General features: G+C 40.7%; 41 protein-coding genes. 22 read left to right on the top strand and 19 right to left on the bottom strand.

The features are described from left to right. Window positions 1-177 precede the first annotated feature (177 nt). Window positions 178-2,478 (bottom strand): acyl-CoA dehydrogenase family protein, encoded by a 2,301-nt coding sequence (locus M3O96_RS18000; protein WP_249722834.1) that lies wholly within the window; start codon window positions 2,476-2,478, stop codon window positions 178-180. Window positions 2,479-2,810: 332 nt separating this feature from the next. On the opposite strand from M3O96_RS18000, the gene M3O96_RS17995 reads away from it, so the two are divergent. The 11 genes from M3O96_RS17995 (at window position 2,811) to M3O96_RS17945 (ending at window position 18,411) form a co-directional block, all read left to right on the top strand. After that, on the top strand, window positions 2,811-3,803 hold the full coding sequence (locus M3O96_RS17995; protein ID WP_249722832.1) for a Gfo/Idh/MocA family protein: 993 nt from the start codon (window positions 2,811-2,813) through the stop codon (window positions 3,801-3,803). A 722-nt stretch (window positions 3,804-4,525) separates the two neighbouring features. Continuing rightward, window positions 4,526-6,757 carry a sodium-translocating pyrophosphatase gene (locus M3O96_RS17990; RefSeq protein WP_249722830.1) on the top strand — a complete coding sequence of 744 codons (2,232 nt, stop codon included), beginning with the start codon at window positions 4,526-4,528 and terminating at the stop codon, window positions 6,755-6,757. 417 nt (window positions 6,758-7,174) lie between these two features. Beyond that, window positions 7,175-10,333, top strand: coding sequence for a SusC/RagA family TonB-linked outer membrane protein (locus tag M3O96_RS17985; protein ID WP_249722828.1), 3,159 nt, complete (start codon window positions 7,175-7,177; stop codon window positions 10,331-10,333). A 27-nt stretch (window positions 10,334-10,360) separates the two neighbouring features. Continuing rightward, window positions 10,361-11,836, top strand: coding sequence for a SusD/RagB family nutrient-binding outer membrane lipoprotein (locus tag M3O96_RS17980; RefSeq protein ID WP_249722826.1), 1,476 nt, complete (start codon window positions 10,361-10,363; stop codon window positions 11,834-11,836). A gap of 18 nt (window positions 11,837-11,854) precedes the next feature. Continuing rightward, window positions 11,855-12,262 (top strand): hypothetical protein, encoded by a 408-nt coding sequence (locus tag M3O96_RS17975; RefSeq protein ID WP_249722824.1) that lies wholly within the window; start codon window positions 11,855-11,857, stop codon window positions 12,260-12,262. 80 nt (window positions 12,263-12,342) lie between these two features. Further along, on the top strand, window positions 12,343-14,436 hold the full coding sequence (locus tag M3O96_RS17970) for a S9 family peptidase (protein WP_249722822.1): 2,094 nt from the start codon (window positions 12,343-12,345) through the stop codon (window positions 14,434-14,436). Next, the gene (locus M3O96_RS17965) at window positions 14,436-15,719 is read left to right on the top strand and encodes a D-alanyl-D-alanine carboxypeptidase (protein ID WP_249722821.1); all 1,284 of its coding nucleotides are present in this window, start codon (window positions 14,436-14,438) and stop codon (window positions 15,717-15,719) included. Before M3O96_RS17970 ends, M3O96_RS17965 begins: the two co-directional genes overlap by 1 nt. Before the next feature lie 187 nt (window positions 15,720-15,906). Continuing rightward, complete coding sequence (locus M3O96_RS17960; protein WP_249722820.1) at window positions 15,907-16,302, top strand: hypothetical protein; 396 nt, start codon at window positions 15,907-15,909, stop codon at window positions 16,300-16,302. 106 nt (window positions 16,303-16,408) lie between these two features. Beyond that, window positions 16,409-17,152, top strand: a complete 744-nt coding sequence (locus M3O96_RS17955; RefSeq protein ID WP_249722819.1) for an EcsC family protein — start codon at window positions 16,409-16,411, stop codon at window positions 17,150-17,152. A gap of 172 nt (window positions 17,153-17,324) precedes the next feature. Next, window positions 17,325-17,903 (top strand): hypothetical protein, encoded by a 579-nt coding sequence (locus M3O96_RS17950; RefSeq protein WP_249722818.1) that lies wholly within the window; start codon window positions 17,325-17,327, stop codon window positions 17,901-17,903. A 94-nt stretch (window positions 17,904-17,997) separates the two neighbouring features. Beyond that, the gene (locus M3O96_RS17945; protein WP_249722817.1) at window positions 17,998-18,411 is read left to right on the top strand and encodes an NUDIX hydrolase; all 414 of its coding nucleotides are present in this window, start codon (window positions 17,998-18,000) and stop codon (window positions 18,409-18,411) included. Window positions 18,412-18,435: 24 nt separating this feature from the next. On the opposite strand, the gene M3O96_RS17940 is transcribed toward M3O96_RS17945, so the two are convergent. Then, entirely contained in the window at window positions 18,436-19,203 is a 768-nt protein-coding gene (locus tag M3O96_RS17940) for a 3-keto-disaccharide hydrolase (protein WP_502798921.1), read from the bottom strand. A gap of 171 nt (window positions 19,204-19,374) precedes the next feature. Here M3O96_RS17940 and M3O96_RS17935 point away from each other — a divergent pair, with 171 nt between their 5' ends. After that, on the top strand, window positions 19,375-20,277 hold the full coding sequence (locus M3O96_RS17935; RefSeq protein WP_249722816.1) for a DUF1684 domain-containing protein: 903 nt from the start codon (window positions 19,375-19,377) through the stop codon (window positions 20,275-20,277). A gap of 110 nt (window positions 20,278-20,387) precedes the next feature. Then, window positions 20,388-20,528, top strand: coding sequence for a DUF2256 domain-containing protein (locus M3O96_RS17930; RefSeq protein WP_249722815.1), 141 nt, complete (start codon window positions 20,388-20,390; stop codon window positions 20,526-20,528). Window positions 20,529-20,582: 54 nt separating this feature from the next. On the opposite strand, the gene M3O96_RS17925 is transcribed toward M3O96_RS17930, so the two are convergent. The 4 genes from M3O96_RS17925 to M3O96_RS17910 all read right to left on the bottom strand — a co-directional run bounded on the left by M3O96_RS17925 (window position 20,583) and on the right by M3O96_RS17910 (window position 27,577). Beyond that, a complete protein-coding gene (locus M3O96_RS17925; RefSeq protein ID WP_249722814.1) occupies window positions 20,583-23,030 on the bottom strand; it encodes a zinc-dependent metalloprotease in 2,448 nt (815 codons plus the stop codon). Window positions 23,031-23,095: 65 nt separating this feature from the next. Continuing rightward, window positions 23,096-25,198: a ComEA family DNA-binding protein gene (locus tag M3O96_RS17920; protein WP_249722813.1), complete on the bottom strand. Its 2,103-nt coding sequence runs from the start codon at window positions 25,196-25,198 to the stop codon at window positions 23,096-23,098. Then, window positions 25,195-26,025, bottom strand: a complete 831-nt coding sequence (locus tag M3O96_RS17915; RefSeq protein WP_249722811.1) for a PorV/PorQ family protein — start codon at window positions 26,023-26,025, stop codon at window positions 25,195-25,197. Before M3O96_RS17915 ends, M3O96_RS17920 begins: the two co-directional genes overlap by 4 nt. Window positions 26,026-26,122: 97 nt before the next feature. After that, a complete protein-coding gene (locus M3O96_RS17910) occupies window positions 26,123-27,577 on the bottom strand; it encodes a POTRA domain-containing protein (RefSeq protein ID WP_283774034.1) in 1,455 nt (484 codons plus the stop codon). A gap of 72 nt (window positions 27,578-27,649) precedes the next feature. On the opposite strand from M3O96_RS17910, the gene yidD reads away from it, so the two are divergent. Continuing rightward, window positions 27,650-27,871: a membrane protein insertion efficiency factor YidD gene (gene yidD, locus M3O96_RS17905; protein ID WP_249722809.1), complete on the top strand. Its 222-nt coding sequence runs from the start codon at window positions 27,650-27,652 to the stop codon at window positions 27,869-27,871. Here the strand turns inward: yidD and M3O96_RS17900 are convergent. The 5 genes from M3O96_RS17900 to M3O96_RS17880 form a co-directional block, all read right to left on the bottom strand. After that, the gene (locus M3O96_RS17900; protein ID WP_249722807.1) at window positions 27,868-28,974 is read right to left on the bottom strand and encodes a prolipoprotein diacylglyceryl transferase; all 1,107 of its coding nucleotides are present in this window, start codon (window positions 28,972-28,974) and stop codon (window positions 27,868-27,870) included. The genes yidD and M3O96_RS17900 overlap by 4 nt on opposite strands. 40 nt (window positions 28,975-29,014) lie before the next feature. After that, entirely contained in the window at window positions 29,015-30,862 is a 1,848-nt protein-coding gene (nadE, locus tag M3O96_RS17895; RefSeq protein ID WP_249722805.1) for an NAD(+) synthase, read from the bottom strand. A 44-nt stretch (window positions 30,863-30,906) separates the two neighbouring features. After that, window positions 30,907-31,566, bottom strand: a complete 660-nt coding sequence (gene rnc, locus M3O96_RS17890; RefSeq protein ID WP_249722803.1) for a ribonuclease III — start codon at window positions 31,564-31,566, stop codon at window positions 30,907-30,909. Window positions 31,567-31,649: 83 nt separating this feature from the next. After that, window positions 31,650-32,903 (bottom strand): beta-ketoacyl-ACP synthase II, encoded by a 1,254-nt coding sequence (fabF, locus tag M3O96_RS17885; RefSeq protein ID WP_249722801.1) that lies wholly within the window; start codon window positions 32,901-32,903, stop codon window positions 31,650-31,652. 22 nt (window positions 32,904-32,925) lie between these two features. Next, on the bottom strand, window positions 32,926-33,162 hold the full coding sequence (locus M3O96_RS17880) for an acyl carrier protein (RefSeq protein ID WP_113925470.1): 237 nt from the start codon (window positions 33,160-33,162) through the stop codon (window positions 32,926-32,928). Between the two features lie 150 nt (window positions 33,163-33,312). Here M3O96_RS17880 and M3O96_RS17875 point away from each other — a divergent pair, with 150 nt between their 5' ends. Both M3O96_RS17875 and pyk read left to right on the top strand, forming a co-directional pair. After that, window positions 33,313-33,741, top strand: coding sequence for an IPExxxVDY family protein (locus M3O96_RS17875; protein ID WP_249722799.1), 429 nt, complete (start codon window positions 33,313-33,315; stop codon window positions 33,739-33,741). Between the two features lie 13 nt (window positions 33,742-33,754). Then, on the top strand, window positions 33,755-35,185 hold the full coding sequence (gene pyk, locus M3O96_RS17870) for a pyruvate kinase (protein ID WP_249722797.1): 1,431 nt from the start codon (window positions 33,755-33,757) through the stop codon (window positions 35,183-35,185). 86 nt (window positions 35,186-35,271) lie between these two features. Here pyk and M3O96_RS17865 read toward each other — a convergent pair whose 3' ends face one another. Genes M3O96_RS17865 through M3O96_RS17845 form a run of 5 tightly spaced genes read right to left on the bottom strand, consistent with a single transcriptional unit; the run spans window position 35,272 to window position 39,024 of the window. Further along, on the bottom strand, window positions 35,272-36,843 hold the full coding sequence (locus M3O96_RS17865) for an NFACT RNA binding domain-containing protein (RefSeq protein ID WP_249722795.1): 1,572 nt from the start codon (window positions 36,841-36,843) through the stop codon (window positions 35,272-35,274). A gap of 2 nt (window positions 36,844-36,845) precedes the next feature. After that, window positions 36,846-37,607 (bottom strand): MBL fold metallo-hydrolase, encoded by a 762-nt coding sequence (locus M3O96_RS17860; RefSeq protein ID WP_249722793.1) that lies wholly within the window; start codon window positions 37,605-37,607, stop codon window positions 36,846-36,848. Continuing rightward, on the bottom strand, window positions 37,604-37,882 hold the full coding sequence (locus tag M3O96_RS17855) for a hypothetical protein (protein WP_249722791.1): 279 nt from the start codon (window positions 37,880-37,882) through the stop codon (window positions 37,604-37,606). The genes M3O96_RS17860 and M3O96_RS17855 overlap by 4 nt, the downstream gene beginning before the upstream one ends. Window positions 37,883-37,897: 15 nt before the next feature. Then, a complete protein-coding gene (locus M3O96_RS17850; RefSeq protein WP_249722789.1) occupies window positions 37,898-38,275 on the bottom strand; it encodes a response regulator in 378 nt (125 codons plus the stop codon). Beyond that, window positions 38,272-39,024, bottom strand: coding sequence for an Hpt domain-containing response regulator (locus tag M3O96_RS17845; RefSeq protein WP_249722787.1), 753 nt, complete (start codon window positions 39,022-39,024; stop codon window positions 38,272-38,274). Before M3O96_RS17845 ends, M3O96_RS17850 begins: the two co-directional genes overlap by 4 nt. 52 nt (window positions 39,025-39,076) lie before the next feature. Here M3O96_RS17845 and miaA point away from each other — a divergent pair, with 52 nt between their 5' ends. Continuing rightward, window positions 39,077-39,988, top strand: a complete 912-nt coding sequence (miaA, locus tag M3O96_RS17840) for a tRNA (adenosine(37)-N6)-dimethylallyltransferase MiaA (protein ID WP_249722785.1) — start codon at window positions 39,077-39,079, stop codon at window positions 39,986-39,988. A 6-nt stretch (window positions 39,989-39,994) separates the two neighbouring features. On the opposite strand, the gene M3O96_RS17835 is transcribed toward miaA, so the two are convergent. From M3O96_RS17835 to M3O96_RS17825, 3 genes are all read right to left on the bottom strand, one after another. Further along, window positions 39,995-40,366 (bottom strand): hypothetical protein, encoded by a 372-nt coding sequence (locus tag M3O96_RS17835; RefSeq protein ID WP_249722784.1) that lies wholly within the window; start codon window positions 40,364-40,366, stop codon window positions 39,995-39,997. 6 nt (window positions 40,367-40,372) lie between these two features. Next, window positions 40,373-41,347: a 6-phosphofructokinase gene (gene pfkA / locus M3O96_RS17830; protein WP_249722782.1), complete on the bottom strand. Its 975-nt coding sequence runs from the start codon at window positions 41,345-41,347 to the stop codon at window positions 40,373-40,375. 221 nt (window positions 41,348-41,568) lie between these two features. Then, on the bottom strand, window positions 41,569-41,916 hold the full coding sequence (locus M3O96_RS17825) for a single-stranded DNA-binding protein (RefSeq protein WP_249722780.1): 348 nt from the start codon (window positions 41,914-41,916) through the stop codon (window positions 41,569-41,571). A 439-nt stretch (window positions 41,917-42,355) separates the two neighbouring features. Between M3O96_RS17825 and M3O96_RS17820 the strand changes: the two genes are divergently transcribed. The 5 genes from M3O96_RS17820 to M3O96_RS17800 all read left to right on the top strand — a co-directional run bounded on the left by M3O96_RS17820 (window position 42,356) and on the right by M3O96_RS17800 (window position 46,560). Then, window positions 42,356-43,228: a C1 family peptidase gene (locus tag M3O96_RS17820; RefSeq protein WP_249722778.1), complete on the top strand. Its 873-nt coding sequence runs from the start codon at window positions 42,356-42,358 to the stop codon at window positions 43,226-43,228. A 63-nt stretch (window positions 43,229-43,291) separates the two neighbouring features. After that, window positions 43,292-43,618: a protease inhibitor I42 family protein gene (locus M3O96_RS17815; protein WP_249722776.1), complete on the top strand. Its 327-nt coding sequence runs from the start codon at window positions 43,292-43,294 to the stop codon at window positions 43,616-43,618. A gap of 50 nt (window positions 43,619-43,668) precedes the next feature. Continuing rightward, entirely contained in the window at window positions 43,669-44,652 is a 984-nt protein-coding gene (locus M3O96_RS17810; RefSeq protein ID WP_249722775.1) for a trypsin-like serine peptidase, read from the top strand. Window positions 44,653-44,743: 91 nt separating this feature from the next. Then, complete coding sequence (locus M3O96_RS17805; protein WP_249722774.1) at window positions 44,744-44,983, top strand: carboxypeptidase-like regulatory domain-containing protein; 240 nt, start codon at window positions 44,744-44,746, stop codon at window positions 44,981-44,983. Window positions 44,984-45,054: 71 nt separating this feature from the next. Next, on the top strand, window positions 45,055-46,560 hold the full coding sequence (locus tag M3O96_RS17800; RefSeq protein ID WP_249722773.1) for a S10 family peptidase: 1,506 nt from the start codon (window positions 45,055-45,057) through the stop codon (window positions 46,558-46,560). The last annotated feature ends 269 nt before the right edge of the window (window positions 46,561-46,829 follow it).

Below are 46,829 nucleotides of genomic sequence, written 5' to 3'. Positions count from 1 at the left end.
CCGCAAGCTGCGGTTCAGCATGACGGCTCCAGCAATTCAGCATTATGAATTAAGAATTCAGCATTAATTTTTTCTCTAGCTTCTCGTTTCCCGTTCCTCGCTTCTTTTTCTCATTATGAGATCCTTCAGTCGTACCTCCTTCAGGATGACGGCTCCAGCAATTCATCATTCTTAATTCTAAATTGATTTGACAGCAATCGGTGCCCCAATACAGCTTTCCGGTATCCCAAAAGCATCTGTCAAAGCAAGGGCATTTTTCCTCACTTCCCAACAAAGTTGGTTGACTTCCTTGCGGATGGCTTTGGATTTGACCCCTTCCATATAACCCTGCTCGAGGTACCAGGCACTGTTTTTCTCGATGGTGTATAAGGCGTATAGCTGACAGAGTTGTGCCAAGGCCATTTTACAGCTTTCGTCCTCAGTCTGATTCACCTGCTTTTGGAACTGTTCCAAAACAATCCTTTCGATATAGGCTTGCGCGACATTGATCAGATGATGCTGGGCGACATTGAAGGCATCAAAGGAATCCATGCCCTGCTCGATGTGCTTTTTGAGTCTTTGGGCGGCACTACTGAGAATGGAAGTTTCTCGGTAGCGGAAAGCATTGATATGGAATTCAAAATCCAACAGGTGTTCTGTGGCGGTACTCCGGACGATGATGGGATTTTTCTCTGAAATGGAGGTCCGGGCTTGGCTGACCACAAAATTGAAAATGGTGGAAATGTTCATGTCACCAAATTCCCGTCTGAATTCCGTCAACCTGTTTTTGGCGACCAACTGCATCAGGACGGTATTGTCGCCCTCGAAGGTGGTATAGACATCTGTGTCATTTTTCAGGGCATCGATCCGGTTTTCGGAAAGGTAGCCTTTGCCTCCACATGCTTCCCTACATTCCTGCAAAGTGGCCGTGGCAAACCAAGTCGCATAGGATTTTAATCCTGCCGCCAAAGCTTCGATTTCCATGGCTTCCTCTTCGGTTCTGTCAAGGAACCTTTGAGTAAGGTATTTCAAAGCAAAATGGATGGCGTAGGTTTCTGCCAATGGTGGCATCAATCTCCTTTGGTGCATGCGGTAGTTGAGGATCGGAATTTCTTCCCCCCCTTCCGGGCCAAACTGTTTTCGGTTTTCTCCATACCTGATAGCAATGGTCAGCCCGGTTTTGGTGGCTGAGATGGCTGATCTTGGGATACCGATCCTGCCACCGACAAGCGTCCCAAGCATTGTAAAAAACCTGCGGTTGTCCGAACTGATGCTGCTTTCAAACTCACCGTCTTCACTGACAGCAGCGTATTTGTCGAGCATGTTTTCTTTTGGGATGACAACTTGATCAAAATAGATCACCCCGTTGTCCACCCCATTGAGGCCCATTTTTCGGCCACAGTCTTCTATCCTTACGCCGGGAATCATCTTGCCTTCCGTAGTCCGAAGTGGTACGACAAAGGCATTGACGCCATAATCTTCCCCATCGATGATCAGTTTTGCAAATACCGTTGCCATTTGCCCATGCAAAGCGGCGTTTCCGATGTATTCCTTTCTGGCATCGGGATTAGGGGTATGGATGGTAAAGGTTTTGTTTTCATGATCGTAAGTGGCTGTAGTTTCCAAGCCACGGACATTGGAACCGTGACCAGTTTCTGTCATGGCAAAGCAACCGGGAAGCTGGAGGCTGCCGATGTCTTTGAGGTATTTTTGATGGTGTTTTTCTGTTCCCAAAAAGTAAACACTCATTCCCCAAAGTCCAAACTGCACCCCAAATTTGATCACCATGCTGAGGTCATGGTAACTCAGCGTTTCCATGATGGTGAAGTAACCTTCCATGTCGTTTTTTCCTCCTGCATAGTCGGGAAATGTCCAAGCACCGAAGCCATGTTTGGTAAGTTCCCGACACCAAGTCAAGACTTGTTCCCTTTGGTCCGTCAGTGAATCATATTCACGGTAGGCAAATGAAGGTTGGGAAATCACCTCTTTGACTTTTTGGATCAATTCAGTCTGATTGCCATCGAGCAAAGCAGCCATCTTTCCGATATCAAAGTTGCTTTCCTTTTTGTATGCTGTGGAAATTGTCTCATGCCCGGACTTGAAGTTGAATTTGGCTTCTTTGCTCAGAAGTCCAATTGCCAATTCTGTTTGCTGAAAGTCAGTCTTCAGACTTTCTTCAAAAGATATTGATGTATCTCCCGCATGCTGATGTGCCAATGATTTCCCGATTTCATACAGATCTGTCAAGCCTTCGAGTTCCAGCTTTTGGATGAGAGATTTCCAGGATTTCAGTTCTTTTGGCTTTGGGGGTTGGGATGGATTGAGGTGGGATTGCAGCCATTCTTTTTCGGCTGAACTTAGCCAAGGCTGTTTTTCAATGAGTCCCTGCATTTCCTCGGCCTCAGTGGAAGTAAGTTCGCTATCTGCCCAAAGGCTATAATAGAGTGGAAGAAAAATGTAAAGTTTTGGGTTTTTGTTGAGTTGGTCAGATCGGAGCATGGGGTTGTTTTTGGTCTATGATTCAATCTAACGATCATTTCTTAAAGATTGGCTAAAGGTTATTGATTAAAGGTTACTTCGACTTCGCTCGGTACAACTATTTGGTTAAATGGTTAATTGTTTAACTGATACCACCTCTCACCTTCTACTTCTTACCTTCGTATCTCGTACTTGGTACTTGATACTTTGTGCCTTGTACTTCCAAACTTCCAACTTCCTCCCTTCCCACTTCTCACCATTTACTTCTTACCCTCATACATGGTACATGGTACTTGGTACTTTGTACTTTGAAACCACTTCCCAACCTCCCTCTTTTTCCCTACTTTAGAACCATGAAAAAAATCCAAGATCAGGAAGTCCGTTGGGGTGTGTTGGGTGTCGGCAATGTCTGTGAAGTCAAGTCCGCGCCGGCCATGAAGTATATCCCCCACAGCAAACTCGTGGCCGTCATGCGCCGTGATGAAGCCAAAGTCAAGGACTATGCGCTCCGCCATGATGTTCCCAAGTGGTATACATCCGCGGAGGAATTAGTCCACGACCCGGAAGTCAATGCGGTCTATATTGCTACCCCACCACACATGCACCTGCCCCTCACAAGATTGGTGGCCGCTGCCGGCAAACCTGTCTATGTCGAAAAACCCATGGCGCGGACTCATGCGGAATGCAAGGAAATGATCGCCATCTGTGATGAAGCAGGAGTTCCATTGTATGTGGCATATTACAGAAGGGCATTGCCCCATTTTTTGAAGATCAAAGATTTGATGGAATCCGGCGCCATCGGAGATATCCGAACTGTCCACATCAACCTGAAGCAGGTACTCAAACCTGATGTGGTGGTTCATCTGGAAAACAATTGGCGCATCAATCCCGAGATTGCCGGCGGTGGCTATTTCTTTGACTTGGCTTCCCATCAGTTGGATTTACTTGATTTCTTTTTTGGACCAGTGGTCAAGGCAACTGGATTTTCCTCCAATCAAGCCAAAGCTTACCATGCCGAGGATATTGTGACAGGAAGTTTTGTATTTGAAAACGGGGTATTGGGGTCGGGGAATTGGTGTTTTACTACCTCCCAGAAGGCGGAGATCGATGAGATCATCATTTATGGCAGCAAAGGCTTGATCCGTTTTGAGACTTTTGGCAAAGGGGAATTTACCTTGGAATCAGATCAGGAAGACCCTATCCATTACCATGTTGACCTGCCCAAGCACATCCAACAGCCTTTGATCAAATCCATTGTGGAGGACTTATTGGGAACAGGAACTTGTCCAAGCACAGGCATCACAGGAGCCCGGGCAAACTGGGTGATGGGGGAGTTGGTGAGGTGAGAAGCGAGAGGCGAGAAGCGAGAAACGAGATTGAAATTCTGAATGCTGAATTAGTAATGAAGAATGCCGGACTCCGATAAGGAAGACAAAAGAAATAGTGCAGATAGCTTTGCTTTGTCTGTGCCGTCACATTGAACGTAGCGAAGTGTCTCAGTTAAGGGAGATTCTTCACCTTCGGAGCTGCGGCTACCAATGACAGAAATGGAATTTTCCCCCAAGAACAACCGCGGTGGCCGATCCCGATCGCTATCGTGGACGAGGCCAATTTGTTCCCATTTATGTCATTACCCTTTCTGAACATTTTAAAATGTTGGGGACTCAGAATGACGGATCCCATGAGATGCGAAATACGAGAAACGAGAAGTTGACAACAATTCGAACAATTTGAACCAAATACAAAGTACCAAGCTACGATCCGGACACCCGATAAGATAGAAACCTGACAACGCGGAGCAGACAACAATTACAACCACTACAACAATTACAACCAAGAGATTCTTCGCTACACTCAGAATGACGGATCCCGACAACTTAACAACCAGACAACGCGAAGCTGACAACAATTACAACAACTACAACAACTACAACAATTACAACAATTAGAACAACTACAACCTCTACAACAAATTACCAAGCTCCATTTTTTTTCAATTGATTGCATGATAGGTGAATAATAATATCTTTGTCGCATTAAAAATTTTAGGGTTAACCCAAGATAATTTATGGAACAAGCAATTGTATATCTCGTCCCCGCAGCGGGGATTATCGGCCTCATTGTGATGGCCATCAAATCTGCCTGGGTGGTCAAGCAAGACCCGGGAGATGCCAATATGGTTGAACTGGCGGGACATATCGCCAAAGGTGCCATGGCTTTTTTGAAGGCGGAATGGAAAATCCTCTTCTATTTCGTAGTTATTGCAGGTATTATTTTGGCATGGTCAGGAACATTGGTAGAACATTCCAGTCCGATCATCGCCATCTCTTTTGTCATCGGAGCAGTGCTTTCGGCATTTGCTGGTTACCTCGGGATGAACATCGCCACCAAGGCGAATGTCAGGACCACACAAGCCGCCAAGACAAGTTTGAAAAAGGCACTTGATGTGTCATTTACAGGCGGTTCCGTCATGGGAATCGGTGTTGCCGGTCTTGCTGTCCTTGGTATGGGATCCCTCTTTATTGTATTCTACAACATGTTTGTGGTCTCTACAGGAGGCGATGTCAACGGTGCAGCCATGGCAACAGCCTTAGAAGTATTGGCGGGATTTTCATTGGGTGCTGAATCCATTGCGCTTTTTGCCCGTGTCGGTGGTGGTATCTATACCAAAGCTGCGGACGTCGGAGCTGACCTTGTAGGAAAAGTGGAAGCAGGTATTCCTGAAGATGACGTAAGAAACCCAGCCACCATTGCTGATAACGTCGGTGACAATGTCGGTGACGTGGCCGGTATGGGTGCTGACCTTTTCGGTTCTTATGTTGCTACGATTTTAGCTTCCATGGTATTGGGAAGGGAAATTGTTTCAAATGATAATTTTGGAGGAATCGCTCCGGTATTGTTGCCTTTGGTGATTGCTGGTATGGGATTGTTGTTCTCTATCATTTCTACCTTCTTCGTCAAAATCAGCAAAGACACAGACAGTGTACAGGGTGCATTGAATAGAGGAAACTGGATTTCAATCCTATTGACAGTAGGTGCTTCTTATTTCTTGATTGACTATATGTTGCCTGCGGGCGATTTGGTTTTGTCTAGAGGTGGTTCAATATCATTTACCAAAATGGGAGTTTTTGGGGCTGTGGTGATCGGTTTGATCGTTGGCGCTCTGATGAGTGCGATTACCGAATATTACACTTCGATGGGCAAGCGCCCAGTAAATTCGATCATCAAGCAATCTTCCACAGGCCATGCAACCAATATCATTGGTGGTCTTTCCTTGGGAATGGAATCTACTGTTGCTCCGATTTTGGTCTTGGCAGCAGGTATTTATGGTTCTTTCTTAAGTGCAGGTTTGTATGGTGTGGCTATCGCTGCTGCCGGGATGATGGCAACGACTGCAATGCAGTTGGCAATTGATGCTTTTGGGCCGATCGCGGATAATGCAGGTGGTATCGCGGAGATGTCAGGCTTGCCAAAAGAAGTTCGTGAAAGAACAGACGTACTTGATGCGGTAGGAAATACCACCGCAGCTACCGGAAAAGGTTTTGCCATTGCCTCAGCGGCATTGACGGCGTTGGCTTTGTTTGCGGCTTATGTGGGCATGGCAGGAATTGATTCCATCGATATTTACAAAGCAGATGTGTTGTCAGGATTGTTTGTTGGCGCGATGATTCCATTTATCTTTTCTTCCTTGGCAATTGCCGCAGTAGGAAGGGCGGCGATGGACATGGTCAACGAGGTAAGAAGACAATTCAGGGAAATTCCTGGCATCATGGAATACAAAGCCAAGCCGGAATATGAGAAGTGTGTGGAGATTTCTACCAAAGCTTCATTGAGGGAAATGGTTGCTCCAGGTGCAATTGCATTGCTTTCCCCGATTATTGTAGGATTTGCATTCGGCCCAGAGGTATTGGGTGGCTTGTTGGCAGGTATTACCGTGTCAGGTGTGTTGATGGGAATTTTCCAAAACAATGCCGGTGGTGCTTGGGACAATGCAAAAAAGTCTTTCGAAAAAGGTGTGATGATCGATGGCGTGATGCAATACAAAGGTTCGGATGCCCACAAAGCATCTGTTACCGGTGACACTGTCGGTGATCCTTTCAAAGATACTTCCGGTCCCTCCATGAACATCCTCATCAAATTGACTTCCATTGTTGCCTTGATCATTGCGCCACATATCAGAGCAGACGACGGATTGAGTCACATTCATACCAAAGCCGAGGATGTCAAAGTAACCAAAGAGATTACTTACGAAGACGGTAAGAAAATCGAAAAAACCGTTACCGTAACCATCAATAAATAGGTTAAAAATTGATTTTTAAACAAGGCCACCTGTGAAAAGCGGGTGGCTTTTTTCTTTTCAGCCGGGGGAAATCTCACAATCTTTCCTTTAAAATAATTTCAAATTTTAACGAAACATTTGTTGGATAAATAAAAAAATTTAGAACTTAATTTTGTTGATTAATTTTTGAAGATATAATGTCTTGAATTTTATTTTTTTTACACGAACAAGTAGTTTTTTTAACAGATAAACTATAATTTAATTTTATCAAAGGAAATTAATGCATTCTTTTGATGTGTAGCAAGTCATATTTTGGGGGTTTTTAAGCTCATTTGGCCACTGAATTTATAATCCCACACTGCTGAAATTAAACTTGTTCCGGTCCAGGTTACCTGGTATTTCAAATCTATATTCTTTCTTAATCTAAACCACAAAGTTATGAAGAGAAAATTTACCATTTTCATTCTTATCTTTTTTGGTATATTCTCTGGCATACCTGAATTGTATGCACAGAATGTCACCATTAAAGGAAAAGTAACCTCCCGCGAAGATGGACTTCCACTTCCTGGAGTAACAATTTTAGTGCAGAACACCACGGTGGGTTCAGTAACAGATATTGATGGGAATTATTCCGTCAATGTTCCCACAGGAAGCAATGTTTTGACGTTTTCATTTATTGGTTTTGAAAACCAATCTGTTCAAATCAACAACAGGACTACCATTGATGTCATCATGGTGACCGATACGAGACAATTGTCCGAGGTAGTTGTGACTGCATTCGGGATAGAACAGCAGAAAAAGTCCCTCGTTTCGGCAACTCAGGAAGTCAAAAGCCAGGAAATATCACTTTCAAGAGAAGGTAATATTGTGGATGCTTTAAATGCTAAAGTTGCAGGTGTTCAGATCACAAGGCAGGGAGGTTCAGCCGGTGCTGCTTCAAGTATTATCATTAGAGGCATGTCTTCTATCTCTGGTGAAAACCAGCCGCTATTTGTCATCGACGGTATTCCGGTAAACAATGATTTTAGGACCCGATCAAGGTCATCAGGAGTCGATGTATCTAATAGAGCAGTTGACATCAATCCCAATGATATCGAATCCATAAATGTATTGAAAGGGCCGGCCGCCACTTCACTTTACGGGATTCAGGCCGCATCCGGGGTAATCATCATTACCACCAAAAAAGGAGCAAGGTCTGAAGGCCAAAACCTGCAGGTCAACTTTTCTTCTAATATAGCTGGTGACAGGATCATGCAGAATTTTCCTGCTCAGATGACATACGCCCAAGGAGACAATGGTCTTTATGGTACAACCACATTTGGCCATTTTGGTCCACCATTGACCACTTTGCGGTACAATGGAGCTACAAATAACCCGGCCAATCCAAGAGGTTTCTTGGTAGACATGAATGATCCTTCAGCTGTTGCAAATGCCACGCTGACTCCTGTGAATAACCAGGACCTGTTTTTCCAGACAGGATTGACAATTGACAACAATTTAAGTGTGTCTGCAGGAAACAAGTATAGCTCGTTATTTCTTTCCGTGGGTGATTTCAGACAATCCGGTATAATTCCCAATAATGATTTTGGAAGGACTTCATTTAAGATTACTGGGGAGTCTAGCCTTACAGACAAATTAAAAGTTACTGCATCTGCGACTTATGTACACTCAACTAGTACGAGATTTGGTCGGGGAGATAATTTTGCAGATGTCGTCCAAGGTACCATCAGGACTCCACCCAGTTTTAACAATGCTGAAGGTTTTCTTTTGCCAAATGGAGGTCAAAGAGCATTTAGAAACAATTCACCGGATAATTCTTTCTGGACGATCAACAATAATCCGTTTTCGGATGAAGTAAATAGGATGATTGGATTTATTCAGACAAATTACCAAATCACTCCTTGGCTGAGTGCCATGTACAGATTGGGTACTGATGTTTCATCAGACAAGAGGAATCAACGATGGGCTGTAGGTTCATTTGGTGGGGATGCCTTACCGGGTGGAAGGGTCCAAGAACAGACCTTCAATGACAGACTGGTCAACTCTGACCTTATCGTCACTGCAACCAAAAAGGTGAATGATGTAAATTTTACGGCGTTGGTTGGAAACAATTTCTTCTCTAGGTCTTTCAGGGACCAGTTTTTTGATGGAAGAAACCTTGCAATTCCGGGATTGTATAATATCTCCAATGCCCAGACAAATCTGGTCCAGACCCAATTCCAGTCCTTGAAAAAGACTGCGGCGTTATTCTCCAGAGTTTCGGTGGATTACAAAAATTACCTCTTTTTGGAATTAAATGGAAGGAATGAATGGACGTCAACATTAAGGCCACCAAATAACTCCTTCTTTTATGGTTCTGTAGGTACTGGTTTTGTATTCACGGAAGCTTTCAATTTAGATCAGGGAGCATTCAGTTTTGGTAAATTAAGGGCTTCCTATTCTGAGGCAGGTAGGGACGCGCCTGTTTATACAGACCAGACTTATTATGATAGGGCTTCAGTTTCCGGTGTTTGGGGTGGTGGATTGGTGTTTCCGCTTCCTTCGGGAATCGGAGGTTCCCAGCTTTCTGCTTCCTCAGGCAATCCCAATCTAAGACCGGAAAGAAATAGAACTTGGGAGTTTGGTGGTGAATTCAGGTTCCTTGAAAATAAACTCGGTCTTGACATCACCTACTACCGGGAAAGAACAGAAGACCAGATCATTTTCATTTCGGTACCTGGAAGTACAGGCTTTTCCACCCAAATTATCAATGCAGGTACCATCCAAAACAAAGGGTGGGAAATCATTGGAAATGCTACCCTTGTTGATAGGGCAGTAAAGTGGGATATGATAGCCAACTTCTCAAGAAACAGGAATGTCGTTTTGGAACTTCCTGTTGACAGGATCGCTTTGGCTGGATTTGGTAACCTTAGACCACTAGTGAAAGAGGGAGAACCTTACGGCGTATTTTATGGAACAGGATTCCGAAGAGATGCTAATGGTGAAGTAGTAATTGGTGCAAATGGTTACCCTATGCGGGAAATGCCATCACAAAGCAATCCCTCGGGGGATCTAAAAATAGGAGATCCTACACCGGATTTTCTTCTTGGTTTGAGAAATAACCTTTCTTATAAAAACTTTTTACTTTCCTTCTTATGGGACTTCAGGATCGGTGGCGATGTGGCAAATGTAACTACCAACTGGATGAGAGCCCAAGGTGTGGGTGCCTTTACTGAAGACAGAGGAAGCTTGGTTGTATTTCGTGGAGTGAAAGAAGACGGAACACCAAATACCCAGGAAGTTCTCATCAGTGATGCTGCTTACTATAACAATGCAACGGGCAACAGAGACATAGCCGAGAGATTTATTGAAGATGGGACATGGATCCGACTGAGGGACATCAACTTATCTTATTCTGTGCCTAGGGAAGTTGCGAATAGGCTTAAAATGAGGTCGCTGAATGTAAGCTTGTATGCTCGAAATGTCCTTTTACTTACAGGGTATTCCGGTGTAGATCCTGAGACAAACCTCGGAGGTCCCAACAGTTCTATGGGTGTTGATGCATTTGGTACACCTACCACAAGAAGTATGGGAATCAATTTGAGTTTAGGATTTTAATGATCTCCAATGATAAATGAAGAAAAGATGAAATCGAAAAACAATATATTAAATAAGGGACTGGCACTTTTTCTTGGAATGACGGTATTCAGTTGTGATTTGCAGGATGCAAATATCAATCCCAACGCCGTATCTGATGCGCCGGTAAATGTAACCTTGCCTGCCACCCAAGCCAATATGACTTGGGCAATAGGTGATTTTGCTGCTCAGTCAGCAAGTACACTAGTCCAATACATGACAGGTACACTCAATGTTCAGCAGAATATTACCATCTATTCCTACGTTCCGGCCAATTTTCAGGCTACCTGGAACAATCATTTCTACGCAGGTGCTTTGACGGATTTAAAAAGAATCATAGCCAAGTCGGAGGTAAATGGCTCTACCCATTACAGAGCAGTAGCCAAAATCCAGACCGCCTTGCTATTAGGCAATCTCGTTGATCTATGGGGTGATGTTCCGTTTTCAGAGGCATTGAATCCGGTGGAATTTCCTCAACCAAAATTTGATGGGGGACAGGCGGTTTACACTCAGATTTTCAGTTTGCTAGATGAGGCAATTGCTGATTTAAACGCTAGCAGCACTTTTTCTCCATCAAACAATGACTTGATTTATCCTGCGGCAAATGAAAATGCATGGAGAACCAATTCAATACCAAAGTGGATTAAAGCTGCTAATTCCCTCAAAGCAAGGTATGCAAACCATTTGAGCAAAGTCGATCCGCAGGGGTCAGCCAATAATGTTTTGGCGGCAATTAACGCAGGTGCGTTCCTAAATAATGCAGATGATTTCAAAGTGATCTTCGGAACAACACCGGACGCTGCAGGTCCATGGTTTGGATTTCTTCAAGGTACATTTGGGCAGAATAACATCGCAGTTTGTGAGGTTTTTGTAAGAAAACTCCGTGATAGGGTAGCCGTGGGAGTTCATGATCCTAGGTTACCTTTTTATGTAGCACCAAATTCCAATGGACAATTTGTGGGTGCTCCTTATGGATCTCCAAGTATTCCTGCGGGGACGTCTAGACCGGGTCCCTATGTTTTCTCTCCCGGTGCACCAACCAATTTTATGACTTATGCGGAATTGAAATTCATCGAGGCTGAAGCAAGAATAAGGTTAGGGCAATTTGACTTGGCGGCAGCTGCCTATAATGCGGCAGTTAAAGCTTCGGTCTTGAGGGTAACAGGTTCTGCCAATCCGGCTTTTGAGGCAATTTATGCATCCGAAACAGGTGCGTCGCTCCAGGCAGGTGGATTGGAAAAACTGTTTAATGAAAAGCATATCGATATGTATCTTCAGACGGAATCATGGGTGGATTGGAGAAGGAGTATTCCAGCTGGAGCGGCTCCGACTGTAAGCGGTACTCCCCAGATAAGTCCTGCACCTAACAACCTGACTAATGGCGCATTTCCAAGAAGGTTCTTATACCCACCTTCAGAATTGGATAACAACGCTTCCAATATTCCGGAGACTTCCTTATTGGCTAGAGTATTTTGGGATCTTTAATATTAAATCGCTAAAAAGATGAAAAAATATATTTCAATATTCTCAATAGTCCTCCTTATTTCACTTTCATCATGTTTTGAAGAATACAATGAAGGGTATGACCTTGTAGGGAGGGTAGCGACAATTCCTGTGATGACACTTTCGCCCACCTCAGGGCGTGTAGGTGCTACAGTTAATGTAAACTTCAGGTATTTTTCCGAAAATGAAGATGTCATTCAGCTGAAACTGATCCAGATTGCCGCAGGCCAAGCAACTGAAATTGCCACCAAGGCAATATCAGGTCATAATAGGCAGAATTCCTACAATGATACATTTGCATATACTGTTCCTGCATTAAGTCCGGGTGCCATCACCCTCAGGGTGGAGGTCATGACCTCTAATAACCTAAGCAATGGTAGAAATGTGAACTTCACCATTTTACCATAGAAAAAGAATTATTCCCAAATTAAAAAAAGGCATTCAAAAGAGTGCCTTTTTTTGTAATTTTTGATCTAAACCATAATGCTATGAAAAAGCTGTTCTTATCGATTTCCATATACTTGCTGATTTGGGCTTCCATTTTTGCTCAATCCTTTACCATGGAGCAGGTTTCTTCCTTTTCCTTTCCCTCCGAATTGGTCACTTCCAATACAGGCAACAGGATGGCTTGGACGATGAATGAAAAAGGACTTAGGAATGTCTATGTGGCCCAGGCTCCGGATTTCAGTCCACGAAAAGTCACCACATTTGACAAAGATGACGGTCAGGAGATCAGCAGTTTGCAATTTTCGCCGGATGGAAATTGGCTACTTTTTGTACGTGGCGGAGAACATGGCAGCAATTGGGATACGAATGTGGGATTTAATCCAGCCCAATCAACCTTGATGCCTAAGGTTGAATTATGGACAGTTTCCACTGGTGGAGGAGATGCCAAAGCCTTGACGGAAGGGGATTATCCCACTATATCACCTGACAGCAAAACCATAACTTACATCAAAGGCGGGCAGGTTTGGTCGATTTCCCCTCAGGACGGAAAAGCGTCTCAATTATTTGAAGCCAAAGGAAATATCCATTCTTTGGAATGGTCTCCGGATGGAAAGAAGTTACTTTTTGTAGCCAATAGAAGTACTCATTCATTGATAGGGATTTTTAGTGGTGCTTCCAACCCTATCCAATGGATCGCTCCCTCTTTTAGCAGGGATGTCAGCCCGAGATGGTCTACAGATGGTGCCAAGATCGCTTTTGTGAGATTGCATGGAGGAAAAGGCGAAGCGCTTCCTTTATTGGAACAAAGACACAGCCCTTGGGAAATCTGGGTGGCGGATGCCAACTCAGGTACTGCTACCAAAAGTTGGAAAGCTCCGGAAACACTTCGGGGATCGGTACCCACCACCAACGGAGGATTTAACCTCAATTGGGCGGCGGACAATAAAATTGTGTACTTGTCTTACGAAGATGGTTGGCCACACCTCTATTCCATAGATGCTGCAAGTGGGCAATCGAAACAATTGACCAAAGGCAACTATATGGTAGAGCATATCAGATTAAGTCCCGACAAGAAGTTTTTGGTTTTCTCAACCAACACTGGCTCTACCAAGGAGGATATTGACAGACGACATATCGGAATGGTGTCTGCCAATGGGGGAGAAATGAAGCTTTTGACAGAAGGGGAAGGTATTGAAGCCATTCCTGCTGTCTTTTCTGACAACAAATCTGTCGCCTATTTTTCTGCAAATGCAAAACGGCCTCTGCTTCCGGCTGTGGTGGATATTCAAAGTAAAAAATCTAAGTTTCTTGCAGAGAACTTGGTTCCTGCGGATTTCCCTTCAAAAAATCTAGTGGTTCCCAAGCAGGTCACTTTCAAATCTCCCGATGGACTCACTGTTCACGGACAGCTTTTTGAGAAAGAGGGGGGGCCTGCCAAAAAAGCGGCGGTCCTTTTTGTTCATGGGGGTCCACAGCGGCAGATGCTTTTGGGTTGGAGCTATATGGATTATTATTCCAATACCTATGCTGTCAACCAATACCTCGCAGAGCTTGGATTTGTGGTCTTATCTGTCAACTTCAGGTTAGGTATAGGCTATGGATATGAATTTCACAAACCGGCAAGAACCTACTGGCAGGGAGCCGAGGAATACTTGGATGTCAAAGCAGCTGGAGAATATTTGGCAGGTTTACCTCAAGTTGATGCAGAGAGGATCGGGATTTATGGCGGTTCGTATGGCGGATACCTGACGGCATTGGCTTTGGGAAAAGATTCCGGTCTGTTCAAAGTAGGTGTAGATATCCATGGGGTACACAACCTCTCGGGAAGGTTGGAAATGCCGGAAGGATATGAAAAAGCCTCGGATTTTGATGAGGCAGTGAAGATTGCATGGTTTTCATCCCCACTTGCTTATATCCAGACTTGGACTTCCCCGGTTTTGTTTATCCATGGAGATGATGATAGAAATGTCCAGGTCAGTCAGACCACAGACTTAATCAGAAGATTTGAGGAGCGTAAGAAGCCATATGAATACCTGATTATACCGGGCGATAGCCACCATTGGATGATTTTTTCCAACATGGTCAAAGTCAACCAAGCCACAGCTGATTTTCTCAAAAAACACCTCAATCCTTAATGAAAAAGTCAATTTTTGTTCTTACTCTATCTGTTCTGTTTTCAGTTCAAATCACCGAAGCCCAAAAATTGAATTCCAGAAAAGTCCGCAAGATGTTTGAGCAATCCGACATCATGCAGGAGCACTTTGTAGGATTTATGCTTCAGGAAGAGGGAGGGAAAATTATTTATGAACAAAACCATGACAGGTATTTTGTGCCCGCTTCCAATACCAAGCTCTTGACATTGTATGCAGCTTTGAATATTCTCGGGGATTCCATTCCTGGATTGAAATACCATATCAACGGTGATTCATTGATTGTATGGGGTACGGGAGATCCTTCTTTTTTGCATCCCAAACTGGACAATAGAAAAGTATTTGATTTTCTCTCTAAAAGTCCTCATACAATATATTTTGCCAAAGATCCGGATATCGAATTTGAGCCAAGTGCTTGGAGGGCAGATTTGAGCCATTTTCCCATGTATGGCAATGAGACAATCATAAAATCAGATTCAAGCAGTAAACTCAAAGTCAGTCCGCCACCAATACTGAATTATATCAAAGTCGATTCGAGTTTTGTTACCAATAGATTTGGATTCCGCAGGTCCAAAATGGGAACGGAATTATTAATGCCAAATCTTCCTATTCCAATTGGTTTTGATAGCCAAATACCTTTCCCCATGGACATGGAAGTCACAAGGGTTTTGTTACAGGATACCTTGAAAAAGAACATTACTCTGATCAAAAAACAAAAGCCGATTGGTGTAAAAACTCTATATAGCATTCCCTCAGATAGTCTTTATAAGCATTTGATGCTGCCGAGTGATAATTTTCTTGCCGAGCAGATATTGTTGATTTGTTCAGGCGTAGTGGGAGATACCCTAGCTATAAACAAGACCATTGAGTACAGTTTGGAAAATCATTTAAAGGATTTGAAACATAAACCTATTTGGGAAGATGGCTCGGGTCTGTCAAGGTTTAATCTTTTTACGCCGGGTACAGTCTTGGAGGTTTTGAATAAATTGGAGCAAAAAATACAGGATAAAGAAAGACTTAAGCTACTTCTTCCCGCAGGTGGAGTGTCAGGAACCCTTAAAAATGCCTACAAAACAGATAATGGGATTCCCTTTGTCTGGGCAAAGACTGGTTCTTTAAGATATATGCATTTACAAAGTGGCTGGTTAGAAACCAGAAAGGGGAGGACTTATCGCTATGTTTTTATGAATAATAATTTCGTCAGGCCAACCTCCGAAATCAGAAATGAAATGGTCATGTTAATGACAGAAATTCATGAAAAATACTGAAAGTGCAATATCCGAAAATTTGGTCTATACAATTATTTAAATTAAATACTTGAATTGTACAATATTAGACTGATGTTTTTTACTTTTTATGAAATAAATACCCAGTTTTGGGTATTGTTTTAAACTAAACTACTAAATATTTTTACTTCTATCATAAGTATTTATCGAAATTTTTAATATGCTGTACATGGATTTAGATAGAAAACAATGCCACTATTGTGGCAAATCAATACTTGGTAGGGTAGACAAAAAGTTTTGTGATGACTATTGTCGCAATAGCCACAATAACCAAAGAAGAATTGGGGATAGTGCGGAAGTCAGAAACATCATGGGCTACCTGAAAATAAACAGGAATATTCTCGAAGGTATTTTGGTGGATGGGGTAGAAAAGGTGAAAGTTCCAAAAGAGAGGCTTCACCGTCTAGGTTATCATTTCAAATACCACACCCACACTTTTATCAATTGGAAAGGAAATGTGTACACCTACAGCTTTGATTACGGTTTTGTGGAATTGGAAGATGGGTGGATTCTTGTTGTCAGGGATTTAGGAGACCAACCTTCAAAAAGCAATAAGAGCAATTGAAAGAAATAATTTAACCTTTACCGGAAAATAGGCAAAACTACCCGGCTCGAATCTGAACCCAGAGCTTCATAAATTGGTATAAAGAGGTATAAAACAAATTTATGTTATGCCTCAGTATTTGTCAACGTCCTATTATAATGACATCGCTTATGCTGAGCTGAATGGATGGCTGGCAAAAACCAGAAAAAAACCTGGGTTTGTCAGTAAACTGACTAAAAGTACACAAGAGGGAATCAATAGCATCATTCCTGAAAAAGTCCATCAGGTAATTACTTACGCAATTGAGAAGATGGTCAAAGGTGTTTTGTTTGGCACCAAATACATCACCCCTACTCCTTTACAGTCCATGACTTTGGAAGAAAGGGAGATTAAGGTAAAAAAGATTATTAAGCTGTATCAGAAAACTGCCTCAGCCGAAGGAGCGATTACCGGAGCAGGTGGGATTTTATTAGGATTGGCAGATTTTCCGGCCTTCCTTACCATCAAAATGAAAATGCTTTTTGAAATCGCTGCCGCCTATGGCTATGATGTTAAGAAATTTGAAGAGCGTCTGTACCTACTTTACATATTCAAATTGACTTTTTCTAGTCAGGGAAGCAGAAATCAGACCCTTTTGCTGCTTGAAAATTGGGATGACTATATTTCAAAATTGCCGGCTGATGTATCTGATTTTGATTGGAGGGATTTTCAATTGGAATATCGGGATTACCTTGATTTGGTCAAGCTAGCGCAACTTATACCTATTATCGGTGCAGGCGTCGGAGCTGTTGCGAATTATCAATTGGCCAATAAACTTGGGCAAAATGCCATGCAATGTTATCGGTTGAGGCATTTTGACTGGGAGATTTGATAATCAGGCATCAATTTTGATTTGAAACTTAATTATTGAACCATAGATTTGTATTTATTTTATGTTAACTTTGTTGTGCTTAATTCGTTTTAAAAGCGAAGTTAATCACCCACCTAAAAATTGTCATATGTTATATCGCAAGCTATTATCGTCAAAATCGATAGTGTTCATTTTGTTGAGCACTATTGTCATTTTCTCCGGATGCGTGAAAGAGGAGAGTCCAGAAGATGTTACTATTGGTGAGCCTTTTCAAGGAGGAGTAGTTGCCCATATTTTCCAACCTGGGCAAGAAGGTTTTGTTGAAGGCAAAAGAACCGGAATAATTATCGCTCCTGTAGAGGAAGTATTTGAATCCCAATGGGGTTGTCAAGGCACTGCAGTTGGAGGTACTTCTATTGCACTCGGTGCAGGAAGGACTAACACGGAGAGGGTTCTTGCTTTTCATGATGCTTTACCTGATTTTTACAATAACCCAACTCAATGCCATCCTGCAAATAATGGAACAGTTGCAGCAAGAGTAACCCTTAATTTTAATCTCGGAGGCTTCAATGACTGGTTTATGCCAAGTCTAGAAGAAATGAATTATCTCTATGATAACAGGGATAGAATTGGAGGATTTTCTACGGTAGAATACTGGAGCTCTTGCGAATCAAATGCAACCAACGCTTGCGTAATGTCTTTTGTGACCGGAGAACAATTGTCTAAGCCAAAAAGTGAGACAAGAAGAGTAAGGGTGATCAGATTTTTCTAACACCAAAAAATAAAATAAAAAAACCTGTGGGCTTACCTCACAGGTTTTTTTATTTTTATAGCCATTGTATATTGAGTTGAATGATCTATTTACTATGACATACCCTATACCTGACTGTTTCTATAGGGTTTCGATCAAAGCCCTTGTTTTAGACTCTTCGAATAAATTCCTTTTGGTCAGGGAAGAAAATGGCTTATGGGAACTGCCTGGTGGAGGATTGGATTTTGGAGAAAATCCCCAAGAAGGATTGCGAAGAGAATTAAAGGAAGAAATGGCCCTAGAAGCTAAGACCATTTCTGATTATCCCTCTTATTTTTTCCCCGCCATCAATCCCAAAGGTCAATATATTGTCAATGCTGTTTATGCTACTGAATTTTTCCACCTAGATTTCAAACCTTCCCCTGAATGCCTTGAAATCAGGTTTTTCAGTGTAGCCGAGGTTTTTGAAATCAAGGAAAAGATGTATCCCAATGTTTTGGAATTTGCCAAACTTTATAAAATTACCTAATCAAATTTTTTGAATGATATTGGATCAAAAATCAGTTCCCTTTTCCCCTAAGTCGATGCTTTTGATCCAAATATTCCTGTAAAGCACATTATGCCCTTCTGCTTGTAGCTTGATGCCTCCTGGTCTGTCAGTGATGCCTTTTCCACCATCATTCCCTCCATCTTGTCCCGAGTTAGGACCACCCCAAACTTGGCTGATAGCCTTGTCTTCATGGATTTTTTTACCATTGAAGTAGATGGTGGTTCTTGCTTTCTCTACCAATTTTCCATCTTTAAATCTGGCTGCTTTGAAATTGATGTCATAGGCATTCCATTTGCCAATTCCGTTATAAGCTTTTTCATTTGGAATATGTTCATTGATGATAGCAGCCAATCCATGGTCACCATAGTCCCCATCAAGGATTTGGATTTCATATCTGTTCTGAAGGTAGACTCCTGAATTGCCTCCTGCTTCCTGAATCAAAAATTCAACATGCAACCTAAAATCCTTGAATTCCTCTTTGGTCACTATATCCGCTGCACCATACAATCCGCCTGCAGCAGCGGGGTCATTGCTGTTCATTACGGTTCCTTTATCTACCGGATCCTTTACGATTTGCCATTTGATGGGAAGTTCGGCTTTCAATCTTGGGCCTTGCCAATAAGTCCAATTTTGATCCAGCATTTTTCGGCTTCCATCAAAAAGCTGTTGCGCATCTTTTGGTTTTTTGGTTCCTACGCCAGTTTGGGACATTGCCACCATTGGAGTCAGGAGGCATATTGCCACTATTGTTATTCTTTTAAAAATGTTCATGGTTATTTGGTTTGATTCAATGTTCAAGATACTCACCATTCATTTCAAATAGAAAAAATTTTATTCGACCGGAAATATTTTCTGTTTTCCTTTATCTGATTTAATTTGTGAGAGACATATTTTTTGGAAAATAAGATTTTTAACTTGCCACAATTACAAACTAAAACACCAATGATACCATTTCGATTCTTTCTGATTTTAGCTTATTTAAATGTGGGTTTTGCTTGTGACACCAAAGAAAATAACATCAGCGCTGAGGAACATGCTACAGACGTAGAAACATGGTATCAAGAAAGAGTCAATTCCTTGAAAGCAGATGAAGGTTGGCTCAACCTGATAGGATTGCATTGGCTGGAAGTAGGAGAGACCACTTTTGGAAACAGTACTGAATCTGGGTTTCGCTTGGAATCTGATGGATTTCCAGAATCGATCGGGGTTTTTACTTTGGAAGAAGGTAAAGTTTATTTCACCCCAAAAACAGATAGTGTTTTTAAGGGTGAAAATGTGTTGAAAGAAAAAGTCAAAATCTTTGATACTGAAACACAGGTCGCTGAAAAGCTATCTCTGAAAAGTCTGAGATGGACCATCATCAAAAGGGCAGATGCCTATGGGGTAAGGTTGAGAGATTTGGAAACAGCTGCTGTAACCCAATTTGAAGGTATTGAAAGGTATCCGGTAGATTTGGATTGGAGAATTGAAGCGAGGTTTGTCCCTTTTGAACCTATCCGGGAAATCCCGATTACAAATGTATTGGGACAGACCACCCCAAACCCATCACCGGGCTTTGTTGAATTTGAGAAAGAGGGGAAAACCTACAAGATTGATGCTTTGGATGCCGCGGATGAGCTTTACCTAATTATTGCCGACAATACCAGCGGGGGAGAGACTTATGGTGGAGGTAGGTATTTGTATGTCAAAAAACCAATTTCAGGAGACAAGGTGATATTGGATTTCAATAAAGCTTATAATCCCCCTTGTGTTTTTACACCACATGCCACTTGCCCATTACCCCCAAGGCAGAATATTTTAGAACTGGGAATTACTGCAGGAGAAAAGACTTTTGGAGAACACTGAAAGAGGTGAGAAGCAAGATCTGAGATTTGAGATCTGAGACATGAGATTTGAGACAAAAGTGAGAGTGGAAATTTTTTCAAACTTTTTATTACAATAATGCTTTTTGGTATATGAAGAAATCAGAATTACCAACCAAGACTTGCCCTGTCTGCAATCGACCTTTTGCATGGAGGAAAAAGTGGGAGAAGAATTGGGAAAATGTGAAATATTGTTCCAAAAAGTGTGCAGGCTCCAAAAAGACAATCCAATAAAAAACCCGACTGAAATATATTCAATCGGGTTTGTTGATTTGATTTTGGTTTTTTTCAATATTCAAAATCACAGCTCAGATCCGTCGTTCCGATCGGTGCCCCGTCCGGAATAGCCAATTCGGCAGGAATGCTGAATTCTTCTTTTTCACTGAAGAAATTATTGATTTTGTCAGCCAAGTATCGATGAAATTCGTCTGAGGTACCTTTGGAAGAAGCTGTTTTGCTTTCATTTTTATTCCAATTCCAATAGGCAATTTCCCTTAATTGATTTCTAGTAATGCCCTTCACTGTGGCCGTTGCCCTAGGATCTTTGGCAAGGTTGATCAGGTGGTCTGTAAGTTTGTTTTGAATCATCAGGTTGATTTCACCATTGTAGGTGCTTTCAGAATTCCTATCAAAAACCTGTTTGGTTACTTTTTGCAATACTTCCGCAAAAGAAGGTAAACCGGCATCAAACAATTTTTGCTGATGCAATCTGTTAGCCCTTCCCGACTCAAATAAGAATCCAAAAATGTGGTCTACCACATTTTCTGCAGGAGCCAAAGGATCAAAGTTCAGCCCATTCCTTGAAGGGAAAGTTTCCCTGGTCCTGGAATAACCCATAGGGCGGGGAGGAATTCTGTCCAAAATCTGTGTCGGTACCGCCAATTGTTCTGCCTGAATGGCATAAAGCAAAGCGTCCAAAGCACCGTTTTGCTTGGATGCTTCTAATCTGGATTGGACCCTTTGGTTATCGCCTTTGACTTTATATGTGTAATCCAATCCGCCCACAAGTTTGCTCGTTGCTTCCAATTGGTACCTATGCATCAAAAATAGAGGAGTAAGTACTTCCTCCATCAATGCCTCAGGTTGGTTTTCATCTATGGCATTCAATCCAAAAGAATTCAGCTTCTTAGACCGCATGGCCATCATCCTCATGAGTTCATCAGGTGCAGAGGCACCATTGTCCCAAAGATGGGAAGTGGGATGGCCTCCACTTGGATGTCTTGAATCCATGTCTGAGATAAAGGTATGTCCAGCGGCATAAGTGTCTTCAAGTAATTTTTTGAGATGCTCTTGCTCTGTTTTTCCGGCAGGAACGGTCTCATACCCATATCGGATTGCCCATTTGTCCCAATCTCCGATCTTGTCGTCATAGGCATCCGAGATGTCTATGTTACCGTCATCGTCCATTTTGATCATCGGATAAGGATAATCCATGACAGAAGCGCGGTTGGTGGGAGAGGAAGCATAGGCATGCGCCAAACCCAACGTATGTCCAATCTCATGTGCAGAAAGCTGTCTCAATCTCGCCAATGCCATTTCAAGCATTTGAGGATTTTTTGGTTTCCCATCTTCAAATGGCTGAATCAATCCCTGTGCTATCAAAAAATCCTGTCTAACCCTGAGACTTCCTAAAGTCACGTGTCCTTTAATGATTTCACCAGTTCTTGGGTCAGTAACTGAAGAACCATAAGACCATCCCCTTGTGGAGCGGTGAACCCATTGGATAACATTGTATCTGACATCCATCAGGTCTGCACCTTCCGGCATCAATTCCACACGGTAGGCATTCTTAAAACCTGCAGCTTCATAAGCTTGTGCCCACCAATTCCCCCCTTCCAACAAAGCTGATCTGACAGGTTCAGGTGTACCTCTGTCAAGGTAATAAACGATGGGTTCGACCACTTCAGAATTAGCAGCTGTAGGATCTTTCTTCTCCAATCTATGTCTAGAGATGTATTTTTTGACCATCGGTTCACCGATCGGTGTCGTGAAATCCATGTAATCGATATGGAAATATCCAGCTCGGGTGTCGAATTCCCGTGGTATATATTTGCTGTCAGGCAGCTCAATAAATGAATGTCTCTGACGCACTGTCACTGATTCTGGTGAAGGTGTCACTGACCTGATATAAGCACCTGTCGGAGTTCCGGTCAAAGTCACGATGGCTTCCACCTCGGTATTTTTAGGGAAATTTTTGGTCATCGGATAGTGAAGAGCGCTTCGTGAAGGATCCGTTTTGTAAGTTCCCTGTTTGGCTGATCCAAGTTTTTCGCCTACCATGTGCGCATCCTGCAGGTAGAAGTTGGTGGCATCGACCAAGAACTTTCCTCCCTCACTATTACTGATCTCAAAACCCCAAAGAACGGACTCTGCAAAAGCATCTTTTACTGATTTGACTTCCGATGCATTGTCACTGAAAGCCCGGAAATCATAATTTTTGTGGACCAATAAAAGTTTATTTCCAGCTTTTCTGAATTCCACGATACGGGTTCTTCCCAGTTGCCCACGGTCGAGACCGATGTCATTGGAACCGATTCCCGCCGGCATAGAATTCACATATAAGAATTCAAAATCGAGTTTATCCACTTCCAGATAGATTTTTCCTTTGTCTTCATCTGTATAGAAAGTGAAGAAACCTTCCTGTTTGGAAAGCTTGCTTTTGTCTATATTTTGGGAGAATGAATTAAAAGGGAGAATTAAGGCAGTGATCAGAATCAGTAAAAGTGTTTTTTTCATAGGTTGATAATTTGACTTTTCAAGATATCAAAAACCCGATTTTCTTATTGTACCGATGGTGGAAATTATCGGTTAAATTGGTATTGGAGCTGAAAAACTGTTTCCGTAATGGTGTTTCCTTTGATCTCTTGCAGACCACTTCCAATCACTTCCCGATCAGTGTAAATTGTTCTTCCATACCTTGCCCAAAAAGTCAATTTGGGGCTGATTTTATATTGGCCCAAAAGGTAATACCGCATTCCCTGACCGTTCAAGGCGGGGATTGAAAACAGCCAAAGTACATTTCTTTCAAAAATAAATTGTCTGTTGTCATAATCCTCCGTGTCAAAAAGAACAATTCTGGTAGACAGCCGCCACTTTTGGTAATCTACATTGACGTCTTGACTTATCGCAAAACCCCGTGTTTTCTTGCCATTAAAATCAAAGGTGCTCGACATGATCCTGGATTTGATGCTCCAATGATTGTCGATGGCATAGTCAAGGTTGAAGGCATAATTCCATTTTCTACCTTGTGATAGTTGATAGCTGGATTGAAAATTATTGGACAGCTCACTCACATTTCTAGCTTTGGATTCTTCTCTGATTTGTGCAAATAGCAAAATTTTTCTGGAAGGTGAATAGGAAAATCTGGTCAGCCATTCGTTACCCGAAGAAGGGGCATAAACTCGATATCTCAACCATGGAAACTTAAAGTAATCGTAATACAATGCCCAGTTAAATTTTTGATTGGGCTTATAATTCAAACCAAAATAGACTCCGTGTTCATTGATAGGGCGCGTTCCCTCTGAAAAAGCATTGCCATAAAAGCTGTGAAAGTCCCTGTCAAACCTTCGCCACAAAACTGAAAATCCAAGCTTAGTATGAAGACTACTCATCATTCCCAAAACTGATCCTTTTCCTCCGCTTTTAGAAATGGCTGTCTCTCCAAAGAAAAAATAGTTTTGGTAATTGTATGCAAAGTAAAGGCTGTGTAAGCGATTTTCTTTTCCAAAGAATTCATATTGATTATAGACTTGCCTATTCCTTTGAAATTCCTGCCCAAATTGGGTGTAAAGGATATTTGCTCCAATCTGCAAATCTCGTTTCCTGCTTTGGTAATGTATATTTCCACCCATATTTCTTTCACGGACTCTGCTTTTGTAATTGATTTCAGTGGCAGTTCGGTGCAGTCCGCTGCTTTGGAGGGAGGTGATTATTTCCTCTGCTGTTTCCAAAGTATCCAGCTGGATCTGTAAGTTTCCATCTCTAGGAGCATTGGATGCCATTAGGGTGATGTTGACCGGGCCTGCTTTGTAGGTTGCTGATGCTCCCCTAAAAAATCCGTATTCCAAAGCAGCTGTATAAGGCCGGATTCCAATGGTACTTCGTCGGACCGTAGTAATGGTTTCTGCGCCTTTGCCAACCCCAAAACCTGCACCAAATACCAATCCCTGACCAGTCTGCATCTGAAAGTCACCGATGGTGATGGCACGGAATTTTCCTTGATTGTATAGCGTAAAATGATAAGAGAAGAAATTGAACCCATACCGTTTTGTCGATGGATGCCAGATAAACTGCTCGCCGGCGTCTTTGTCTATGGTAAATCCAAGGCTGAAATCCTTCGAATGTTGGATTCTAAATCTACCATAAAGGTTACTTGGATCACCCAAGTACCTGCTTGTCAGGTTTCCATTTGACAATGTATCAGCCGGGGTATATCCTTTTCTCGTTTCCCAGACTCTGTTTTGTCTAAAAATGAAATAGGCATCCCTGGAGTTAAAAATCCTGTCTACAAGTGAGCCCTGCATTCTTTCAGAATCGTCCAAAACAACAAATGGCAGTAGTTTATAGATTGTTTCCAAATCAAAATCCGGAATGGCCTGCAATTCATAAATTGAAATCAATTTTCCAAATTGATTTTGGTAGGCAATAAAACCGTTGACCTGTGCAGGTGTCAAAATAAAAATGGATTTCAATTCCTCTGCATTGGTTTTGTTGAGATTGATTGGATTGAGAAAAACTTGTAAAAGGCTTTCATACAAATCTCCGTAATTCTCGTCTGTCCGCTGCATTCCAAAAAGCTCCTCGATAAAGCTTTCAAGATTGATTTCACCTTTTCGGTAAGTTTGGGCAATAGTATTTTGGACAAAAAAAATATTTATCACTATGAGGAGAATCAGGATTCTCATTTTCCAAGAAATAAATAATTGAAAGAAAAATGATGTGTGTTCCCTAGGTTTGGATGCTGGGTGAGTGCATAGTCGATGTGGAATCTTTTCGGCCGAAAGCCGATTCCAAAAAAGAATTTATTGGGTTGGGTATTCATTCCGACTCTTGTCCATACCCGATTCATCAGGTTGTATTCCAGTCCCATTTTCAACATTGGGTCAAGTAGAATGTCTTTTTCTGCTTCCATATTTACCATCACTTTGGAATTGGGACGGTAAGAGAGTCCTGCCTTGACAGTGGTTGGCAATCTGTCGTCTGAGTTTTTGCCATATTTTGCTCTCGTTACATTGTAGACATGCGCACCAAAAAACAGTTCAGGGGTCAATTCTGCAACTCCTCCAAATTCAATTATTGCTGCCCCGCCGGTGCCAAATCCTTCAATACTTGTCTGCAGGTAATTGACTTTTATGCCAAGGCTTGCAATTCCCAATTGGTTTGAAAATCCGATTCCGATCTGGTTTTGAGAGTAATGCTCGGAGCCGAAGCTCGAAATTCCCAAACCAAAAGCTTTGTTCTTTCCTTTGATCACAGCGCCTGCTGCCAACGTGGTGAGCTCATCGAGGTTTAATCTGTGGTCGTATGAAAAAGTGGCTTGTGTATTTTCGATTTTTGCGAGCCCTCCAATATTGTTAAAAATGCTCCAAATATCCCCGATTGTCACATTGGCATTTCCCAATCCCATGCTTCTTCCTCCTCTAGGAAATGCTTCTGTGCCGGTTTGAGCAAAAGCTATACTACAGACCAGTGTCAGAAAGAAGAGTAATGGAAATTTGATAAAGTCTGCCATGTCTGAAAACCGAGGGAAACCGGTTCAATTAAAAATACAAGGACAAAAGGAAAGGAAAAAATCAGTACCCGATATTAAACGTTTAACTTTCGTTTATTCAGAAAGGTGCCCTGAAATTGACAAAAAATGCCTGTTCCCCCTGGTTGTTGAGTGAGTACTCAAATCTTAAAACCATATCGTAAAGGGTTACAATGTCCAGACCTGGTCCATAACCAAAAAGGTATTTATTTGTAAGTCTTACATTTTCAGGTATGTTGTTTCGGTCATTGACAAATCCATGGTCAAAATTAAAACCGAGATACATTTTGAGTGGGAGGTAGGAAAATTCCTCCAAAGGAACAAATTTGCCAATATCATAACCGATATCAATAAATTTGAATCGGAAGCTGTTTTTGTGTACAAGTGTTTGCTGACCTTCCACTACATTAAGTTCATATCCTCTGATAAAATATGGATTGTATCCGATACCCCTTACCAAGGTAAATGGCTGTCTTTTTTCCAAAAATGAACTGAAGGATAAACCTGTCACAAAATTAAATTTGTCTCCCAATAAGAAATATTTGTTTGCATTTAGGGTGATTTCGGTATCATCGATATCGTCAGCCCTAAAGAGACCATATTTTGTCAAACCCACGTTGAGCAACTCTCCTTCAGTGGCATATTGAATGTTGTTTCTTTTATCATGACGAAAAGTATAACCCAATACAAAATAATTTAGCTTGGTACTTTCATGGAGGAAATAATCGGGGTTTTGTACCAATACATCCGGGTTGATAATTGTATTATTATATCCAAACGTAACAAAATGAAAATTATAAAAACTCGCCCTATAACTGTACCTGAAATAGGCGGAGGAATTTTTCCTTAAGACTTCCTCATTTTCATTGGTATAAAAAACCTGTTTGTTGAAAGCTGATTTAACCGGAATGGTTTTTTGGGTAAAATAAGTAAACTGACCTGTGATTCCATGATTTTGATTTCTATCCAAGTAAGGAATACTGTACAGGACTTCAAATGCTCTTACGAAACCAAATTGGGCTCCTATTTTTAACTTTTCATTTCTCCCACCTACATTGTTATGGACTAACCTAGCCCCATAATTTACCCTCGAAAAATCTCGGTTTTGGTTGGTCCACCATTCTGCAATGTTCCGGTCAGCGAGATTAAAAATAATGTTGGGGATGATATACCATCTTTCTTTCACCGAAACCAAAATTTCAATTTGTTCATTGTCAGTAAGTAAGGGTGTGATTTCAACACTTGTAAAAAGCTGTAGGTTATAGATTTTTTTCTCATCCGCCTGAATGATAGATATGAGCTCATCCCAATCGTATATTACGCCTGTTTTGAGATCTATTTCTCGGAGAATAATATTTTTTCTGGTCTTTTCATTTCCTATTATAAAAATATTGTTGATGACCACTTTATCAGGATGGTTGACTTTAATGCTGTCCTGCTGATTTGTCTCTGTTTGACCAATAGCATTTCTCACCTCAAAAAATCCAAGGAAAACAAAGGAGATAAGGAGACTATATTTGTAAAAATTTTTCAATATAATCGGACTAAATTTAAGTTTAAGGAACTTTAGCTAGCTATTTTTCTTTATTCTGAAAACACCTCCAATTTGAAGACTATTATCCGCAAAATCGCCATTTTCCCAGTCTTGGTGTATCAATATCTGATCTCCCCTTTAATCCCCGCTTCCTGTAGGTATACGCCTACATGCAGCCAATATACTAAGGAAGCCATAATGAAACACGGAATTTTCAAAGGAGGTTGGCTGGGAATCAAAAGAATTTTAAGTTGCAATCCCTGGGGTGGGCACGGTCATGACCCGGTCCCCTAGTCGATTTTTCCTTTGAATCCTTTTTTCAATGCCAATCCAACCAAAAGCAAGCCTCCGACCACTAAGGGAATGCTTAACCATTGGCCCATATTCAAAGTGAGTCCCTGCTCAAAATCAACTTGGTTTTCTTTCAAATATTCCCAAACAAACCGCATTCCAAATACAGCGATTAAAAATAATCCCAGTAGTAATCCATCTGGCAATCTTGATTTGTAAGTCATCCATAACCAAAGGAGTACTAGAAAAATTACAAAATAAGAAATAGCCTCGTAAATCTGGGTTGGATACCTTGCTATACCAAACGTATAAATTGTAGCCAAATAATGGTCTCCCTTATCCACTAAATCAAAATTAAGTGGAGTTTCGACACTTTCTGCCATGTATTTTTGGGAGCTTTTGAATTTTGTCAAAACATATTTGACATCAGTATCCAAGGTCGTCTTGAGGTCTGCTTCACTAAATCCGCCTTTTTCTATTTTTATATCGATATTGACTGGTACAATTCCCGTTCCTTTCAATTCTGATTCGCGGTTTTCAGGTTTATAGGCACTGACTTCCTGAACAGGAATTCTAAGTGTTTCTAAAATTTCTTCACTGTCACGGGCATATACGAATCCACTGTCCGTCCCGGTTGGTTTGCCTCCAATTTCTGAGTTCATCAGATTTCCGATTCTAATCAAAGCTCCTGTCATGGCTACCACAATGACTATTCTATCCACCACCCACAAATAAGTCTGAGTCGGAACTTTCCTTGCATACAGGTACAGAGCAAATAAAATGGCAATTGCTGCCCCGTGACTTGCAAGTCCACCTTCCCATACTTTGAGGATTTCTATCGGATTACTGAGGTATTTTTCAGGTTCATAGAAAAGCACATGTCCCAATCTTGCTCCTATAATTGTTGCCACTACCATATAAATGGTCAGCTTGTCTACCAGTTTATCATCTTGACCTTCTTTGCGGTAGATATAGATCATCACTTGCTGTGAAATAATAAAACCCAGAGCAAACAACAAGCTGTACCACCTCAATCTTTCAAAACTTGGGAATACAGCAGGATTTGGACTCCATACGATATAGTCTACTATCAGTTGTAATGTCATGTTCTTAACTATTTGGGGGTCAGGTGATTATTTTTGAAATTCAAATTTCATCCAATTCTTTTAACTCTTCTGCATATCCTCCGGATAAAATAGGAAACCTATACCAGGTTTTTGGATCTACGTTAAACTCATCCAAGTGAAACGATGGTGCTAGTCGTTCCCTTTTCCATTGGTTTCGGGACCAAAGCCGGAAAAACTTTTTAATATAGCTTTTTAGCAATCCATTTTCTAGGCTCAATTCCTCTTTCAAGATCAAATAAATGTCCACAGGAGATCTTTTGTCCCGTATTGCCAGCCTTTCAATCTCAACAATAACAGAATACGGCATCAAGTCGGTTTCGTCCGTTTGCTGATTTTCTGAAGGTCTGAGTTCGGCAGTGGGTTGTAATCCATTTACTTTTTTCAATCCAGAATACTGAAGTTCAGTCTCTGCCCACCTTAGCCATTGGAGAATAAAATATTTGTCCACCGCCGCAATTGGCGAGATACTCCCACTTGTATCGCCGTCCATGGTGGTATATCCCACATCTCCTTCACTTCTGTTGGAGGTGCTGAGAAGAAGTGCATTTTTTATATTAGCAAGCATCCAGATGATCGGGGACCTTGCCCTTGCCTGAATGTTTTGTAGTGCGATATCATCTTCCTTCCAGGAAAGTTTCCTTCCCAATGATTTCTCGATTTTTTCAGTGTAAGATTTGACTTCATCCGTGATTTCCCAATTGAGGAATTCAGCACCGATGCTTTCTGATAATAATTTAGCACTTTGAAAGGTAGCGAATGAAGAATTGTCAGATGCCTGATATGCTGTGGTCAGAACCTGTCCCGTTATTTCTTTTACAGGATTATTGGTCAAAGGAATAAATGAGGAACCTAATTTCTTCAAAAAGGAAGTTACGCCAAGTTCTTCTACACCCCGTCGGACCATTTCAGAAACCAACACCGCAATGGTAGAAGAATCTGCTCCACCGCTAAGAGAAAGGACAAAACCTTTACTTTTGCTTTTTCTCAGGTAATCAAATAATGCCAGCGAGGAAGCTTTGACAAATTCCTCATTTTTTTGGTGAGTGCTTTGAATCTCAGGATAGTCTGCAGCTTGTTTGTCATAATCAAAAGTCGTAACCTGAGAATCTTCAAAGGAAAGAAGGTTATTTTTCATGATAAGCTTACCATCTTTGGAGGCTAATATTTCGCCATCAAAAATCATCCTCCCGGCTTCATTACCTAAAAGGTTAATGTAAAAATATGTGGCATTTAAGAGTTTCGAACTTTCATTGACGAGTTGCTCCCTCAATATGCTTTTTCCCATTGCAAAGTGGCTTGCACTTGGATTGAAAATGATATCTACATTTCTTTCTTTGAGTCTATAGCCCGGTCTGACACTTCCTCTCCACGCATCTTCGCAGATCTCAAAACCATATTTGATTCCTTTCTTTTCAAGTACTAGGTCTCCAAAAGGCACCTGATTTCCTTGAAATTCAAAATTAATTACTTTACCATGTTCCCACGGGGTAAACCAACGGAATTCATAATGAACGCCATCAATGGCCATAAACTGCTTGGCCACAAATCCAATTACTTTTTGGTTTTCAAGGAGTGCCACACAGTTGTAAACTTTGTCTTGTATTCTAATCGGTAAACCTACTGCAATGGTGATATCAAGGGAATAGGGGAGAAGTTTTTCGAGTTGGGTTAGGGCTTTTTGAGGATACCAATAACTCAAAAATAAATCTTCACTTCCATATCCTGTGATAGCCAATTCAGGAAAGCAAATGAAATCGGCATCAAGGGATTTTGCTTTCAGTATCGCTTGGGAGATGTGACCAATATTTCCCTCCCAATCTAGAGGAGTTTGGTTTACTGTGGCACAAGCAATTTTCAATGTTGACATTTATTTGGTATTGAAGCTTAAAACTAACCCCATATATACTTTTTCTAAACTGCTATGTTTAAAATTTCACAGCCATTTTTTGCAGCTTCCTGCTCAGCTTTCTTCTTTGTAGCTCCTTTTCCTGTAGCTAACAACTGCTTGTTGACATGGAGTTCGACGATAAATTCCTTAAACCGCTGTTCCCCACTGATGGCTATAGTTTTGAAGTCCACTTCAGAGTTTTCTCTCTGACTCCACTCAATAATTTTGCTTTTGAAATTGGTGGTAGTACTTATGATATTGTCAAGGTCGAAATGGATGATGATCCTTTTTAAAATGAAGTTTTTGCAAAAATCAAAATTCCTATCTAGATATACTGCTCCTACAATGGCTTCGAGAGCGTCACCATAAAGAGATTTGTGTGAACTAAGATTCTTACCCTTATATTCTTCACTGATGATTTTGGAAAGTCCGATTTTCATGGCAATTTGGTTCAGTGCCTCTCTATTTACCATACGGCTTCTTGTTTCGGTAAGAAAACCTTCATCCCGATAAGGATATTTATTAAATAGAAATTCAGCAACTACTGCACCCAAAATCGCGTCACCAAGATATTCCAATCTTTCATTAGAAATTTTCATTCCATTGATGGATTCTTCTGCTGCGGACGCATGCTTGATTGCGAGTTTGTATAGGGTCAAATTAAAAGGCTTGCTTCCAACCATATGTTTGATGGAGGAGGCAAGCCTTTTTTCGTATTTAGAATAGAACAGAGACCTAAGCCGAAGTAATCTTGACAGTTTCAATGTTACTCTGTTAATTTTTTGAAAATGATGGAAGCATTATGCCCACCAAATCCAAAGGTATTACTCAATGCCGTCCTGATTTCTCTTTTTTGGGCTTTATTGAAAGTCAGATTCAATCTAGAATCAAAATCCTCGTCATCCGTAAAGTGATTGATGGTAGGAGGAATCAGGCTATTTTTAATGGCAAGTATGGAAGCGATGGCTTCGATTGCGCCGGCCGCACCAAGAAGGTGACCGGTCATCGACTTGGTACTGCTTATATTTATTTTATAAGCATGTTCGCCGAATACCTTTTGAATTGCTTTTACTTCACTTATATCTCCAAGAGGGGTAGATGTACCGTGAACATTGACGTAATCAATGTCTTCAGGTTGCATTTCAGCATCCTCCAAAGCATTTTTCATCACATTACTGGCACCCTCTCCTTCCGGATGGGGAGCTGTAATGTGATAAGCATCAGCAGACATTCCTCCGCCTACTAATTCGGCATATATTTTTGCTCCACGTGCCTTGGCATGTTCATAATCTTCTAAGATCAGACATCCTGCTCCTTCGCCCAGTACAAATCCATCTCTGTCTTTGTCAAATGGTCGGGAGGCTGTCGTTGGAGAATCATTCCTTTGTGATAGTGCTTTCAATGCATTAAATCCTCCCACACCAGCTTCAGTAATGGTAGCTTCTGTACCACCGGTTATGAAGATGTCGGCCTTATTTAACCTGATATAATTAAAAGCATCAATAATGGCATTTGTGGCAGAAGCACATGCCGAAACTGTTACAAAATTAGGACCTCTAAATCCGTACTTAATCGAAATGAAACCTGCGCAGATGTCAGCTATCATTTTGGGGATAAAGAAGGGATTGAACCTTGGTGTACCATCGCCCCGTACAAAATCAGTGACCTCGTCCTGAAAAGACTTGAGACCACCAATGCCTGAACCCATGATGACACCTGCTCTGTTTAAGTTGATTTTTTCTAGATCAAGACCTGAATCTTTGATCGCCTCATCTGCTGCAATTAGCCCCATCTGAGTAAAAAGATCCATTTTCCTGGCTTCCTTCCTGTCAATAAACTGCTCTACGTCAAGGTTTTTGACTTCACAGGCAAATTGGGTTTTGAAAAGTGAAGCATCGAATCTAGTAATAGGTGCAGCACCGCTCACACCGTTTGACAAACTGGTCCAGAATTCTGGGACAGAATTTCCAATCGGTGTAAGGGCACCTAAACCTGTTACTACAACTCTTCTTAAATTCATAAATGAATTTTGAATGAATATTTTATTTTACGTTTGCCTCCAGATAGCTGATAGCCTGACCTACTGTGCCGATTTGCTCAGCTTGGTCATCTGGAATAGAAAGGTTGAATTCTTTTTCGAATTCCATAATAAGCTCAACTGTATCCAGTGAGTCAGCGCCAAGATCATTAGTGAAGCTAGCCTCAGGAGTCACTTCTGATTCCTCTACGCCTAATTTATCAACGATAATGGCTTTAACTTTTTGTGCAATTTCAGACATTTTTCGAACAGTTTAATTTAAAACACTCCGCAAAGAAATAGATTTAAAACCTTATTGCCAAAAAAATACCTTACCTAAATCAAGATATTATTTGTGGTGCCAGATGTTGGAAGATTATTTTTAATTTTGTTAAGTTAAATTCTTCCACAAATGAAGAAAAATAAATTAGTTGTTGAACACCTGTATGAATTTGATCTTCTTGGGATTGTGGCGCCGGTAAAAGACTATAAGATGGCATGGATCGTCAATAATTCACTCCAAGAGAAATTAGCAAAAACTGAGGACTATGAACTTGAATTTGTAAATGGTACCAAACTCAGTATATCGCAATATCGGAGGGAGAAAGAAAATGGATTTCTCCAATTATTGAAAAACAAATCACACTTTCTTGACACCAGTTCATTATACCTAATCCCTGAATTGAAAATCTTTGATTACTTCCTACTCATCCAAGATTTTACTTCTGAAGTGGATATTATTGACTATATTGAGCGCCTTTCGAGATCTGGATTAATCCAAAATGTAGTCAAACTCGACATTGATAAAATCAAATCAAAAGAAAATTTATTAACCTATTAAAACCCAATATTCTATGAGTATTGCTCTTTACAATAAGACAAAAATATTAGCTACTATCGGTCCTGCGTCCAACAATATTGACACTTTAAAAAGTCTAGCCAATGCAGGAGCCAACGTTTTCAGACTTAATTTTTCGCATGGTACACACGCCCAGCATGCAGAAGTCATCAAAATGATCCGCGAAATCAATGAGAAACTTACTGTCAAAATCGGGATCCTACAAGATCTTCAGGGACCAAAAATCCGTGTGGGTGAAATGGAAAATGGGGGCGTACAGATTGTCCCCGGAGGAAAAATCACCATCACCAACGATCCGGTTATAGGCAATGCGGAACTTGTAAGCACTGTATATGAGAACCTACCAAATGATGTTAGATCAGGTGACAGGATTCTGATTGACGATGGTAATATTGAACTTGCAGTCAACAATACTGATGGGAAAAACGTCCGTTGCGTAGTAATTCATGGCGGCATCTTGAAATCCAGGAAAGGGATAAACCTTCCAAATACTAAAGTGTCAGCTCCTTCACTCACAGAAAAAGACCTTGAAGATCTCGAATTCGGTTTGGCCAATGATGTGGATTGGATCGCGCTTTCTTTTGTAAGGTCAGTGGATGATATCATTGACCTGCGAGAAAGAATCACAAAGGCTGGCAAAAATTGCAAGATAGTAGCCAAGATTGAAAAGCCTGAAGCCCTACAAAATATAGAATCTATCATAGAGGCCACGGATGCCATCATGGTAGCAAGAGGAGACCTTGGAGTTGAAATGCCAATGGAAACTGTTCCACTATGGCAAAAGAAGATGGTTTCCTTGTGCAAGGTTGCCTGCAAACCTGTGATCATTGCCACCCAGATGTTGGAGAGTATGACTACTCATCCAAGGCCAACACGTGCTGAGACTAATGACGTCGCGACAGCTGTACTCGATGGCGCGGATGCTGTGATGCTTTCTGCTGAGACTGCCTCAGGTCAGTTTCCTGTTAATTCGGTCAAGGCTATGAGTACCATCATCAATTACATTGAGACCAATGAGGATGTCTTTCATCACTTATATAAAATAGAGGAAAACGACCCCAACTTCTTAAGTAAGAACCTTACCTTGATGGCAGCAAGACTTTCTAGAAACGTGAAAGCAAAAGCCTTGGTAGGAATTACAACTTCAGGTCAGACCCCATTGAGGTTGGCGTCTTTCCGACCTCTTGCCAATCTTTTAATATTTACACGAAACAAAAACCTCTTGACACAACTGAGTTTGGTATGGGGTGTAAGGGCTTATTATTATGAGAGTAACACTTCTACTGATGCTACTTTTACAGATATCCAAAACCAATTGAAAAAGGATGGATTTGTCAAAATCGGCGATATCATCATCAATACAGCAAGTATGCCTTTGAAAGAAAAAGGAAAAACCAATATGCTAAAAATCCACGTGGTGGAATAATTTATAAAATCTTTCAAAAGAAAAGGCTCCCATTATTTGGAAGCCTTTTTTATTTTATTTATTTACCAAATTCCTTTATCCTGATTTTAATTTGGGTCATCTTTTGGCCCTGTCGGCCTAACCATCAGCACATTTTCCTTTTCCACCATCACGGCACCGGGGGGCGTACCCTTTACTTTCCTGACAAATTTGGCGGGTGTATAAATCACCGGAGAAAGGCTTTCATTTTTGTTTTTGGAATAATATGCTGCTAATTCTGCAGCTCTTTCCAAGACAGTTTTTGGAAAATTGATTCCCGATCGGTACTTAATCAGTACATGCGAACCGGATACATCTTTGGCATGAAGCCACAGGTCTTCTTTCCAAGCAAAATTGCGCAACATGTCGTCATTGGACTTTGCAGACTTACCGACCAGCACCTCAAAACCTTCGAATTCAAACCTTTTGAATGGAACCTGCTCTTCCTGTTCCTTGGATTTTGGTGTAAGGTGGTTGTTTTTGATAAAATCCCTAAGACTTCTAAAGTCATTGAAGGCTATCATTTCATCAAGCCATGTAGCATTCTGTTGAAACAATTTTTCCTTTTCCGCTAAATTCTGGGACAATTGTTCTATTTCTTTCTTCCGGTTTTTGGATTTCCTGTAGAGGTTCTCAGCATACTTTTGAGGACTTTGCCCCATCTTAAGTTTAAAAATCTCCTCTTTTCCTGAATAGAAATTGAATAAATGAACATGTTCTATATTTGGTTCGATGGCATGAAGGTTTGCCATAATTACATCCGCAATATGGGCAGGAGAGGTTTCATTTAGAAGTTGTTCTAATCGTTCACCGGTTTTTTGGATGTAGGATTTTGTCCTTTTTTGTTGATCATGCAGTTGCTTCAGCCAAGTTTGTTTTTCTTTCTCAAATGACTGAATGACAACTCTATATCGAAAAAGCTCATTGCAAGCCCTGATTGGATCTGATGTTTGAAAAATCGCATCCTTTTCGGGAAGTAGAGATAACAAATATTCGCTTCCTTCTTTGATGATGGAATAAAGAGGGCTATCCAACATGTCCAGCAATTCCTGCATCAGAGCCCATTTTCCTCCGATATCTGACTCAATATAGCCTTGGTTTTTGAGCCATTCTCTAGGAATTTTCCCGAGTGTGGGTAAGAACTTTGAGGCATTGCCTTCTAACGACAAAAAAGCATCATTATCGGTCTGTAGATTTTTGGGCAGGTCAGATAGGATCAGGTTTTTATCCTCCTTCAGTTCATTTCTAAATACAAGGTTGGGAAGCAAATCATCTTTTTGATAGAAAAGAATATTGCTTCGGGTTCCATGTAGCTTGAACACGAGCATGTCACCTGAGTCAAGAGTAGCAATAAATGCCCTTTCATAATTGATGACTTCGATCTTGGCGATCTTTTTTCCAATGATTTCGGGAAAAAGAGAAACTGTATTTCTTTTGCTCCTTTTGAAATTGTCCGGGAAAGAAACGCATGATACAGAGGGAAGTAAGTTTGCCCTGATAAAGATATCTTTTTCATCTTTCGTACTTCCGATAACCAACTCATCCTTATTTTGGGAAAAACATTCCACGATTTCTGCCCCACAAAATACCTTTTCCAATTCAGGGCAAAGGAATTTTAAAAAATGGAAGTTGAAGTGCATGGTTACAGGGATATTTTCAAGCCATCAAAAGCAAGGTGAATATTAGGAGGTAAATTCCTCTCTATTTCATCATGCGTTCCAAGACGGTGGCTGATGTGTGTAAAATAGGCCGATTCAGGTTTGATCTGATTTACAAGCTGGATGGCCTCATCGAGTGTGAAATGGGAGAGATGGTGTGTTTTTTGGAGCGCATTCAAGACAAGTATTTTAGTCCCTTTTACTTTTTCAAGTTCTGAATTATCAATATACTTTGCATCAGTGATGTAGGTAAAATCCCCAAACCTAAACCCAAAAACTGGTAGCCTATAATGCATTACCTGAATAGGAATTACATCAATTCCTTCTGCCGAAAAGGGAAGGTTGGTGATTTCATGGGTAGTCACTGAAGGGACCCCCGGATACCTGACCTCCTCAAAAATGTAGGCAAACTCTTGCTTAATCTGGTTTAGGACTTTTTTGGTACCATAAATAGGCATGTCTTTTTTTTGAAGAAAATTATAGGATCGAATGTCATCAAGGCCGGCGGTGTGGTCTTTATGCTCGTGCGTATATATAACTCCATCTAAATGGTGGATTTTTTCTCTGAGCATCTGTTGCCTAAAATCAGGGCCAGTGTCTACCACCAGACTTTTGCCACCAATCTCAAGATGGATAGAACTTCTCAATCTTTTGTCTCTGAAGTCAAGGGAACTGCATACCGGACAGTCACAGGCTATCACGGGTACGCCCTGGGATGTCCCTGTGCCTAAGAATGTGACTTTCAAAGCTTGAGTTCGGTTTGTTGTAAATCGGAAATTAAATCCTGAAGTTTTTTATCAGAAAAATCTTTTGGGCTAAAACCCAATTCTTTGATAATATCAAGCAATGCGTTGATTTTACCCTCTAGCGTATAATATTTATTGACAATGACAATCTTATTTTCTTTGAGGACACAATAACCCGATTTGAAATTTCCTTTCTCATACCTCAAAATAAAGTCTGATGAGGCAAAAAGATTTTCGAGTTTTTCCAGAAAGTTTTTGTTGTATTTGACAGTCATTCCGGTTGCATCCTTTTAGGAAAGGTGTTTTCTCACAGTTGCGAGCAATAAGTCATAATCCAAAGGCTTTTGGATGTAATCATTAAGGCCTGCCTTTTTGAAATCATCCATCGTATAATTCTTATAATTTCCTGTAATGGCGACAATCGGAATACCTGATTTACTTTTGTCCTCAAGCGACCTGATGGCTTTTGTACATTCTATACCATCCATGACAGGCATGTTGATATCCATCAAGATCAGATCAAAATCTTCAATCAGTAATTTGTCAAGAACTTGTTTGCCATTTTTCACAGCTGTGATTTGGTATTTCTCAAAAAGGAGGACGTTCTTGGTTAGATTGATAATCACTGAACTATCTTCGGCTACCAAAACTTTCTTGTTTTCCGTCATGGATTAAGCAATTGAGATGATTTTAATTTTAAACTAAAAGAGTGAATTAGATTTACCAAAGATAAATATTCTTCGGTGGTATTATCAAAGTTGGAGGTTTTTATGTTTTTTTCAAATTTTTGACAAAAATAGAAAATGTCCATTGCCCCCAGTGTCCCAGAGTTTCCTTTGATAATATGGAGTTTTTCTCCGATTTCCGGATAATTTCCTGATTCGATCAAAATTTTGACCTCATCCAGTAAAGTTTCGCTTTCATGAACAAATTCTTCGTAGACACTCCGGATGTTTTCCGCAGTATTGAACTTCAGAAGTGTAGTTACTATTTTGGTATCTAATTCCGAATCCGATAAGTTTTGGACTACATGTTCTTGATTTTTATGTTCCGATCTTCTTATATGCCTGTCTAAAGTTTCAAGCAAAATCCTTGGCTTGATGGGTTTTGGAATAAAATCATCAAAGCCTGTTGAAATGAAATATTCGCGGTCGCTTTCATTGGCAAAAGCTGAAACAGCTATTACCGGAATGTCCGAAAGTTTTTCATTTTTGATGATATTTAGGGTGTTGATACCGTCTAAGATGGGCATCTGTATGTCTGTAATAACAATATCATATTCACCTGTCTTGATTTTTTCTATAGCTTCCTTACCATTTGATGCGGTTTCAAATTGGTACAGTTGGCCGATGATATGCTCAAAGACCTTCCTGTTGAGTGAATTGTCATCCACAATAAGCACCTTTTTGGATTTCATTCTTTATTATTAATAATTTTGCAGCTGACATATTGCCTTACTGACAACCATTTTGCTTTCGAAAAATAAACATTTATTGGTAATTGCCGGTCCTACCGCAGTCGGTAAAACTGAAATTTGCCTACTTCTAGCCAAAAAGTTTCAAACAGAGATCATATCTTCTGACAGCCGTCAGTTTTATTGCGAGACAGAGGTGGGTACAGCCAAGCCTTCTATTCGGGAATTGGAACAGGTTCCTCACCATTTCATCAATTCTCTGTCTATTTTTGATCCCTATGATGTAAGGAAATTTGAACTCGATGCCATCAGTCTGCTCGATCGGCTATTCCAAAAACACGATGTAGTGATCATGACTGGAGGCTCAGGTCTCTATATTGATGCGATCTGCTATGGATTTGATGAAATCCCGGATGTCGATCCTGCCATCAGGAAGGAGTTGATCTTGGATTTTGAAAAGCAAGGAATCCAAATCCTACAGGCAAAGCTCCAAAAACTAGATCCGGTTTATTTTGAACAGGTAGATATCCATAATCCACAAAGGCTTATGAGGGCTTTGGAAGTTTGCCTTGGCACTGGGAAGGCCTATAGTTCTTTTAGAAAGAAGAAAAAAAATATCCGGACTTTCAACTGCATTATGATTGGGCTCGAAAGGGACAGGAAGGAATTGTACCAAAGGATCGACCAAAGGATGGATAAAATGATTGGTGAGGGGATTTTTCAAGAAGCAGAAAAATTGTTTCCACATCGGTATTTGAATGCACTTCAGACAGTGGGATATTCTGAGGTTTTCGGTTTTTTGGAAGGGAAGTATGACAAAGAGGAAGCCATAAGGTTGCTCAAAAGGAATTCCCGTAGGTACGCAAAAAGACAGATGACTTGGTTCAAAAAAAGTCCAGAAATGACTTGGTTTCATCCCGGAAAAGTGGAAGAAATCATATGCTTTATTGAAGAAAAAACTCAGTAGTTTAAATTAACCCAAAGGCTTGTGTCCCATCACTTTTGCCACAAAACTATAAGGACGCTTTCCGATCAGTTTGTTATATTGTGAAATGGTGACTTTTAGAGATTGGTAAACAGGCCTGATTTCTTTTTCAAAAGATGATTGGGTTTTACCATTCAGGGTTGACTTTGCCCTCAGGTATTCACCATCAATGTAATGGATGGTTTTGGCCTGAAGATCGATTGGGTTTTGGGGAGTAGAACCGGATTTTCCCAAACTATCAAATAGAGCTTGAAGAATTTGTAAAATCGCTTTTTTCTTAGCTATCATCGATTGATTGACAACCAAAAAAAACAGTCCAATAAATCCTGAAAGTGTAATGATTATAGGTAGATACCCCATGTTTTCTTAAATACTTAATATTTCGATTAATTTCAGATGGTCAGCAGTAAGCGCTTTGGTTTTACCAATACAATCTGCAAATGGGGTATAGACAACCTGTCCATTCATTACGCCTGCCATGCAATTTGACTCTCCGGCGATCAATCCGTCAACAGCAGCCATACCGCATCGGGAAGCCAATACCCTGTCCCGTGCTGTCGGTCTTCCTCCTCGCTGAATATGGCCTAAAGTAGTGACTTTAAATTCCTTATCCGGATCATTTATCTTTGCCTTGACTTTTTGCATGATTTCTTCTGCACCGCCTTCATCATCACCTTCAGCCACTACAATAATACTTGAAGACTTTGATTTCCGGAGATTGCTCAAGGATTTGACTACTGCTTTAAGGTCAGTGGATGTTTCGGGTACCATCACAAATTCAGCACCTCCACCAATACCACATTCCACAGCGATATAGCCACTGTCCCTTCCCATTACCTCAATGAAGAAAATCCTATCGTGCGCTGCTGCAGTATCCCTGATTTTATCAATTGCATCCAATGCGGTATTTACAGCTGTATCAAATCCGATGGTATAATCTGTTCCAAAGATATCGTTGTCTATCGTGCCGGGACAACCGATGATCGGAATGCCAAATTCTTCAAAAAAAATCTTCCCGCCTGTGAAAGTGCCATCTCCTCCGATAGCTACCAATCCTTCGATTCCAAAAGATTTCAGTTGTTCGTAAGCTTTGGTACGGCCTTCTTTTGTTCGGAATGCTTCACTTCGCGCGGACTTCAAAATAGTCCCCCCACGTTGAATGATATTGCTTACAGAATGGGACTGCATCTTTTTGATGTTGCCATTAATCATTCCATCGTAACCATAACTAATGCCATATACTTCCAAATCTCTAAAAATCGCTGTTCTTACTACAGCCCTGATGCAGGCATTCATACCCGGGGCATCACCACCCGATGTGTATACTGCTATTTTTTTCATGTTTAATAGGTTTACCAAATACCAAATTTACTCATATTTGGACGTCATTGTAATACAATCCCAAATTCTTTTGAATTGTTCATGACTATCAATCGCTTAAATTTTTGAAGAAAAAATACTTACAAAATAAAATTAGAAAAGCAGGTCATTTGATTTTGAACAAGAAAAATCAAACAGCAATCCCATGTTAAGTATAGGATTGCTGTTTGGTGAAGTGAGGATCAAGCCGATGTAATTTTTTCTCCAAGCAACAACACTTCTTCTGCCACCACCTCGGTGATGTATTTCTTATTGCCGTCTTTATCTTCATAAGACCTGTTGGTGAGCTTTCCATCCACGGCAATTTCAGAGCCTTTGTCGGTGTATTTTTCGATAGTTTCGGCGGTAATTCCCCAAGCAATTATATTATGCCATGTGGTTTCCTCGACTTTTTCACCTTTGGAGTTTTTGAAAACATCCTTGGTTGCAAGGCTGAAGGAGGCTTTTACTTTTCCCGAATCAAAATGTTTTGTTTCTGCTTTGGCACCCAATCTCCCGATCAGCTGTACCTTGTTTCTCATGTTGCTCATTTTTTTGTGTTTTGGTTTTGAAAGAATACATATTGCCGGTTTTGTTTGGCAATGAGTCAAATGTCGGCAGGGAACAATGGCTTAGTCGGTTTTTTGTCGTTTCTAGTCGATTATAACCGTTTCTGAAACGGATATCATAAAGCCTGATTATTGTTTGATTCCATTATTTGTTTTGAAAAGAAAGAGATCAAAATTCAAATTGATAAATTGTATTTAAAGAAAAATTCTTGTTTTAAAAGTTAAAATTTACTTTATTTTTAGTATAAAAGTATTTAAAATAAGTATTTAAGTTTTATTTTCAATCATTTATTATCTAAATTTAAGGATGGCTATAATATTTATTCAAATTTAGCCTCAGGTGTTTTTTGTATTTTGGTTCTCGTATTGGCGGGATTTTATCGATTAGAATAACCATTATAATAAATTTAATTTTATCAAAATGGAAACTCCATACACTTTTGGTTGGCAAAAGGACCTTCCTGATTTTAGGGATTTTAATGAAGAAACCCCTGTCATCGTAGCCGCATTTGACTTGATGGCAAAAGTCAAAAAACCCAAAAAAAAGGTCATTCCTTCTCAGGTAGACCTCAGGGAGTTTTGTTCTCCTGTCCATGACCAATCGACAATCGGGTCTTGCACAGCACAGGCTGCTGTCAGTCTGATCGAATACCTCGAAATAAAAGCCTATGGAAAGCATTTAGATTTTTCGAGGCTATTCCTCTACAAAAGTACCAGAAACCTGCTCGGTTGGAAAGGTGACAGAGGGGCATACCTCAGGACTACCATCGGGGCCTTGGCCTTGTTTGGTGTACCTCCGGAGCAATTTTATCCCTACATCATCAGTAAGTATGAAGATGAACCCACAGCATTTCTGTATTCATTAGCAAAGAACTTTTCAGCTTTGAATTATTTTAGGCTGGATACACCCGGTAAATCTACATCAGATTTATTAACCTCTGTCAAGGAAAGCATTTCCAAAGGACTCCCTCTTGTTTTTGGATTTTCGGTATATGATTCTATTAATCAGGCAGGAAGTACCGGAAGGATTCCATTTCCCTTGCTTTCAGACAGGTGTATGGGGGGACATGCAGTTTTGGCAGTTGGCTATGATAATAATATTGAAATCAAGCATAATCGCGCAGGTTCTCCCCTAACCAAAGGTGCAATTCTGATCCAAAATTCTTGGGGACCAAATTGGGGAGATAATGGATTTGGATGGTTGCCTTATGAATTTGTAAATAGGGGATTAGCAGTAGACTGGTGGAGTATAATCAACAAGAGCTATGTGGAGACTGCGGCGTTTGGATTTTAGTTGGATGAAAATATAAAAACCAGGTTTTGAAAATTAGCAAAATAAATCCAAATGTAATAACCCATGGTGAACAAGATATTGGAAATCAATGAAAATTGGCATGGGCAGACTGTTACTTTGAATAAGGGTGATTATTTGAATATTACACTTCTCCAAAATCCAAGCACCGGCTTTTCGTGGGAAATCTCAGAAATAGATGATACTCTATTAAAAGTGACAGAAGATTCCAACTCAATTCAACTGATGGATAAAATTGGTGGGCCTGTCCAAAGAGTCCTCCAATTGCATGCCTTAAATGTCGGTACTAGCTGTCTTGAAATTATTTATAAAAGACCTTGGGAAATGGACCCTCCCGAGAAAAAAATATTTTTGGAAATGGTCGTGCAGTGACAAAATGAATAGATCCTAATCAAATTTAAACATATAAACCAAAACAAACCATGAAAAAAAAAGTAGCAGAAACAGCAAAAGCTGAAAACGAATTATTGGAAAGCCATAGTGCAGTTTCCAACGACAATGATCAAAAAGTGTCATTGGAATCTTCTTTCCAAGGAATGTCTCTCGAATCCGTGGAGGCCGAAAGTAAAGGTACAGAGGAAATGGCTGCCGGTTCGACCGAATCAAAGGAGTCAGGCGTAGAAACATCCTCTGGCCAATCAACCGAATTATTTGAATTGGACGCTTGGTATGGAAGCTATCCTGAAGATCTCAAAGAATTCCATGAATTCAAAAGTCCTGATGCTTTAGAAGTAATCATTGGAGCAGATGATAGAACCAGAATCAATCCGACAACAGCTTACCCGTGGAGGGCAATCTGTTCCTTATTGATCCGGACAAAAACCGGGAAGAACTACATCGGAACCGGATGGTTTGTTGGACCGAGGACGGTGATCACCGCCGGTCATTGTATCTACCTTCATAATGAAGGAGGTTGGCCTCAAAGTGTTGAAGTCATTCCGGGGAGAAATGGATCTTTGCGACCCTACGGCTCTGCTTCCTCTAGCACATTTAGGAGTGTAACAGGGTGGACACAAAACAAAGACAGAAACTTTGATTATGGTGCGATAATTCTTCCTTTGTCTGCTAAATTGGGCAACACTGTGGGGTACTTCGGGTATGGTATCAGGAATGATGCTTTCTTAAAAAGCCTGACATTGAACCTCAGCGGATATCCAGGAGATAAAGATGGGGGATCTACGCAATGGTTTCACTCTAGGGTAACGAAAGGCGTTTCGTCAAGGGTTATCACCTACGAAATCGATACCATGGGCGGACAAAGTGGTTCTCCGGTATGGTACAAGGATGGGAGTTCAAGGTATGCAGTGGGTATTCACACCAACGGCCACTCTTCAGGTAATTCGGCAACAAGAATAGTCCAGGCAGTTTTTGACAATATCCAAGCCTGGAAACAACAAGGGATGTAAATTTAAATTCAATAAAAAAAGGCCTTAAACACGAAATCCAAAATTCATGCTTTGAGGTCTTTTTTTATTTAATTCCTAATTTTGATATAAAATGGAAATAAAAGGTAAAGTACTAGCAAAAGACGGTTCACCGATAGAAGGAGCAACAGTAATGGTCGTAGACGGGCCAGGCTCTTGGAATGACATGGCAGCAATCACCTCCAAGAATGGAGAATTTTCCTTAGAAGTAGATGAAAAGGGAGTTTTTAAAGTCAGTGTATTTTTTAATGATAAGAGTAAAAATTATTTACTTGAACCCAAAGCTAAAAACGATGAAATTATTTTTAAGTAATTGGGCTGAAATTTACTTTTGAAATTAATTAGATTGCTTGATATTGTAACCATCAATCATTCTGATAAAATATGAAAAAGCCAATTTTACTTTGTTATGTTTTCCTGCTCTTTTCTCTCCAAATAATTGCCCAAGAAAAACCCGCTGAAAAACCAATACTGGAAGGAGAAGTATTTACCTCCACCCAAACCGTAAAAATCAACGGTACCACCCACAATCTTAAAACACGCGCCGGCACACTCCAACTCCGGGATGAAAACAACGAACCGATTGCTTTGCACGGCTTCACGGCTTATTTCAAGGAAGATGGTCCTTCGAAAAGGCCGATTATTTTCTCTTTTAACGGTGGCCCAGGGTCCTCTTCCTATTGGCTTCACATGGGTGTGATGGGGCCCAAAAGGATCTTCGTCAACGATCCCGGATATACCAAAGCTGCCCCGTATGAATTGGTCAACAATGATTTTTCCATCCTCGATGTCGCAGATGTGGTGATGATGGATCCTATCGGGACAGGTTTGAGTATGCCGATTGGAAAAGCGGAAGGAAAAGACTTTTGGGGAGTAGATCAGGATATCCGTGCCACAAGCTTGTTTATCATGCAGTTTTTGAAAGAATATGACCGCTTGCAGTCACCCAAATACCTTTTGGGAGAAAGCTACGGCACATTTAGAAATGCCGGAGTCATGAGCTATTTATTAGACAAAGGTTATGCCCTCAATGGAGTGGTCATGGTTTCATCGGTATTTGATATCAGGTCATTGGCTTTTCCTGTCCAAGAAAGTACTTCCTACCTTGTTCATTTCCCATCCTATGCGGCGACTGCTTGGTACCATGACAAGATTCCCAACAAAAACCCAAACTTGGAAGTTTTTGTCGATGAAGTGAGAAAATTCACCGAACAAGAATATTTACCGGCATTGTTTAAAGGAGGAAGGCTTACTGAAGCTGAAAGAAACAATGTGGCCGAAAAAATGGAAAAATATGCAGGTGTTTCCAAGGAAACTTGGAATAGAAACAATTTAAGAATGACCGCAAGTGAATTTTTCAATGAATTGCTGAGAGAAGAGGGCATGACCGTGGGAAGATTGGATTCCAGATTCACAGGAATCAATCCTTTACCACAAAACCAATTTTCAATTACCGACCCTCAAAGTGATGCCATCTCTCCTGCATATACAGCGGGTTTCTTAGACTACTTCCATAGAGACTTGGGAGTTAGTAAAAAATTAACCTACAAAACATCCGCTTATGCTTCACCGGGATTTAAATGGGATTGGTCTCACAGCGGAAATGAAGGCTGGGGCAGTATGATTTCAATCAACACGGCTATCGATATGGCGGATGCCATGAATAAAGATCCAAATGTAAAAGTCTTGCTGATGAACGGTTACTATGATTTGGCTACTGTGTTTTACGGGGTGGAACATTCCATTGACCAAATGAACCTCAGACCCGAGATCAGAAAAAACATCATCATGACGTATTATGAAGGTGGCCATATGTTCTATACCCATATGCCATCTCTTCAAAAATTCAAGAAGGATTTGGCTGACTTTATCAAGGATACTACCAATTGATTTTCTTTTGAAGAAAAGGGGCTGTTAACATTTTTAGCAGCCTTTTTTTTAATAGAATGGAAACTCTACTAAAGTCTTTCGATTTTTTTATTTTTTTGAAAACCTGCAATTTTTACTAACCGATTGTCAAGGCCTATTATTATCTGCAATTTTCATCTCGTAGTCTTTAGTAATTAATTTTAATTAATTAAAAAAATCAGAAATTAAGTTTGTATCAGTTTCACGGATTGTTAGTTTATTCTGAAATTTCTTAAGATAAGAAAATTTAA

Origin of the sequence: Aquiflexum sp. TKW24L (assembly GCF_023502205.1) — a bacterium.
Lineage (GTDB): Bacteria > Bacteroidota > Bacteroidia > Cytophagales > Cyclobacteriaceae > Cognataquiflexum.
This window is presented reverse-complemented; position numbering and strand designations above follow the sequence as displayed.

Coding starts and splice junctions, on each gene's coding strand:
- M3O96_RS17980 (WP_249722826.1), top strand. CDS start 10,361: ATGAAATCGAAAAACAATATATTAAATAAGGGACTGGCACTTTTTCTT.
- M3O96_RS17995 (WP_249722832.1), top strand. CDS start 2,811: ATGAAAAAAATCCAAGATCAGGAAGTCCGTTGGGGTGTGTTGGGTGTC.
- M3O96_RS17920 (WP_249722813.1), bottom strand. CDS start 25,198: ATGAGAATCCTGATTCTCCTCATAGTGATAAATATTTTTTTTGTCCAA.
- M3O96_RS17965 (WP_249722821.1), top strand. CDS start 14,436: ATGAAAAAGTCAATTTTTGTTCTTACTCTATCTGTTCTGTTTTCAGTT.
- M3O96_RS18000 (WP_249722834.1), bottom strand. CDS start 2,478: ATGCTCCGATCTGACCAACTCAACAAAAACCCAAAACTTTACATTTTT.
- M3O96_RS17915 (WP_249722811.1), bottom strand. CDS start 26,025: ATGGCAGACTTTATCAAATTTCCATTACTCTTCTTTCTGACACTGGTC.
- rnc (WP_249722803.1), bottom strand. CDS start 31,566: ATGGTTGGAAGCAAGCCTTTTAATTTGACCCTATACAAACTCGCAATC.
- M3O96_RS17935 (WP_249722816.1), top strand. CDS start 19,375: ATGATACCATTTCGATTCTTTCTGATTTTAGCTTATTTAAATGTGGGT.
- M3O96_RS17835 (WP_249722784.1), bottom strand. CDS start 40,366: ATGGGGTATCTACCTATAATCATTACACTTTCAGGATTTATTGGACTG.
- M3O96_RS17940 (WP_502798921.1), bottom strand. CDS start 19,203: ATGAACATTTTTAAAAGAATAACAATAGTGGCAATATGCCTCCTGACT.
- M3O96_RS17985 (WP_249722828.1), top strand. CDS start 7,175: ATGAAGAGAAAATTTACCATTTTCATTCTTATCTTTTTTGGTATATTC.
- M3O96_RS17955 (WP_249722819.1), top strand. CDS start 16,409: ATGCCTCAGTATTTGTCAACGTCCTATTATAATGACATCGCTTATGCT.
- M3O96_RS17925 (WP_249722814.1), bottom strand. CDS start 23,030: ATGAAAAAAACACTTTTACTGATTCTGATCACTGCCTTAATTCTCCCT.
- M3O96_RS17865 (WP_249722795.1), bottom strand. CDS start 36,843: ATGCACTTCAACTTCCATTTTTTAAAATTCCTTTGCCCTGAATTGGAA.
- M3O96_RS17900 (WP_249722807.1), bottom strand. CDS start 28,974: ATGACATTACAACTGATAGTAGACTATATCGTATGGAGTCCAAATCCT.
- M3O96_RS17990 (WP_249722830.1), top strand. CDS start 4,526: ATGGAACAAGCAATTGTATATCTCGTCCCCGCAGCGGGGATTATCGGC.
- M3O96_RS17800 (WP_249722773.1), top strand. CDS start 45,055: ATGAAAAAGCCAATTTTACTTTGTTATGTTTTCCTGCTCTTTTCTCTC.
- pfkA (WP_249722782.1), bottom strand. CDS start 41,347: ATGAAAAAAATAGCAGTATACACATCGGGTGGTGATGCCCCGGGTATG.
- M3O96_RS17850 (WP_249722789.1), bottom strand. CDS start 38,275: ATGACGGAAAACAAGAAAGTTTTGGTAGCCGAAGATAGTTCAGTGATT.
- M3O96_RS17930 (WP_249722815.1), top strand. CDS start 20,388: ATGAAGAAATCAGAATTACCAACCAAGACTTGCCCTGTCTGCAATCGA.
- M3O96_RS17975 (WP_249722824.1), top strand. CDS start 11,855: ATGAAAAAATATATTTCAATATTCTCAATAGTCCTCCTTATTTCACTT.
- M3O96_RS17805 (WP_249722774.1), top strand. CDS start 44,744: ATGGAAATAAAAGGTAAAGTACTAGCAAAAGACGGTTCACCGATAGAA.
- M3O96_RS17815 (WP_249722776.1), top strand. CDS start 43,292: ATGGTGAACAAGATATTGGAAATCAATGAAAATTGGCATGGGCAGACT.
- M3O96_RS17960 (WP_249722820.1), top strand. CDS start 15,907: ATGGATTTAGATAGAAAACAATGCCACTATTGTGGCAAATCAATACTT.
- nadE (WP_249722805.1), bottom strand. CDS start 30,862: ATGTCAACATTGAAAATTGCTTGTGCCACAGTAAACCAAACTCCTCTA.
- pyk (WP_249722797.1), top strand. CDS start 33,755: ATGAGTATTGCTCTTTACAATAAGACAAAAATATTAGCTACTATCGGT.
- M3O96_RS17970 (WP_249722822.1), top strand. CDS start 12,343: ATGAAAAAGCTGTTCTTATCGATTTCCATATACTTGCTGATTTGGGCT.
- M3O96_RS17820 (WP_249722778.1), top strand. CDS start 42,356: ATGGAAACTCCATACACTTTTGGTTGGCAAAAGGACCTTCCTGATTTT.
- M3O96_RS17875 (WP_249722799.1), top strand. CDS start 33,313: ATGAAGAAAAATAAATTAGTTGTTGAACACCTGTATGAATTTGATCTT.
- M3O96_RS17855 (WP_249722791.1), bottom strand. CDS start 37,882: ATGACTGTCAAATACAACAAAAACTTTCTGGAAAAACTCGAAAATCTT.
- M3O96_RS17825 (WP_249722780.1), bottom strand. CDS start 41,916: ATGAGCAACATGAGAAACAAGGTACAGCTGATCGGGAGATTGGGTGCC.
- M3O96_RS17945 (WP_249722817.1), top strand. CDS start 17,998: ATGACATACCCTATACCTGACTGTTTCTATAGGGTTTCGATCAAAGCC.
- M3O96_RS17880 (WP_113925470.1), bottom strand. CDS start 33,162: ATGTCTGAAATTGCACAAAAAGTTAAAGCCATTATCGTTGATAAATTA.
- M3O96_RS17810 (WP_249722775.1), top strand. CDS start 43,669: ATGAAAAAAAAAGTAGCAGAAACAGCAAAAGCTGAAAACGAATTATTG.
- M3O96_RS17845 (WP_249722787.1), bottom strand. CDS start 39,024: ATGAAATCCAAAAAGGTGCTTATTGTGGATGACAATTCACTCAACAGG.
- fabF (WP_249722801.1), bottom strand. CDS start 32,903: ATGAATTTAAGAAGAGTTGTAGTAACAGGTTTAGGTGCCCTTACACCG.